The organism is Streptomyces sp. NPDC059443 (assembly GCF_042750105.1).
In the GTDB taxonomy this organism is placed as follows: domain Bacteria; phylum Actinomycetota; class Actinomycetes; order Streptomycetales; family Streptomycetaceae; genus Streptomyces.
The window spans coordinates 196,276-242,096 of the sequence record NZ_JBHYVM010000008.1 but is presented as its reverse complement, the minus strand read 5'-3'; the positions used below and the strand labels follow the sequence as shown (position 1 = coordinate 242,096).

The 45,821-nt window shown below is 71.9% G+C and carries 38 protein-coding genes; 14 read left to right on the top strand and 24 right to left on the bottom strand.

Annotated features, from left to right (window positions below; translation table 11 throughout):
• Nucleotides 1–102 precede the first annotated feature (102 nt).
• The 7 genes from topA to bldG form a co-directional block, all read right to left on the bottom strand.
• Nucleotides 103–2,916, bottom strand: a complete 2,814-nt coding sequence (topA, locus tag ACFXDJ_RS11135) for a type I DNA topoisomerase (RefSeq protein ID WP_384848883.1) — start codon at nucleotides 2,914–2,916, stop codon at nucleotides 103–105.
• 446 nt (nucleotides 2,917–3,362) lie between these two features.
• Nucleotides 3,363–3,560, bottom strand: a complete 198-nt coding sequence (locus ACFXDJ_RS11130; protein ID WP_384652446.1) for a hypothetical protein — start codon at nucleotides 3,558–3,560, stop codon at nucleotides 3,363–3,365.
• A 115-nt stretch (nucleotides 3,561–3,675) separates the two neighbouring features.
• Nucleotides 3,676–5,229 (bottom strand): methyltransferase, encoded by a 1,554-nt coding sequence (locus tag ACFXDJ_RS11125; RefSeq protein ID WP_384652444.1) that lies wholly within the window; start codon nucleotides 5,227–5,229, stop codon nucleotides 3,676–3,678.
• 290 nt (nucleotides 5,230–5,519) lie between these two features.
• Nucleotides 5,520–6,086, bottom strand: a complete 567-nt coding sequence (locus tag ACFXDJ_RS11120) for a small secreted protein (protein ID WP_384652442.1) — start codon at nucleotides 6,084–6,086, stop codon at nucleotides 5,520–5,522.
• Nucleotides 6,087–6,282: 196 nt separating this feature from the next.
• A complete protein-coding gene (locus ACFXDJ_RS11115) occupies nucleotides 6,283–8,709 on the bottom strand; it encodes a sodium-translocating pyrophosphatase (protein WP_384652440.1) in 2,427 nt (808 codons plus the stop codon).
• Nucleotides 8,710–9,199: 490 nt separating this feature from the next.
• Nucleotides 9,200–9,640, bottom strand: a complete 441-nt coding sequence (locus tag ACFXDJ_RS11110; RefSeq protein WP_384652438.1) for an ATP-binding protein — start codon at nucleotides 9,638–9,640, stop codon at nucleotides 9,200–9,202.
• A gap of 107 nt (nucleotides 9,641–9,747) precedes the next feature.
• Nucleotides 9,748–10,089, bottom strand: coding sequence for an anti-sigma factor antagonist BldG (gene bldG, locus ACFXDJ_RS11105; protein WP_066931187.1), 342 nt, complete (start codon nucleotides 10,087–10,089; stop codon nucleotides 9,748–9,750).
• 81 nt (nucleotides 10,090–10,170) lie between these two features.
• On the opposite strand from bldG, the gene ACFXDJ_RS11100 reads away from it, so the two are divergent.
• A complete protein-coding gene (locus tag ACFXDJ_RS11100; RefSeq protein ID WP_384652436.1) occupies nucleotides 10,171–12,621 on the top strand; it encodes a DEAD/DEAH box helicase in 2,451 nt (816 codons plus the stop codon).
• A 220-nt stretch (nucleotides 12,622–12,841) separates the two neighbouring features.
• A complete protein-coding gene (locus ACFXDJ_RS11095) occupies nucleotides 12,842–13,993 on the top strand; it encodes a hypothetical protein (protein ID WP_384652434.1) in 1,152 nt (383 codons plus the stop codon).
• A gap of 9 nt (nucleotides 13,994–14,002) precedes the next feature.
• On the opposite strand, the gene ACFXDJ_RS11090 is transcribed toward ACFXDJ_RS11095, so the two are convergent.
• From ACFXDJ_RS11090 to ssd, 7 genes are all read right to left on the bottom strand, one after another.
• Nucleotides 14,003–14,311 (bottom strand): Rv3654c family TadE-like protein, encoded by a 309-nt coding sequence (locus ACFXDJ_RS11090; RefSeq protein ID WP_384848881.1) that lies wholly within the window; start codon nucleotides 14,309–14,311, stop codon nucleotides 14,003–14,005.
• 110 nt (nucleotides 14,312–14,421) lie between these two features.
• On the bottom strand, nucleotides 14,422–14,775 hold the full coding sequence (locus ACFXDJ_RS11085; RefSeq protein WP_384848878.1) for a TadE family type IV pilus minor pilin: 354 nt from the start codon (nucleotides 14,773–14,775) through the stop codon (nucleotides 14,422–14,424).
• Nucleotides 14,762–14,959, bottom strand: a complete 198-nt coding sequence (locus ACFXDJ_RS11080; protein WP_112447489.1) for a DUF4244 domain-containing protein — start codon at nucleotides 14,957–14,959, stop codon at nucleotides 14,762–14,764. Before ACFXDJ_RS11080 ends, ACFXDJ_RS11085 begins: the two co-directional genes overlap by 14 nt.
• Nucleotides 14,960–15,036: 77 nt before the next feature.
• Nucleotides 15,037–15,816 (bottom strand): type II secretion system F family protein, encoded by a 780-nt coding sequence (locus ACFXDJ_RS11075; protein WP_384652428.1) that lies wholly within the window; start codon nucleotides 15,814–15,816, stop codon nucleotides 15,037–15,039.
• The gene (locus ACFXDJ_RS11070; protein WP_384848875.1) at nucleotides 15,816–16,706 is read right to left on the bottom strand and encodes a type II secretion system F family protein; all 891 of its coding nucleotides are present in this window, start codon (nucleotides 16,704–16,706) and stop codon (nucleotides 15,816–15,818) included. Before ACFXDJ_RS11070 ends, ACFXDJ_RS11075 begins: the two co-directional genes overlap by 1 nt.
• Nucleotides 16,703–17,851 carry a TadA family conjugal transfer-associated ATPase gene (locus tag ACFXDJ_RS11065; RefSeq protein WP_384652424.1) on the bottom strand — a complete coding sequence of 383 codons (1,149 nt, stop codon included), beginning with the start codon at nucleotides 17,849–17,851 and terminating at the stop codon, nucleotides 16,703–16,705. The genes ACFXDJ_RS11070 and ACFXDJ_RS11065 overlap by 4 nt, the downstream gene beginning before the upstream one ends.
• A complete protein-coding gene (ssd, locus tag ACFXDJ_RS11060; RefSeq protein WP_384652448.1) occupies nucleotides 17,848–18,981 on the bottom strand; it encodes a septum site-determining protein Ssd in 1,134 nt (377 codons plus the stop codon). The genes ACFXDJ_RS11065 and ssd overlap by 4 nt, the downstream gene beginning before the upstream one ends.
• Nucleotides 18,982–19,491: 510 nt before the next feature.
• On the opposite strand from ssd, the gene ACFXDJ_RS11055 reads away from it, so the two are divergent.
• Nucleotides 19,492–20,361 carry an HAD family hydrolase gene (locus ACFXDJ_RS11055; protein WP_384652422.1) on the top strand — a complete coding sequence of 290 codons (870 nt, stop codon included), beginning with the start codon at nucleotides 19,492–19,494 and terminating at the stop codon, nucleotides 20,359–20,361.
• 725 nt (nucleotides 20,362–21,086) lie between these two features.
• Here the strand turns inward: ACFXDJ_RS11055 and ACFXDJ_RS11050 are convergent.
• Nucleotides 21,087–21,935: an oxidoreductase gene (locus ACFXDJ_RS11050; RefSeq protein WP_384652420.1), complete on the bottom strand. Its 849-nt coding sequence runs from the start codon at nucleotides 21,933–21,935 to the stop codon at nucleotides 21,087–21,089.
• A gap of 109 nt (nucleotides 21,936–22,044) precedes the next feature.
• Here ACFXDJ_RS11050 and ACFXDJ_RS11045 point away from each other — a divergent pair, with 109 nt between their 5' ends.
• On the top strand, nucleotides 22,045–23,055 hold the full coding sequence (locus tag ACFXDJ_RS11045) for an ATP-binding protein (protein WP_384652418.1): 1,011 nt from the start codon (nucleotides 22,045–22,047) through the stop codon (nucleotides 23,053–23,055).
• Here ACFXDJ_RS11045 and ACFXDJ_RS11040 read toward each other — a convergent pair.
• Entirely contained in the window at nucleotides 23,009–24,337 is a 1,329-nt protein-coding gene (locus tag ACFXDJ_RS11040) for a hypothetical protein (protein WP_384652416.1), read from the bottom strand. The genes ACFXDJ_RS11045 and ACFXDJ_RS11040 overlap by 47 nt on opposite strands.
• 234 nt (nucleotides 24,338–24,571) lie before the next feature.
• On the opposite strand from ACFXDJ_RS11040, the gene ACFXDJ_RS11035 reads away from it, so the two are divergent.
• The 5 genes from ACFXDJ_RS11035 (at nucleotide 24,572) to ACFXDJ_RS11015 (ending at nucleotide 32,322) form a co-directional block, all read left to right on the top strand.
• Nucleotides 24,572–26,902 carry a SulP family inorganic anion transporter gene (locus ACFXDJ_RS11035; protein ID WP_384652414.1) on the top strand — a complete coding sequence of 777 codons (2,331 nt, stop codon included), beginning with the start codon at nucleotides 24,572–24,574 and terminating at the stop codon, nucleotides 26,900–26,902.
• A 232-nt stretch (nucleotides 26,903–27,134) separates the two neighbouring features.
• A complete protein-coding gene (gene acs / locus ACFXDJ_RS11030) occupies nucleotides 27,135–29,132 on the top strand; it encodes an acetate--CoA ligase (RefSeq protein ID WP_384652412.1) in 1,998 nt (665 codons plus the stop codon).
• Between the two features lie 243 nt (nucleotides 29,133–29,375).
• On the top strand, nucleotides 29,376–30,842 hold the full coding sequence (gene nhaA / locus ACFXDJ_RS11025) for a Na+/H+ antiporter NhaA (protein WP_384652410.1): 1,467 nt from the start codon (nucleotides 29,376–29,378) through the stop codon (nucleotides 30,840–30,842).
• A 65-nt stretch (nucleotides 30,843–30,907) separates the two neighbouring features.
• Nucleotides 30,908–31,366, top strand: coding sequence for a phage holin family protein (locus ACFXDJ_RS11020; protein ID WP_384652408.1), 459 nt, complete (start codon nucleotides 30,908–30,910; stop codon nucleotides 31,364–31,366).
• Nucleotides 31,363–32,322 (top strand): alpha/beta fold hydrolase, encoded by a 960-nt coding sequence (locus ACFXDJ_RS11015; RefSeq protein ID WP_384652406.1) that lies wholly within the window; start codon nucleotides 31,363–31,365, stop codon nucleotides 32,320–32,322. The genes ACFXDJ_RS11020 and ACFXDJ_RS11015 overlap by 4 nt, the downstream gene beginning before the upstream one ends.
• A 325-nt stretch (nucleotides 32,323–32,647) precedes the next feature.
• Here ACFXDJ_RS11015 and ACFXDJ_RS11010 read toward each other — a convergent pair whose 3' ends face one another.
• From ACFXDJ_RS11010 to nth, 3 genes are all read right to left on the bottom strand, one after another.
• Nucleotides 32,648–33,850, bottom strand: coding sequence for a MarP family serine protease (locus ACFXDJ_RS11010; RefSeq protein WP_384652404.1), 1,203 nt, complete (start codon nucleotides 33,848–33,850; stop codon nucleotides 32,648–32,650).
• 13 nt (nucleotides 33,851–33,863) lie between these two features.
• Nucleotides 33,864–34,664, bottom strand: coding sequence for an NUDIX hydrolase (locus tag ACFXDJ_RS11005; protein WP_384652402.1), 801 nt, complete (start codon nucleotides 34,662–34,664; stop codon nucleotides 33,864–33,866).
• Nucleotides 34,665–34,770: 106 nt separating this feature from the next.
• Nucleotides 34,771–35,589, bottom strand: coding sequence for an endonuclease III (gene nth / locus ACFXDJ_RS11000; protein ID WP_384652400.1), 819 nt, complete (start codon nucleotides 35,587–35,589; stop codon nucleotides 34,771–34,773).
• Between the two features lie 398 nt (nucleotides 35,590–35,987).
• Here nth and ACFXDJ_RS10995 point away from each other — a divergent pair, with 398 nt between their 5' ends.
• On the top strand, nucleotides 35,988–36,662 hold the full coding sequence (locus tag ACFXDJ_RS10995) for a Crp/Fnr family transcriptional regulator (protein WP_330297784.1): 675 nt from the start codon (nucleotides 35,988–35,990) through the stop codon (nucleotides 36,660–36,662).
• A gap of 142 nt (nucleotides 36,663–36,804) precedes the next feature.
• Nucleotides 36,805–37,626, top strand: coding sequence for a nucleotidyltransferase domain-containing protein (locus tag ACFXDJ_RS10990; RefSeq protein ID WP_384663962.1), 822 nt, complete (start codon nucleotides 36,805–36,807; stop codon nucleotides 37,624–37,626).
• Nucleotides 37,627–37,653: 27 nt separating this feature from the next.
• Here the strand turns inward: ACFXDJ_RS10990 and ACFXDJ_RS10985 are convergent, their stop codons facing one another.
• The 4 genes from ACFXDJ_RS10985 to ACFXDJ_RS10970 form a co-directional block, all read right to left on the bottom strand.
• On the bottom strand, nucleotides 37,654–38,499 hold the full coding sequence (locus tag ACFXDJ_RS10985) for an MBL fold metallo-hydrolase (protein WP_384663964.1): 846 nt from the start codon (nucleotides 38,497–38,499) through the stop codon (nucleotides 37,654–37,656).
• Nucleotides 38,496–39,410, bottom strand: a complete 915-nt coding sequence (locus ACFXDJ_RS10980; RefSeq protein ID WP_384663965.1) for an NUDIX hydrolase — start codon at nucleotides 39,408–39,410, stop codon at nucleotides 38,496–38,498. The genes ACFXDJ_RS10985 and ACFXDJ_RS10980 overlap by 4 nt, the downstream gene beginning before the upstream one ends.
• Nucleotides 39,411–39,605: 195 nt before the next feature.
• Entirely contained in the window at nucleotides 39,606–40,076 is a 471-nt protein-coding gene (locus tag ACFXDJ_RS10975) for a RidA family protein (RefSeq protein ID WP_384663233.1), read from the bottom strand.
• A complete protein-coding gene (locus ACFXDJ_RS10970; protein ID WP_107089134.1) occupies nucleotides 40,073–40,237 on the bottom strand; it encodes a DUF4177 domain-containing protein in 165 nt (54 codons plus the stop codon). Before ACFXDJ_RS10970 ends, ACFXDJ_RS10975 begins: the two co-directional genes overlap by 4 nt.
• An 84-nt stretch (nucleotides 40,238–40,321) precedes the next feature.
• Here ACFXDJ_RS10970 and ACFXDJ_RS10965 point away from each other — a divergent pair, with 84 nt between their 5' ends.
• Nucleotides 40,322–41,302, top strand: a complete 981-nt coding sequence (locus ACFXDJ_RS10965; RefSeq protein ID WP_384663231.1) for an ArsA family ATPase — start codon at nucleotides 40,322–40,324, stop codon at nucleotides 41,300–41,302.
• Nucleotides 41,299–42,621 carry an ArsA family ATPase gene (locus ACFXDJ_RS10960; RefSeq protein WP_384663229.1) on the top strand — a complete coding sequence of 441 codons (1,323 nt, stop codon included), beginning with the start codon at nucleotides 41,299–41,301 and terminating at the stop codon, nucleotides 42,619–42,621. Before ACFXDJ_RS10965 ends, ACFXDJ_RS10960 begins: the two co-directional genes overlap by 4 nt.
• Before the next feature lie 59 nt (nucleotides 42,622–42,680).
• Here ACFXDJ_RS10960 and ACFXDJ_RS10955 read toward each other — a convergent pair whose 3' ends face one another.
• Nucleotides 42,681–43,031: a WhiB family transcriptional regulator gene (locus ACFXDJ_RS10955; RefSeq protein WP_356658480.1), complete on the bottom strand. Its 351-nt coding sequence runs from the start codon at nucleotides 43,029–43,031 to the stop codon at nucleotides 42,681–42,683.
• A gap of 386 nt (nucleotides 43,032–43,417) precedes the next feature.
• Between ACFXDJ_RS10955 and ACFXDJ_RS10950 the strand changes: the two genes are divergently transcribed.
• Complete coding sequence (locus ACFXDJ_RS10950; RefSeq protein WP_384663227.1) at nucleotides 43,418–45,709, top strand: transglycosylase domain-containing protein; 2,292 nt, start codon at nucleotides 43,418–43,420, stop codon at nucleotides 45,707–45,709.
• Nucleotides 45,710–45,821 lie beyond the last annotated feature (112 nt).

Here is a 45,821-nt window from a genome sequence, read left to right as displayed (position 1 = left end):
CTCCCCCGAAGATCCGGGGCCACCCCCCACCACCCCGTACAAAAACCCCCGTACGGCTTACGCGGGCGGGGCCCGTGCCTATTGCACGGGCCCCGCCGGCTGCTACTCGTCCGCCGGAGCGGCGGCCGCCTTCTTCGCCACCGTCTTCTTCGCGGTCGTCTTCTTCGCGACGGTCTTCTTCGCCGCCGTCGTCTTCTTGGCGGCCGCGGTCTTCGTCGCCGTCGCCTTCTTCGCGGGCGCCTTCTTCGCCGGGGCCTTCTTGGCCGTCTTCTTGGCCGGGCCCTTCGCGCGCTTCTCCGCGAGCAGCTCGTAGCCCCGCTCCGGCGTGATCGTCTCGACGTCGTCGTCCCGCCGCAGCGTCGCGTTCGTCTCGCCGTCCGTCACGTACGGGCCGAAGCGGCCGTCCTTGACGACCACCGGCTTCTCGCTCACCGGGTCGGTGCCCAGCTCCTTCAGCGGCGGCTTGGCCGCGGCCCGCCCGCGCTGCTTCGGCTGCGCGTAGATCGCGAGGGCCTCGTCCAGCGTGATCGCGAACAGCTGGTCCTCGGTCTCCAGCGAACGCGAGTCCGTGCCCTTCTTCAGGTACGGGCCGTAGCGGCCGTTCTGGGCCGTGATCTCCACGCCCTCGGCGTCCACGCCCACGACCCGCGGAAGGGACATGAGGCGAAGGGCGTCTTCGAGGGTGACCGTGTCCAGGCTCATCGACGCGAACAGCGAGGCCGTCCGCGGCTTGACCGCGTTCTTCCCGGTCTTCGGCGTGCCCTCGGGCAGGATCTCCGTCACGTACGGCCCGTAGCGACCGTCCTTCGCGACGATTTCGTTCCCGCTGATCGGGTCCTTGCCCAGCTCGAACTCGCCGCTCGGCTTCGCGAAGAGCTCCTCCGCGTACTCCACGGTCAGCTCGTCCGGCGCCAGCTCCTCCGGCACGTCCGCGCGCTGGTGGCCCTCGGCGTCCTTCTCACCGCGCTCCACGTACGGCCCGTAGCGGCCGACGCGCAGCACGATGCCCTCGCCGACGGGGAAGGAGGAGATCTCCCGGGCGTCGATCGCGCCCAGGTCGGTCACCAGTTCCTTCAGGCCGCCGAGGTGGTCGCCCTCGGCCGGTACGACCTCGCTCGCGTCCTCCGAGCCGAAGTAGAACCGCTTCAGCCACGGCACGGACTGGGCCTCGCCCTGCGCGATGCGGTCGAGGTCGTCCTCCATCCGCGCGGTGAAGTCGTAGTCGACGAGCCGCCCGAAGTGCGTCTCCAGCAGGTTGACCACGGCGAAGGAGAGGAAGGACGGCACCAGGGCCGTGCCCTTCTTGAAGACGTAGCCGCGGTCCAGGATCGTGCCGATGATCGACGCGTACGTCGACGGGCGGCCGATCTCGCGCTCTTCGAGCTCCTTGACCAGCGAGGCCTCGGTGTAGCGGGCCGGCGGCTTGGTCGAGTGGCCGTCGGCCGTGATCTCCTCGGCCGACAGCGCGTCGCCCTCCGCGACCTGCGGCAGGCGCTTCTCGCGGTCGTCGAGCTCGGCGTTCGGGTCGTCCGCGCCCTCGACGTAGGCCTTCATGAAGCCGTGGAAGGTGATCGTCTTGCCGGACGCCGAGAATTCCGCGTCCCGCCCGTCCGAGGAGCGGCCGGCGATCTTCACGGTCACCGAGTTGCCGACCGCGTCCTTCATCTGGGAGGCGACGGTGCGCTTCCAGATGAGCTCGTACAGGCGGAACTGGTCGCCGGTCAGGCCCGTCTCGGCGGGGGTGCGGAAACGATCACCCGAGGGGCGGATCGCCTCGTGCGCCTCCTGGGCGTTCTTGACCTTGCCCGCGTAGACGCGCGGCTTCTCCGGCAGGTAGTCGGCCCCGTAGAGCTGCGTGACCTGCGCCCGCGCCGCCGACACCGCGGTGTCGGAGAGCGTGGTGGAGTCCGTACGCATGTAGGTGATGAAGCCGTTCTCGTACAGCTTCTGCGCCACCTGCATCGTCGCCTTCGCGCCGAAGCCGAGCTTGCGCGAGGCCTCCTGCTGGAGCGTCGTCGTGCGGAAGGGGGCGTACGGGGAACGGCGGTACGGCTTGGACTCGACCGAGCGGACCGCGAACGAGGTCTCCGCCAGCGCGGCGGCCAGCGCCCGCGCGTTCGCCTCGTCGAGGTGCAGCACCTCGCCCTTGAGCTGCCCGGTCGAACCGAAGTCGCGGCCCTGCGCGATGCGCTTGCCGTCCACCGTGTTCAGGCGGGCGACCAGCGTCGAGGGGTCGGAGGCGTCACCGGCGCGGCCGGTGGAGAAGGTGCCGGTCAGGTCCCAGTACTCGGCGGAGCGGAAGGCGATGCGCTCGCGCTCCTTCTCCACCACCATGCGGGTGGCCACCGACTGGACGCGGCCCGCCGACAGCTTCGGCATGACCTTCTTCCACAGGACCGGCGAGACCTCGTAGCCGTAGAGGCGGTCGAGGATGCGGCGGGTCTCCTGGGCGTCGACCATGCGCTGGTTGAGCTCGCGCGGGTTGGCGACGGCGTCGCGGATCGCGTCCTTGGTGATCTCGTGGAAGACCATCCGGTGGACGGGGACCTTGGGCTTGAGGACTTCCTGAAGGTGCCACGCGATGGCTTCGCCCTCGCGGTCCTCATCGGTGGCGAGGAAGAGTTCGTCGGACTCGGCCAGCAGCTCCTTGAGCTTCCTGACCTGGGCCTTCTTGTCGGCGTTGACGACGTAGATCGGCGCGAAGTCGTGTTCGACGTCCACACCGAGGCGACGGACCTCGCCGGTGTACTTGTCGGGAACCTCGGCCGCGCCGCTGGGGAGGTCGCGGATGTGCCCGACGCTCGCCTCGACGACGTAACCCGGGCCGAGGTAGCCCTTGATCGTCTTCGCCTTGGCAGGGGACTCGACGATGACGAGTCGGCGGCCGCCCTTTGCGGTCTCGCTAGTCGGGGACAACTTGGCTCTTCTCTCCGGTCGGCACTCGGTCGCAGTACGGCGACGCTGCGGAGTGTGACGGTACAACCCGCCCCCGTGTCAAACGGCAGAAGCCCGCAACGGCCACTCGAACGGTAACCCGACAAGTGCCTTTTCTGCCGCCCGGATGCCACGGCGGACCCTCGGCGATCACCGGGCCGAGTGGCCGAAGGGCCGTCTGGCCCCGCCCCCGCACCCCTCTTCACGTCGGCCTTTACGGGCTGACGCGCACCTCGGAGGGAACCTCGGCACAACCCGGCGCGCCGCTCGCGAGCGTGCCCGCGGTGCGGCCGGGCCCGCGGGCGCGGCCGAGCCGGCGACGGCGGTCTGCGGTCCGGCCCCGGCTTCAGAGCCCCCGGGCCTCAGAGCCTCCGGGCCTCCGAGCCACCCGAGCTGCAGATCCGCCCGGGCGTCGGAACCCCCGGGCATCAGAGCCGCCCGAGGCACCAGACCCCGAGGGCCAGCGACACCGCGCCGGCGAGCAGCGCCAGCGGTACGGCAACGACGGGGCGCACGCCCTCGGCCACCGGCGCGCCGTGCAGGGCGCGCGCCCCCGTCCAAGCCAGCAGAGCGGCCCCGAACAGCAGGAACACGGTCGCCGCGAAGATCGCCGGTCCGTCTTCCATGCCGTTCCCCTCGAACCCCTGGGCCGCTCCCGGGATCCCCCCGGATCCCGCTGACCGGCAGCCTGCCAGCCGGGGGGATACACCAGGCGAACCCCGGGTTACATCCTGGTTCGGGTTACATCCCGCCCGGCTCCGTCCCAGGCCCCGTCACCGGCTCCAGGAACCCCTGCTCCACCAGCATCCGGATCGCCTCCGGCGTGCGGTCCCGCAGGACCACCGGGTCCTCCTCCATCAGCTGCGCGATGGCGTCCAGAATCCGCCCCGCGCTCAGTGATCCGTCACACACCCCGGCGAAGCCGGCGCCGACCGTGTCGACCTTGGTGGCGCGCCGCATCCCGCGGTTCTGCCGGAGCACCACGTGCTCCGGATCCTCCGCCCCGGGCGCCCCGACCTGCTCCTGCACGACCTCCTCGGTCAGCTGGAAATAGCCGGTCAGCAGGGCGGCGTCGTCATGGTCGCGGAGGTAGTCCTGCCGGGCGAAGTGCGCCACGACGGTGTCCCCGAGCGGCTGTTCCACCGAATGCGGCCACTCCTCGACGACGATCGACGGCTCGGCCGCGTCGCTGCGCCGCAGCGTGATCCAGCCGAAGCCGACCGCCTTGGTCTTACGGGCCTCGAACTCGTCCAGCCAGTCCTCGTACCGCCGCGCGTACTCGGCGGGATCGGTGCGGTGGTCGCCCGCGTCGCGCAGCCACAACTCCGCGTACTGCGTGATGTCCTGCACGTCACGCTGCACGATCCAGGCATCGCAGCCGCGCGGCACCCAGGCCCGTACCCGGTCGTGCCAGTCCTCGCCGTCCACGTGCTGCCAGTTGCCGAGGAACTGCGCGTACCCGCCCGGGTTGAGCCGGGCGCCGGCCTCCTGGACCAGGGTCCGGCACAGGTCGTCGCCGCCCATCCCGCCGTCCCGGTACGTCAGCCGGGCTCCGGGGGAGATCACGAACGGCGGATTCGAGACGATCAGGTCGTACGTGGCCGCGCCGACCGGCTCGAACAGCGAACCGGTGAGCAGCTCGGCCTCCGGGGCCCCCGACAGTGCCAGCGTCAACCGGGTGAATTCCAGGGCCCGGGGGTTGACGTCGGTGGCCGTCACCCGGGTGGCGTGCTGGGCCGCGTGCAGCGCCTGGATCCCGGAACCGGTGCCGACGTCGAGGGCCGAGCCGACCGGGACGCGGACGGTGATCCCGGCGAGCGTGGTCGAGGCGCCGCCGACCCCGAGGACGACACCCTCCTCGCGACTGCCGATCCCGCCGGCTCCGCCGACGGCGCAGCCGAGGTCCGAGACGATGAACCAGTCCTCGCCCTCGGGCCCCCCGTACGGGCGCACGTCCACGGTGGCGTGCACTTCATCACCCTCACGGCGCAGCCAGCCATCGGCCAGCGCCGCGTCGACGGGCAGCGCGGCCGAGGCGTGCACGTACGGCACCGGCTGCTGGAGCAGGAACAGCCGCACGAGGTTCGCGAGCGGCCCGTCGCCGCCGCTGCGCGTGGCGCGCAGCGCGGGGACCGTCTCGCTGCGGGCGAGCGCGGCGTAGGCGGGGGCGCCGAGCAGGTCGAGCAGCCCGTCGGCGGTGAAACCGGCGGCGAGCAACGCGGCGCGGAGCCCGGCGGCGTGGTCGGACGAGGGGAGGCGGGCGGGCAGGCCGGAGGGAAGGCTGGTGGTACTCACCCGCCCATTGTGGCCGCTGCCACCGGCATTCCCCGCGCCACACGGCCTTCGGCGTGGACGGCCGCCTCCGTCGGAGCCGCGGCGGGGGCGCGCCGCCGCGAAGGGACCCCGGGCGCGCGCAGTTCCGTACGGCCTGATCGCGGGCCTGCTCGGGGATGCGCGCACGGAGTTCGTGTACGAAGCTGCGTGCGCGGCCGGAACGCGGCGAACGGCCGGATCCCCGAAGGTTTCCGGCCGCCCTGGTGTGCGTACCGTCGTGCCGCCGGCAGCGGGGACGACGGCGGCCGCCGCTACGACTTCGACGGTGACGGGGTCGTCACCTGGCAGCCCTTCTGGCTGTTCATCGCCTTGTCCAGGCCGCCCGCCTTGAGCTGGTCGAGCGCTTCCTTGCCGCCCTTGGTCGCTTCCTCCAGGCCGCCCGCCACGTCCTTGAGGCCCTCGGCGAACTTGCCCTGGTCCTTGGGGTCGAGGGCGTCCATCTTCGTCTTCAGGGCCGTGTAGCCCTGCGAAGTCGCCTCGAAGCCCTTGACCGCGGCGGTCTGGGTCTTCTCGCCGTCCTTGACCGGCGGAACACCCGCCCCCTGCAAGGCCGTACCCATCGACTTGTACGACTCCGACATCGTCCCGAAGGCCGCCGAGTCGGTCGACTGGACCTCCTCGGGCTTGCTGCTCTCGGTCGCCACCCGCTTGATGTCCGCGTTGGCCTGCTCGATCTTCTTGAGCTCGGGCTGCCAGCTGTCGCAGACCTTCTTCGCCCAGGCGTCGGTCTTCTTGTCGCCGTCGTCCCCGCCGCAGCCGGACAGGACGAGCATCAGCACCGCACTGCCCGCCATGGCGGCCGCAAGCTTCTTGTTCACCGGATTGGTCCCTTCGAAGACTCTCGGCCCGGAAGATACACGCCTGCCATCCGGGAAACGCAAAGGCGGACGGACGGCGCGTCAGTCCGCGCCGCCTGTCCGCCATTCGGGCGTACGATCGAGTCCGCCCGTGAGCTTCCCGTGTCCGCCCGTGAACATCCGTCAGGCGTTCAGGCGTTCAGGGTCTCACGACCCCTCAGGAGGAGATCACCGCCGCCGGGTCGGCCTGCTGGCCCACCCGCTCGGCCGGAGTGCTCTCGCCCCCGCCCTCGCCTTCGCCCTCGTCGCCCACCGCGATGCCGCGGCGCTTGGAGACGTACACCGCACCGACGATGACGCCGATCGCGAGGACCGCGACGACGGCCCGCACGGCGGCGCTGGTGTCCGCGCCGTAGCTGAACTGCACGATCGCCGGGGCGATCAGCAGGGCCACCAGGTTCATGACCTTGAGCAGCGGGTTGATGGCCGGACCGGCGGTGTCCTTGAACGGGTCGCCGACCGTGTCGCCGATGACGACGGCCGCGTGGGCCTCGCTGCCCTTGCCACCGTGGTGCCCGTCCTCGACGAGCTTCTTCGCGTTGTCCCACGCGCCACCGGAGTTGGCGAGGAAGACCGCCATCAGGGTGCCGCAGCCGATGGCTCCGGCGAGGAACGAGCCGAGCGCGCCGACGCCGAGCGAGAACCCGACGGCGATCGGCGTGAGGACGGCGAGCAGGCCGGGCGTGGCCAGTTCGCGCAGCGCGTCCTTGGTGCAGATGTCCACGACGCGCCCGTACTCGGGCTTCTCGGTGTAGTCCATGATCCCGGGGTGCTCCCGGAACTGGCGGCGCACCTCGTAGACCACCGCGCCGGCCGAGCGGGCGACGGCGTTGATGGCGAGGCCCGAGAACAGGAACACGACCGCGGCGCCCAGGATCAGGCCGACGAGGTTGTTGGGCTGCGCGATGTCCAGGCTGAGGTTCATCGCCTTGGTGTCGGCGCCGACGGACTTGACCGCGTTGGCGATGGCGTCGTTGTACGAGCCGAAGAGCGCGGCCGCGGCGAGCACGGCGGTGGCGATGGCGATGCCCTTGGTGATGGCCTTGGTGGTGTTGCCCACCGCGTCCAGGTCGGTCAGCACCTGCGCGCCGGCGCCCTCGACGTCGCCGGACATCTCCGCGATGCCCTGCGCGTTGTCGGAGACGGGCCCGAAGGTGTCCATGGCGACGATGACGCCGACGGTGGTGAGCAGGCCGGTGCCGGCCAGCGCGACGGCGAAGAGCGCCAGCATGATCGAGGTGCCGCCGAGCAGGAACGCCCCGTAGACGCCGAGGCCGATGAGCAGCGCCGTGTAGACGGCGGACTCCAGACCCACGGAGATGCCGGCGAGGACCACGGTGGCCGCGCCGGTCAGGGAGGACTTGCCGATGTCCCGGACGGGACGGCGGTTGGTCTCGGTGAAGTAGCCGGTGAGCTGCTGGATCAGGGCCGCGAGCACGATGCCGATGGCGACGGCGACCAGGGCCAGGATGCGCGGGTCGCCGGAGTGGCCCGAGATCGCCGCGTCGTCGACGCCAGCGAGCTCCTTGTAGGTGGCCGGCAGGTACGCGTAGACGGCGATCCCGACGAGCACCAGCGAGATGATCGCGGAAATGAAGAAGCCGCGGTTGATGGCGGTCATGCCGCTGCGGTCGGTGCGCCGCGGGGAAACCGCGAAGATGCCGATCATCGCCGTGACCACCCCGATGGCGGGGACGATCAGCGGGAAGGCCAGGCCCAGGTCGCCGAAGGCGGCCTTGCCGAGGATCAGGGCCGCCACGAGGGTGACGGCGTAGGACTCGAAGAGGTCGGCGGCCATTCCCGCGCAGTCTCCGACGTTGTCGCCCACGTTGTCGGCGATGGTCGCGGCATTGCGCGGGTCATCCTCCGGAATGCCCTGCTCGACCTTGCCGACCAGGTCGGCGCCGACGTCGGCGGCCTTGGTGAAGATGCCGCCGCCCACACGCATGAACATGGCGATCAGGGCGGCTCCGAGGCCGAAGCCCTCCAGGACCTTGGGGGCGTCGGCGGCGTAGACGAGCACGACGCAGGAGGCGCCGAGCAGGCCGAGGCCGACCGTGAACATGCCCACCACGCCGCCGGTGCGGAACGCGATCCGCATGGCCTTGTGGGAGACCTCGGTCAGGTCCTTGGCGGGTTCGCCCTCGGCGGGGGTGGCCTCGCGGGCGGCCGCGGCGACGCGGACGTTGGCGCGGACCGCGAGGCGCATGCCGATGTAGCCGGTCGCGGCGGAGAAGAGGGCGCCGACGAGGAAGAAGGCGGAACGTCCCGCCCGCTGCGTCCAGTCGTCGGCGGGGAGCAGGAAGAGCAGGAAGAACACGACGACGGCGAAGATGCCGAGGGTGCGCAGCTGACGTCCGAGGTAGGCGTTGGCGCCTTCCTGGACGGCGGCCGCGATCTCCTTCATGGAGTCGGTTCCCTCGTCGGCGGAGAGGACCTGGCGGACCAGGATCTGCGCGACGACGAGTGCGGCGATGGCCACGCCCGCGATGACGATCACGATGAGCCGGTTCTCATCGGTGAGTACTGCGGATGCCAGGTCAGTGGTGCGACCGGGCGCAATGGGGGTGAAGAGCCCCGTCATTCGTCCTCCTTGACGTGATGAGCTCAAGATGTGGACGGATTGTAGGGAGCGCGACCCGATCAAAACAGTACGCGGGAAACGGAATTGGCCTGCACATGCTCCTCACCAATAGATCCGGTCACTCCATTACCCCCGAAATGAGTAATGGGGCAAAGGCATTGACGCCTCGTCATCGATCTAGGAATTTCCGGGAACCGGCGGCGACAATGATCTACGGCGACAGAAAAGGCCCTGCTCGGCAGGGCCTTGAATAAGATCAGAAGATACGTCGGCACGCGCGGCCGATCACTCCCGGAAGCCACCCGCCCGGGGCCTCCCCCGCTTTCCCGGCACCCACCCGGCCTCCCGCCGCCAGACGACCCCGCGCCGAAACTCACCGCAGCGCGGGGCGGGCTTCGCCTCATCGGGGCACGGCACGGGCATGGGCACAGGCACGGACACGGGCATGGCGAAGCCCGGACCGTGGCGCGACGGACCGGGGGGCGTGCTCTCAGTGCAGCTCGGAGGTCCCGGAAACGGGCCAGCGCATCCGGATGGTCCCGCCGGTCTCCCCGCTGATGACCTCGACGTCGTCGACCAGGCCGCTGATCACGGCGAGGCCCATCTCGTCCTCGCCCTCGGCGTCCGGGTCCAGGGCGGCGTCGATCCCGGGCACGCCGACGGACGGACCGCCGGCCGGTCCGGGCACTTCGTCGCCGACCTCGATGGAGAACACCTTCTCCTCCTCGGTCAGCACCACCCGGACGGGCGCGGTCAGCCCGTTGCTGCGGTGCAGTCCGACGGCGCGCGAGCAGGCCTCGCCCACGGCGAGGCGGACCTCGTCGAGGACGGCTTCCTCCACCCCGGCCCGGCGCGCCACGGCGGCCGCGACCAGGCGGGCCGTCCGGACGTGTTCGGGCTGGGCGCTGAAGCGGAGTTCAACGGTGGCCATGCGCGTCCCCCTCGGACTACGGGCGTGCCTTACAGGGGCCCGGACCGCCTGTGGCCCGGTGCCCCCCGCTCCTCATCGGCCGTTCGCCGCCGAGAGCCGTCGGTCGGTCAGTCGGTGGCGTTGACCGCTTCCTCCACCGAGGTGTGGATCGGGAACACCTTGGTCAGACCGGTGATTCGGAAGATCTTCAGGATGCGCTCCTGGTTGCAGACCAGACGCAGCGAGCCCTCGTGCGCGCGGACGCGCTTGAGGCCTCCCACGAGCACACCGAGTCCAGTGGAGTCGAGGAAGTCCACTCGCTCCATGTCGACAACCAAGTGGTAGCTGCCGTCGTTCACCAACTCGACCAACTGCTCGCGCAGCTTGGGCGCGGTATACACATCAATCTCGCCACCGACCTCCACGACCGTACGGTCGCCGACAGTGCGAGTCGACAGGGACAGGTCCACGGATCCTCCAGCACCTTGCTATCGAGCGGCGCCCCCCAGGGGCCTCCCCACCCGAAGGTAGGCGAGGGATTGGCTGCCGCGATGGCATTCAATCACTTACCGGCAGGCGCGCACGACGCCTTCCGACCATTGTCCCGCACGCCGGTGACACACTCGGTTCCAATGGCCAACACTCACCGTCCCGGTCAGCCCACGGCACCCGCGGACGCCCGACCCACCCCCGGCACGGTCCTGGACCGGCTGTCACGGGGGTCTTCCCGGGCTGCGCGCATCACCCATACGGAGCACTTGCCCCCTCGGGAGGGCCGTCATGCAGTCTGGCCGGATCGCATCCGAACTGATGTCGTAGCCGCCATCCAGGCCGCCGGAATCGAACATCCATGGGAACACCAGGCCGCGGCCGCCGAGCACGCCCTCGACGGCGAGTCCGTGGTCGTCGCCACGGGCACCGCCTCGGGCAAATCGCTGGCCTACCTCGCGCCCGTGCTCTCGGCCCTCGCGGACGGCGCAGAGGCCCCCAACGGACGCGGGGCGACCGCCCTGTACCTGGCTCCGACCAAGGCGCTGGCCGCCGACCAGCGGCGCGCCGTGCGGGAGCTGGCCGGTCCGCTCGGCAACGCGATCCGTCCGGCCGTGTACGACGGCGACACGCCGGTGGAGGAACGCGAGTGGGTGCGCCAGTACGCCAACTACGTCCTCACCAACCCCGACATGCTGCACCGCGGGATCCTCCCGGCCCACCCGCGCTGGGCCTCGTTCCTGCGGGCCCTGCGCTACGTCGTGATCGACGAGTGCCACACCTACCGGGGCGTCTTCGGCTCCCACGTCGCCCAGGTCCTGCGCCGGCTGCGGCGGCTGTGCGCCCGCTACGGCTCCGATCCCGTCTTCCTGCTGGCCTCGGCCACCGCGAGCGATCCGGCGGCCGCAGCGTCCCGGCTGACGGGCCTGCCGGTGGTCGAGGTCGCCGACGACGCCTCCCCGCGCGGCGAGGTCGTCTTCGCCCTGTGGGAGCCGCCCCTGACCGACCTCAAGGGCGAGAAGGGCGCGCCCGTACGCCGTACGGCCACCGCCGAAACCGCCGACCTCCTCACCGACCTGGTGGTCCAGGGCGTCCGTACGGTCGCCTTCGTCCGCTCCCGGCGCGGCGCGGAGCTGATCTCCGTCATCGCCCAGGAGCGGCTCGCGTCGGTGGACCGCTCGCTGCCCGGGCGGGTCGCGGCCTACCGCGGCGGCTACCTGCCCGAGGAGCGCCGGGCCCTGGAGCGGGCCCTGCACTCCGGCGAGCTGCTCGGACTGGCCGCCACGACCGCCCTGGAGCTGGGCGTGGACGTCTCCGGCCTCGACGCCGTCCTGATCACCGGCTACCCCGGCACCCGCGCCTCCCTGTGGCAGCAGGCCGGCCGGGCGGGGCGCTCGGGCCACGGCGCGCTGGCGGTGCTGATCGCCCGCGACGACCCGCTGGACACCTATCTGGTCCACCACCCCGAGGCCCTCTTCCAGCAGCCGGTGGAGGCCACCGTCCTGGACCCCGACAACCCGTACGTCCTGGCCCCCCACCTGTGCGCGGCGGCGGCCGAGCTGCCCCTGACGGAGCCGGACCTCGACCTCTTCGGCCCGGCGGCGCGCGAGCTCCTCCCGCAGCTCGAAGCGGCGAAGCTGCTGCGCCGCCGGGCGACGGCCTGGCACTGGACCCGCCGGGAACGGGCCTCGGACCTCACCGACATCCGGGGCGGCGGCGGCCGCCCGGTGCAGATCGTGGAGGCCTCCACCGGCCGGCTGCTGGGCACGGTGGACGAGGAGGCCTCCCACACGGCCGTCCACGACGGCGCGGTCCACCTCCACCAGGGCCGCACGTACCTCGTGAAGCACCTGGACCTGGAGGACTCGGTGGCCCTGGTGGAGGAGGCGAACCCGCCGTTCTCCACGACGGCCCGCGACACCACGGCCATCTCCATCCTGGAGACCGAGACGGAGATCGCCTGGGGCCGGGCCCGGCTCTGCTTCGGTTCGGTCGAGGTCACCAACCAGGTCGTCTCCTACCTGCGCCGCAAGCTGATCACCGGCGAAGTGCTCGGCGAGGCCAAACTGGACCTGCCGCCCCGCACCCTGCGCACCCGGGCCGTGTGGTGGACGGTGACCGAGGACCAGCTGGACGAGGCCCGGATCAACCCGGAGATCCTCGGCGGCGCCCTGCACGCCGCCGAGCACGCCTCCATCGGCCTGCTCCCGCTCTTCGCCACCTGCGATCGCTGGGACATCGGCGGGGTCTCGATCCCGCTGCATCCCGACACCCTCCTTCCGACGGTCTTCGTCTACGACGGCCACCCGGGCGGCGCCGGCTTCGCGGAGCGCGCCTTCCACACGGCCCGCGCCTGGCTGACGGCGACCCGCGACGCGATCGCCGCCTGCGAGTGCGAGGCGGGCTGCCCGTCCTGCATCCAGTCCCCCAAATGCGGCAACGGCAACGACCCCCTCCACAAACGCGGCGCCATCCGCCTCCTCACCCACCTCCTCAAGGACGCCCCGGGATAGGCCGACCGTGGCGCGGCCGGGGCCGTACGGGTGGCAGCCGGGGTCGGGGTGCCGGGCGGGGCGGGCTGCGGGCCCGGTGGACCCCTGTGGGTCGGCCGTGTGGGACTGGGCCGGGGCCCGGTGGCCGGCTCGGTGGCCGGCTCGGTGGCAGGCCGGGGTGTCGGTGGGGGGTCGTAGGGTCCCGCTGCGTGTTGTGATCCCGCCTGCCGGAGGAAGCCCGATGAACGACCAGTCCTCGCTGCCCACCCAGCCCGCTCTGCCCTCCCTGCCAGCCCGCCTTCTCGCCACGCTCACGGCGCCCCTGGACCCGGCCGAGGCCACCCGTCCGGGCGTGCGGCGGCTGGCGGACACCACGCTGCTCGTGCAGGGCTCGGACACCGAGCTGGTCACCGTCACCGGCGATGGCGAGGAGGTCCGCTTCCCCGCCCCCTGGCCACGCCGCTTCGGCACCGACGCGGTGGCGCCCGCCCGGGACCTCGCCGTCTTCGCCGGAGTCCACGCCCTGCGGGCCGTCGCACCGGACGGCACCACCCGGTGGGAGATCCGCCACGGCTGTTGGACCGGCAGCTGCGACGTCGTGCACGCCTCCTACGAGGAGTACGCGCACAGCCGGGACCACCTGTACCCCGACAGCGGCTCGGCCGTGTTCTCCGCCGACGGCACCCTGGTCTGGGCCCACATCCGCGGCCCCGTGGCCGGAAGCCCGGAGTTCCCGGACTCTCCCGACGAATGGCTGGTCATCAACGCCGCCGACGGCCGGATCCTCGGCCGCGCCGACGCCCAGACCGCCGCGGCCGGCTCGGACCACGTCCCGCACCCGGATCCCGCGCAGATGGGCCTGTCGGTCGGCGAAGGCCAGGACGGCGTGCCGCTGCGGTGGGGCCGGTGGGACGGCGAACGGCTCTCCGTGGAGTGCCTGGGCGACGAGGAACGTGTCCTGATGGCGGTGAGCCCTTCGGGCGACCGGCTGCTGACCGTGGCCCACTACCAGGAGGACCTGTCCCTGCTCCGGACCGGCGACGGTTCGGTCCTGGCCACGGTGGCGGCCGAGTCCGCCCTGCCGCGCCACCCCGCGACGGCCGAGGAGCACGAGGAGCACGAGGACCCCACGGACCCCAAAGAGTCCGAGGTGCACTGGGACTACGAGGGCGGCTTCCTGGACGAGGACACCCTCATAGCCGGTACCGCAGAGAGCGACGAGGAGTACGGCGACGTCCGCCACTGGCTGCTCGACGCGCACACCCTGACCGTGACCGGCCGGATCGCCTACCCCTTCCCGCCCGCCGGTGCCCCGAACGCCCTGGGTGACGGAACCTGGACCACCTCCTCCCCCGGAAACACCGCCTCCGTGCACCTGTGGACCCTCGCCTGAGCCACCGCCTCACCCGGGCTCCGCGGACAGCGGCGGGCCCGCTCGGGAGGTCAGCTCCGGGGCGAACGGGCCCGTCGGAGCGCGGGCCCGGACCTCCGCGACCTCGCCCGACACCACGCACCCGGTGACCCGCGCGCCCTGCGCCACCGCCACCCGTATCGCCGTGGCGCAGGCGGCCTCCGGGCCGTGGGCCCAGGTCGCCGCCGCGGCGAGGGCCGCCAGGTCCGCGGCCGCGGCGGCCCGGTGGCGGGCCACGACGGCCTGCCCGAGCAGGAGCACCCCGCCGAACACCGCCACCAGCAAGGTCGCCACCACCACGCCCCACACCGTCGCCGACCCCCGGTCCCGGCCCAGTCCCCGGCTCCGGTTCCGGTTCCGGTCCCAGCCATGGCGCCGGGCTCGGCCCTGGCCCGGCCCCCGATCCCGGATCATGGCGGCGGTCCCACGGTGTCCTCGGCCAACGCCGCCGCCCGGGCCGTGAGGCGGACCGGAAGGGCGGCCGGACCCGGGGCCGGGGCCGATACGCGGACCTGCCAGAGGTCGCCCGTGCGCGACAGGTCCACCCGCGCCCCGGGCGGGGCGGCCGCCTCGGCCACCGCCACCGCCTTGCCCGCCGGCTCCGACCGGGCCGCCGCCCGGGCACCGGCCCGGGCCGCGTCCACACACCGGATCTGCGCGGCGGCCGCCATCAGCGCCCACACCAGCAGCGTCGCGAACAGCACCAGCGCCGGAATCACCAAGGCTGCCTCCGCCGTCACGTATCCCCGGTCAGAACGGCGCATCGAGTGCCTTCCCGATGGTCGACTGAAGTGCCGTGGAGACCACTTCGCTCGTCACCACCTTGTACAGAACAGCCGCGAATGCACACGCCGCGATCGTCCCCATCGCGTATTCCGAAGTCGACATTCCCGCATCGCCCGCACGACCCCGCAGCGCCGCCCGCACGCGAAACCAGATGATCCTCATGACAAACCTCCTATTGATTGAACTTCTTGACGTGATCTCGGATTAGTGATCTCAGATGTTCATTTCCGTCGGCCATTTCAGCTGCCGGAGAGGAGACCGGAAGCCATGCCGATCACCACTGGTGCCACTCCGATCGCGATGAAGGCGGGGAGGAAGCACAGCCCCACCGGCGCGGTGACCAGTACCGCCGCCCGCTGCGCCCTGGCTCCCGCCTGCCGCGCCCGATCCGCCCGGAGCATCGCCGCGAGCCGGGAGACCGGTTCGGCCGCGGGCGCCCCCGTACGAGCGGAGCGCTCCAGGGATTCGGCCAGCGCCCGGGCGCCCGGTATCTCCGCCAACCTCCCCCACGCGGCGCCTGGTTCGCCGCCGAGCCGCAGCTCGGCCCCGGCCGTCGCCAGCCGCTCCCCCACCGGGCCGCCCAGCGACTCCCCCACCACCTCGGCGGCGTCCACCGGCCCGGCTCCGGCCGCCAGGCACGCGGCCAACAGGTCGGCGGCGAAGGGCAGCTGACGCTCCACCTCCCTCGGGTCCACCCCGGCGGGCGGCCGCGCCCGCGCCTGCCACCACCGGACTCCGAAGGCCGCCGCGCAGCCGGCCGTCACGCCCCCGAGCCCGCCGAGCAGCACCCAGGCCGCGACCAGCGCCCCGACCGGCCCGGCCCAGGCCGCCGCCGCTCCCCGCAACCGGGGGCCGCACAGGGGTGGCCGTCGCCTCGCCGGGTCCGGTGCTAGCAGGGCCGTGAGCCTGCGCCGGGCCGCCCGCTCCCGCACCCGCGCCGCCACCGCCGATGCCGTGCACAGGGCCGCCGCCGCGAGGCACGACACCATCCCCAGCCTGTGGATGGCGAAGCCGTCCATCACCGCTCACCCGCCCGGACGATCCGGTGGCACCACAGCAGTCCCAGCGCCTCCAGCGCCCCGCCCGCCAGCAGGCAGCCCCACCCGACCGGCGTGTGCAGCAGCACCCGCAGCGGGTCGGCCCCCAGCCCGGTGCCGATCAACAGCCCGGCCACGGGCAGCAGGGCCAGGACCACCGTCGTCGATCTCGCTCCGGCCAACTGGGCGCGCAGTGACTCCTCCCGGTCCCGCTCGGCCCGCAACGCCCCCTCCAGCCGGTCCAGTCCGGCGGCCAGGCCCGCGCCGCCGTCCACCGAGACCCGCCAGCAGGCCGCCATCCCGGCCAGCCCTTCCGCTCCGGGCTCCCGCGCGGCCTGGCGCAGCGCCCCTGGGACGTCCCCGCCGAAGGCCGCCGCCGCCAGGACCCCGGCCTCCGCGGGGCCCGGACCGCCCGGGCCCGCCACCGTCCGGCGCATGGCCGCGGTCAGCGCCTGGCCGGGCTGGGCGCCGGAGCGCAGCTCGCCCACCACCGCTCCGCACAGGGACACCACCTCGGCGGCCCGCGCCGACCGGGCCCGGGCCCGCTCCCGGGCCCGCAGCCACCGGCGGACCAGCGGCAGCGCCGCCGCCCCCGCCAGCAGCGGGATCACCGACCCGCCCAGCAGCGCCAGCGCCAGCCCGGCTCCGAGGCAGAGCAACTCCCGCCTGTGCGCGACCCGTAGCCGTACGGCTACGAGCAGCCGCTCCCAGCGCACCGACCCGCCCGGGGCCACCGGACCCGCCCCGGCCAGTACCGCCCTGGCCCGCCGGGACACCCGGTCGCCCCCGGCCAGCGCCCAGGCTGCCGCCCCGGCGCACAGCACCCCGGCGAACACCGGCAGCGGCACCGCGGCCGCCGTCTGGGCGCTCACCGGGCACCTCCGAGGAGCGGGCGCAGCCGCTCCCAGCCCCGCTCCCGCACGAATCCCCGCGCGGCCCAGCGCAGCGCCGGCACGGTGACCACGAGCCCGGCGGGATCCCGCTCCAGCACGTGCACCTCCGCGACCCGGCGCCGGCCGGCCCGGTCCCGTACGAGGTGGACCACCAGGGTCAGCGCGGCGGCCAACTGGCTGTGCAGGGCGGCCCGGTCGAGCCCTGCTGCGGTCCCGAGCGCCTCCAGCCGGGCGGGCACGTGGGCGGCGGCGTTCGCGTGGACGGTGCCGCAGCCTCCTTCGTGGCCGGTGTTGAGCGCGGCCAGCAGGTCCGCGACCTCGGCGCCCCGGACCTCCCCGACGACGAGGCGGTCGGGCCTCATCCGCAGCGCCTGGCGGACCAGATCCGCGAGGGTGACCAGACCGGCGCCCTCCTGATTGGCCGGCCGGGTCTCCAGCCGCACCACGTGGGGATGGTCGGGCCGCAGCTCGGCCGAGTCCTCGGCGAGCACGATCCGCTCACCGGGGCCGACCAGCCCCAGCAGGGCGCTGAGGAGCGTGGTCTTGCCGGTGCCGGTGCCGCCCGACACGAGGAACGACAGCCGGGCCTCCACCATGTCGCGGAGCAGCCGCTGACCGCCGGGCGGCAGTGTCCCCGCCGCCACCAGCTCCTCCAGGGTGAAGGCACGCGGCCGCACCACCCGCAGGGACAGGCAGGCCGATCCGACGGACACCGGGGGCAGCACGGCGTGCAGCCGGGTGCCGTCCGGCATCCGGGCGTCCACCCAGGGCCGGGCGTCGTCGAGGCGCCGTCCCGCCACGGAGGCCAGCCGCTGGGCGAGCCTGCGCACGGCCTCGGCGTCCGCGAAGGTCACCCCGGTGAGCTCCAGCCCGCCACCGCGGTCGACCCACACCCGGTCGGGGGCGGCCACCAGGACGTCGGTGACCTCCGGATCGGCGAGCAGCGGCTCCAGCGGGCCCGCGCCGACCAGCTCGGACCGTAACGCGGCGGCCACGCCGAGCACTTCCGTGTCGCCCAGCAGCCTGCCCTGGGCCCGCAGGGCCGCTGCCACCCCTGCCGGGGTCGGATCCACCCCGCTCTCGGCGAGCCGCTGGCGCACCGCGTCGAGGAGCACGGCGCTCATGCCGTCACCCCCTGGGCGGAGCCGAGCGCCCGCTGCCAGAAGCCGTCGCAGAAGCGGGCCAGGGAGCCCCGCGCGTGCGAGCCCGGCGGTTCCCCTCCGGCGACCCGTCCCGGGAGCCCCACCTCGACCCGTACCTCGCCGGCCAGGGGCACCCCCAGCAGTCCGGCGACGGTGTCCGCTTCGAGTCCGCCGGGCACGGGGCCCCGTACGACCACGCGGACGTCGCGGGCCACCATCCTGACTCCGGCCGCCACCCGGCCGGCCGCGGCCACCGCGCGCAGCTCGCCCGGCACCACCATCAGGACCAGGTCCAGCTGCGCGAGCACCTCGGCGACGGCTTCGTCGACCCGGCGCGGCAGGTCCACCACCACGACCCCGCCGCGGCGGCGCGCCGCGGCCACCACCGACCGCACGGCGGCGGGCGGCACCACGACCCGGTCCCCGCGGTCCCAGCTGAGCACCCGCAGGGCGTGCAGTTCGGGCAGGGATTCCGCGAGGGCTCCGGCGCCGACCCGGCCGCGCGAGCCCGCGAAGTCGGGCCAGCGCAGTCCTTCGGCGGTCTCGCCCCCGAGCAGGACGTCCATGCCGCCGCCGAGCGGGTCCCCGTCGATGAGGATGGTCCGCTCCCCGGCACGGGTGGCCCGCAGGGCCAGGGCGCACGCGAGGGTGGACGCTCCGGCGCCGCCGCTGCCGCCGATCACCCCGACCGTGAGGGCGGGCCGCCCGGCTCCTTCCACGACATCGGCGATGCGGTCGACGAGCCAGTTCTCCGCGTCGGGGAGGGTGAGCACTTCTTCGGCGCCGATCTCCACCGCGCGCTGCCATACATGGGGGTCGTCCGGATCCCGGCCGACGAGGAAGACCCCCTCCCGCCGGGGCGCCCCGCGCACCCGCCCGGCGGCGTCGTCCCCGACGAGGACGAGCGGCGCGGACTCCCATCCGACGCCTGCCGCACCGCGGCCACTCCCGTCGCCCCCGGCTCCGCTTTGCTCGGGCACCGCGTGGTGCACATGCGGCTCGGCTCCCGCAGCGGCGCACAGCCGCAGCAGATCGTCGAGCAGCAAGGGATCCTCGGTGATGATCAGTGGTCGTCCACCGCCGGGCGCGGGCCCACCAGCACCGGGATTCATCCTGTCCCCGCCCGCGACCACGAGATCCCGGACTTCACACGACTTCGATCCAGCCACGATCTCCGCCTCCTTCTCGCCGCATATCCAGCGCCGCGGACTTCGCGGCCGGAATCACCGTGACGCGATCGGAGAAAAGAAGTGGATCTTGGTCGAAAACTGTGGACACCCGGCCCATTGTGAATAACCCGCTCACCCCAACAGGTGAGTTCCGGAGCGCGCCGGAACCACTACGCACAGTCACGAGTTCGAGAGGGTGAGGGCCTTCGCCACGCAGGCCCCTGGAACAGGAAGGGGCCTGAGGGATGATCACTTGGGGCCGAAGGCTGGGGACGCGAACCGCGTCCGGACATGCGACGACCCCCGCCGGGGGGGAGAGCGGGGGTCGTCCCCACGGTCCGACTCGGGGGGGGAGGAGCCAGACCGGGTTAGCACGGTCGCGAACGATCCGTGACTTCCATGGTGTACCCGAGAGGCTTCCCAGGCAAACCCACGCGCCACACTTTACGCCGAATGGTGGGCGCATATGCTCGGGTCGTGGAAAATCAGCCCTTGCCGCACTCCGCGCCTCGTACCGCAGCCTTCTTCGACCTGGACAAGACGGTCATTGCGAAGTCGAGCACTCTGACGTTCAGCAAGTCCTTCTACCAGGGCGGCCTGATCAACCGACGGGCCGTGCTGCGCACCGCCTATACCCAGTTCATCTATCTGGCCGGCGGCGCCGACCACGATCAGATGGAACGGATGCGGGAGTACCTGTCCGCCCTGTGCAAGGGGTGGAACGTACAGCAGGTACGGGAGATCGTCGCCGAGACCCTGCACGACCTCATCGACCCGCTGATCTACGACGAGGCCGCGTCCCTCATCGAGGCCCACCACACGGCGGGCCGCGACGTGGTGATCGTGTCCACCTCCGGCGCCGAAGTGGTCGAACCCATCGGGGAGATGCTCGGCGCCGACCGGGTCGTCGCCACCCGGATGGTCGTGGGCGAGGACGGCTGCTTCACGGGCGAGATCGAGTACTACGCCTACGGACCCACGAAGGCGGAGGCGGTACGCGAGCTCGCGGAGTCCGAGGGGTACGACCTCGCGCGCTGCTACGCCTACAGCGACTCGGCGACCGACATCCCGATGCTCGAAGCGGTCGGGCACCCGCACGCGGTCAATCCCGACCGGGCGCTGCGGCGGGAGGCGGTGGCGCGGGAGTGGCCGGTGCTGGTGTTCAACCGGCCGGTGCGGCTGAAGCAGCGGCTGCCCGGGCTGTCGATGCCCGCGCGGCCGGCGTTGGTCGCGGCGGCGGCGGTGGGGGCGGCGGCCGCGACTGCCGGGCTGGTCTGGTACGCGAGTCGGCGGCGGGCGCTTGCGGCTGCCGCGTCGGCCTGATCCGGCCCGCCTGAGCCTGTCGACCCGCCTGCGGTCCGCCGCGGCCGGGGCCCAACGCCGGGCCCCGGCCCAGCGCGACCGCTGAGCCCCGCTGCGGCTCGGCAGCCGGCTCGGCCGTGTCGGGTCCCGGCGGGGCGGGCGTTGGGGCTGCCGCTGCGCGGGGCCGTCCCCTACCCGCCCTTCCACCGTTCCCCGGGCTCCGCCCGGACCCGGTCCTCAAGCGCCGGACGGGCTGGAGGGGGCCCCGGGCTCTGCCCGGACCCGGTCCTCAAACGCCGGACGGGCTGAAGGTGCCGGACGGGCTGGAGGCTCCGGGCGGGATGGAAGCAGGGCGCGGGCCCGCGCCGACCTCGGCGCGCAGGCGGGTGACCTGCGGCGATGGCAGGTGTCCGGTATGGGTGGAGATCCGATGGAAAGCAAAGAAATGTGGCCAGGGGTTTCGCTCGGGTCCGAAGCGGAGTACAAAGGAGTCAACGGCCCGCGAGACCAAAGAACATCCGAGAGGATCATCTTTCAAACGCAGTAAGGCCCACGGACCGAAGCATGAACGCCGAGCACCCACGCGACGTCGACCCGTCGATTACGGGCCAGCCGCACCAGGTAACGGGCAAAGTCCCCGACCTGATGGGCAACTATCGAGGACGCTTGGTAACTGGGCGCAAGTGCCAGCGGCGACACCAGAGCAGTACGGTGTCGCCGCAACCCATGTCCGGAGTAAACCCGCCTCAGGCCGCGCCGCGCTGGAGCGCCTCGCAGACCGCCGTCGATTCGCGGACTCCGAGCTCGATCGCGCGGCCGCAGTGCGCGATCCAGGCCGACATCCCCTCCGGGGTCCCGGAGACGTAGCCCTCGAAGGCCTCCAGGTAGGCCTCCCGGCCCTGCTCCGCGTGGCCGACCTCCGCCGGGCAGATCGCCTTCGGGTCCAGGCCGCTGTTGATCAGCACGATCCGTTCCGCCGTCCGCGCCACGAGGCCGTTGTACGAGGTGAACGGGCGCAGGGCGAGCAGTTCTCCGTGGACCACCGCCGCCGTGATCAGCGCCGGGGCGGAGCCGCCCGCGATGATCAAGCGGGAGAGTCCGTCCAGCCGGCCCGCCACCTCCTCGGCGTCCGGGGCGGGGACGTGGCCGAGCAGCGGCTCGTCGACGCGTTCGCCCGCCAGTCGCGGGCGGCCGACCACGTCGCCCTCGGCCGTGGAGCCCGACGCCACCAGGTGGAGCCGCGCCAGGACCCGTAGCGGAGACTGCCGCCAGATGCTCAGCAGCTGGCCCGCCTCGGCCGTCAGGCGCAGGGCGGCGCCCACCGTGCGCGCCTCCGGGTCCTGGCTGAAGTCACTGCGCCGGCGGACCTCCTCCAGTGCCCAGTCGGCCCCCGACAGGGCCGCGCTGCCGCGCGCGCCGCGCAGGGCGGCCTCCGAGGCGATCGCCCCCGAGCGGCGGCGCATGACACGGTGGCCGTAGACCCGGTCCACGGCCTTGCGTACGGAGTCCACCGACTCGGCGACGCCCGGGAGGGCACCCAACGGGGCGAGTGGGTCGGCGGCGGATGCGGGCCCGGAAGCAGAAGTGCTACTCATAAGTAGGGAGCCTACGCACTGCTTCCCCATAGCACCGACCCCTCCTTGGAGTGGTCTTCTTCACTCAGGGATGCAACACAAAGCCACTGACCCACTACGCTTTGTGAACATGAAGATCGCTTTCGTGGGGAAGGGCGGCAGCGGCAAGACCACGCTGTCCTCCCTTTTCATCCGCCACCTCGCCGCCAATGAAGCTCCGGTCGTCGCGGTGGACGCCGACATCAACCAGCACCTGGGCGCCGCGCTCGGGCTCAGCGACGACGAGGCGGCCGCGCTGCCCGCGCTGGGCGCGCACCTGCCCCTCATCAAGGACTACCTGCGGGGATCCAACCCGCGCATCGCGTCCGCCGACACCATGATCAAGACCACCCCGCCCGGCACCGGCTCGCGACTGCTGCGGGTCGACGAGGACAACCCGGTCTACGAGGCCTGCGCGCGCACGCTGCTGCTCGACGGGGAGCCCGTCCGGCTGATGGCCACGGGGCCGTTCACCGAGTCCGACCTGGGGGTCGCCTGTTACCACTCCAAGGTCGGCGCGGTCGAGCTCTGCCTCAACCACCTGGCGGACGGACCGGACGAGTACGTGGTCGTCGACATGACGGCCGGCTCGGACTCCTTCGCCTCCGGCATGTTCACCCGCTTCGACGTGACCTTCCTGGTCGCCGAACCGACCCGCAAGGGCATCTCCGTCTACCGCCAGTACAAGGAGTACGCGCGGGACTTCGGGATCACGCTCAAGGTGGTCGGGAACAAGGTGCAGGGCCCCGAGGACATCGAGTTCCTCCAGGACGAGGCCGGCGACGACCTGCTGGTCACGGTCGGGCACTCGGACTGGGTGCGGGCGATGGAGAAGGGCCGGCCGGCCGCCTTCGAGCTGCTGGAGGCGACCAACCGGCTGGCCCTGCAGTCGCTCCAGGACGCGGCGGACGACTCCTACGCGCATCGCGACTGGACGCGGTACACGGAGCAGATGGTCCACTTCCACCTGCGCAACGCGGAGAGCTGGGGCAACGCGAAGACCGGGATCGACCTGGCGGAGCAGGTCGATCCCGGTTTCGTCCTACGGGAGCTGCTCAGTCCTCGTTCTGACTCGCTTCGGCCGGCTCCGCAGCCGGCTTGACCCCGGCGGGGGCGGCCGGCTTCGCCGGCGGCCCCGCCGTCAGGAACTTGTTCCAGCCCTCCTTCGGCGCCTCGCCGACGTCGAGGGTGCGCATCCACTCCAGGGTCTTCGGGTCCTGCGCGTCCAGCCAGTCCGCCAGCTCGCGGAACGGCACGCAGCGGACCTCCTTCTGGGTGCACATGGTCTTGATGGACTCCTCGACGGCGTGCATGTAGGTGCCGCCGTTCCAGGACTCGAAGTGGTTGCCGATGATCAGCGGCGCACGGTTGCCCTGGTAGGTCCGCTCGAAGGCCTTCTGCAGGCCCTCGCGCATCTGCTCACCCCAGTACGCGTGCTGGGAGGGGTCGCCCTGCGTGGTCGTACCGGACTGGTTGACCAGGTAGTTGTAGTCCATCGAGAGCGTCTCGAAGGCGCGGCCCGGCATGGGCACCAGCTGGAGCGGGATGTCCCAGAGGCCGTCGGTCTTCTTCGGCCAGATCTGCTTGCTGATCCCGCTGGAGTCGTACCGGAAGCCCATGTCCTTCGCCGCCAGCATGAAGTTCTTCTGGCCTTCGAGGCAGGGGGTGCGGGCGCCGATCATCTCCTTGTCGTAGTCGAAGGGCAGGGCCTCCATGCCCTTGAGGTCCGGCGAGTTGGTCTTCCAGTTCTTGACGAAAGACTTCGCCTGGTTGATCTCGCTCTTCCACTCGTCGACGGACCAGGTGCCGACGCCGCCGTCGGGGCCGCAGAAGTGGCCGTTGAAGTGGGTGCCGATCTCGTTGCCCTCCAGCCAGGCCGCGCGGACCTGGGTGGCGGTGTCCTTGATGCCCTGGGGATCGCCGAAGCCGATGTCGGAGCGGCCCGCGGAGTGCTGGGGCGCCGTGTAGAGGGAACGCTTCTCCTCAGGGAGCATGTACACGCCGCTGAGGAAGTACGTCATGCGGGCGTTGTACTTCTTGCCGACCTCACGGAAATGCGAGAAGAGCTTCTGGCTGTCCTCGCCCGCCCCGTCCCAGGAATAGACGACGAACTGCGGCGGCTTTTCGCCCGGCTTCAGCTTCTCCGGCTTCGTCACGTTCGGCTGCCGCCCGGTGTAGGCGGTCGAGCCGTCGCCGATGAGCTGGTTGACGCTGCCCGGGGCCGGGGCTTCCGGGGCGGCGGGGCCCTTCTTGGCCGCCTGGCCTCCCGGTGACGGCTGCCGGGCGGGCTCCGAGGTGCTGCACCCGGCCACTCCCATGACCAGCGCCGCGGCGACCACACCGCCCGCGATCTTCTTCTTGGCGGCCTTCTTCGTGGCTGTCATCCGCACACCTCTTCCCTCGCTGTTCCGTCGCAGGACTTCCGCGCCGCAACGTCCCATGCGGTCCGTTTTTAGGAAGGTGTGACAAGCCGGACTAAATGCTTAATCACTCTTGAGCGCTAATTCCTAGGCCGTTTGCCCGTATTACCTACCACTGGCCTTTACTCTCCATTACCGTTCATTTACCGAGTGTTGAGACTCCCGCCGCTTCACCCCTCCCCCGAGGAGACGGGACCTATGAAAGTCACCAAGAACCTCTCCGCCGACCTCTCCGCCTCCCTCGCCGTCTTCCTGATCGCCCTGCCGCTCTCCCTCGGCATCGCCCTGGCCACCGGCGCCCCGCTCCAGGCGGGGCTCGTGGCCGCGGCGGTCGGCGGGATCGTGGCCGGGCGGCTCGGCGGGACCCCGCTCATGGTGAGCGGACCCGCGACCGGACTCACGGTCGTCACCGCCGAGTTGATCCAGCACTACGGATGGCGCACCACCTGTGCCATCACGGTGCTCGCCGGCTGCTGCCAGCTCGGCCTCGCCGCCCTGCGGACCGCCCGGTCCGCGCTGATGGTGAGCCCGGCCATCGTCCAGGGCCTGCTCGCGGGCATCGGCGTGACGATCGCGCTGGCCCAGCTGCACATCGTGCTCGGCGGCACCCCGCAGAGCTCGGCCCTGGCCAATGTCCGAGGGCTGCCCGGCCAGTTGGCCGAACTGCATCCCGCCGCGCTCGGTGTCAGCGTGCTCACGCTGGCCGTGCTGTTCGGCTGGCCCCGGCTGCCCGGCCGGGTGGGCCTGGCGCTGCGCAAGGTGCCGGCCGCGCTCGCCGCCGTCGCCGTCGCCACGGTCTTCGCCGCCCTCGCCGGACTGACCCTGCCCCGGGTGGACCTGCCGTCCTGGAGCGGCCACGCGCTCCCCGAACTTCCCGAGGGGCCGGTCCTCGGCATCATCGCCGCCGTGCTGACCATCACCATGGTCGGCAGCGTGGAATCACTGCTCTCCGCGGTGGCCACCGACAAGCTGATCGCCACCGAGCGACGGACGGGCGACCGCCCCGCGCGGGCCGACCTCAACCGCGAACTGCGGGGCCAGGGCGTGGCGAACATCGTCTCCGGGGCACTGGGCGGACTGCCCGTCGCGGGCGGCGCCGTCCGCAGCGTGGCCAACGTCAAGTCCGGGGCCGTCAGCCGCCGGTCGGTCATGCTGCACGGGCTCTGGGTCCTGCTCGCCGCCGGGCTGCTCGTCCCGGCCCTCGACCTGATCCCGCTCGCGGCGCTGGCAGCGCTCGTCCTGGCGGTGGGCGTGCAGATGGTGAGAGCCACGCACCTGCGCACGGTCACCCGGCAGCGCGAAATCCTGGTCTACGTCACCACGATCACGGCCGTGGTGCTCGGCGGGGTGCTGGAGGGCGTAGCCATCGGCATCGCGGTGGCCGTGGGCCTGGCCCTGCACCGCCTCGCCCGGACCCGGATCACCATCGAACAGCTCGACAGCGGGGTCCACCGGGTGTGGGCGCGCGGCCAGTTGACCTTCCTCGCGGTGCCTCGGCTGAGCCGGGTGCTGAACCAGATCCCGCACGACGGGCACGCGGTCATCGAGCTCGACGGTTCCTTCATCGACCACGCCGCCTACGAGACGCTCCAGGACTGGCAGACCTCCCACCTGGCCAACGGGGGCTCGCTGGAGGTCACCGGCCGGTCCGGGGCCAGGATCGCCGAAGCCGAGCGGGCCCAGCGGTCCGGGCACGCGGAGCGGGCCCACCGGGGTGAGCAGCCCGGGGACCACCACTGCTGCCGGCCCTGGACGCCGTGGCAGAACCACTGCGACCACCGGGCCACGACACCCCGTACGGCCGTCGCGCCCGCCCCCGTCCCCGCCGCCCCGAGCACTCCCCGCAGGCGTGGCGCCGGTCAACTGGCCAACGGGATCGGCGCCTTCCAGCGGGACACCGCGCCGCACGTGCGGGACGAGCTGGCGCGGCTGGCCCGTGAGGGGCAGCGGCCCTCCCAGCTCTTCCTCACCTGCGCGGACTCCCGCCTGGTGACCAGCATGATCACGGCCAGCGGCCCCGGGGACCTGTTCACCGTCCGCAACGTCGGCAATCTCGTCCCGCTCCCCGGCGCCGAGTCCACGGACGATTCGGTCGCGGCGGCCATCGAGTACGCGGTGGACGTCCTCCAGGTCGACAGCATCACCGTGTGCGGGCATTCGGGCTGCGGGGCCATGCAGGCGCTGCTCAACTCCTCGCCGGGGGCCCCGATGACCCCGCTGCGGCGCTGGCTGCGGCACGGGCTGCCCAGCCTGGAGCGGATGGCCAGCCGCCATCACGCCTGGGCCCGGATCTCGGGCAGGCTGCCGGCGGACGCCGTGGAGCAGCTGTGCCTGACCAATGTGGTGCAGCAACTGGAGCATCTACGGGCCCACGAATCGGTGGCCCGGCGGCTCGCCGAGGGCACGCTGGAGCTGCACGGGATGTACTTCCACGTCGGCGAGGCCCAGGCGTATCTGCTCTCGGAGGGCGAGGACTTCTTCGACTGCCGGGTCTTCGACACCGTTTACGCGGAGTCGCTGCGCGGCTGACCCCAGCTGACCGCGCCGGACCGGGACCGACCGGAGCCGCCATGGTCCTACCGGGGCGTACTGCGCTCCGCCGGACGCATGAACCGATACCCTCCCGTATCCGTGCCACTCAGTGGCCCCTTTCCGCGCCCCTGCCGCGGGATGGGGCCACTCGTGCGTCGGCCCAGCCGAATAATAGGTCTACACCAATTTCCGGCAACCCCTTGTCACCTGGGCCATTGACTGATGAGCTATGCCCGGGGACACAACGGACACCCTGGGAAAGGGAGATGTCGTGAGCAATGAAAGCCTGGCCAACCTGTTGAAGGAAGAGCGCCGATTCGCTCCTCCTGCCGACCTGGCCGCCGCTGCCAATGTGACAGAGGCTGCGTACGCCCAGGCCGACGCGGACCGGCTGGGCTTCTGGGCCGAGCAGGCGCGGCGGCTCAGCTGGGACACCGAGCCGACCGAGACGCTCGACTGGAGCAACCCGCCCTTCGCGAAGTGGTTCGCGGACGGCAAGCTGAACGTCGCCTACAACTGCGTGGACCGCCACGTCGAAGCCGGGAACGGCGACCGCGTCGCCATCCACTTCGAGGGCGAGCCCGGCGACAGCCGCGCGATCACCTACGCCGAGCTCAAGGACGAGGTCTCCAGGGCCGCCAACGCCCTGACCGAGCTGGGCGTACGGGCCGGCGACCGCGTCGCCGTCTACCTGCCGATGATCCCCGAGGCCGTCATCGCGATGCTCGCGTGCGCCCGGGTCGGCGCCGCGCACTCCGTGGTCTTCGGCGGTTTCTCCGCCGACGCCGTGGCCTCCCGCATCCAGGACGCCGACGCGAAGCTGGTCATCACCGCCGACGGCGGCTACCGCCGCGGCAAGCCTTCCGCCCTGAAGCCCGCCATCGACGAGGCCGTCGGCAAGTGTCCGCAGGTCAAGCACGTGCTGGTGGTGCAGCGCACGGGCCAGGACACCGACTTCACCGAGGGCCGCGACGTCTGGTGGCACGAGATCGTCGGGCGGCAGAGCGCCGAGCACGCGCCGCAGGCCTTCGACGCCGAGCACCCGCTCTTCATCCTGTACACCTCGGGGACCACGGGTAAGCCCAAGGGCATCCTGCACACCTCCGGCGGCTACCTCACGCAGGCCTCGTACACCCACCACGCGGTGTTCGACCTGAAGCCGGAGAGCGACGTCTACTGGTGCACGGCCGACATCGGCTGGGTGACCGGGCACTCCTACATCGTCTACGGGCCGCTCGCCAACGGCGCCACCCAGGTGATGTACGAGGGCACGCCGGACAGCCCGCACCAGGGCCGGTTCTGGGAGATCGTGCAGAAGTACGGCGTCACGATCCTCTACACCGCGCCCACGGCGATCCGCACGTTCATGAAGTGGGGCGACGACATCCCCGCGAAGTTCGACCTGTCGAGCCTTCGCGTCCTGGGCTCGGTCGGCGAGCCGATCAACCCCGAGGCATGGATCTGGTACCGCAAGCACATCGGTGGCGACCGCTGCCCGATCGTGGACACGTGGTGGCAGACGGAGACCGGCGCGATGATGATCTCGCCGCTGCCGGGGGTCACCGCGACCAAGCCCGGTTCGGCGCAGCGCGCCCTGCCCGGCATCGCCGCCACCGTCGTGGACGACGAGGCGAACGAGGTCCCGAACGGCGGTGGCGGCTACCTGGTCCTCACCGAGCCGTGGCCGTCGATGCTGCGCACCATCTGGGGCGACGACCAGCGGTACATCGACACCTACTGGTCGCGCTTCGAGGGCAAGTACTTCGCGGGCGACGGTGCCAAGAAGGACGACGACGGCGACATCTGGCTGCTCGGCCGCGTGGACGACGTGATGCTGGTGTCCGGCCACAACATCTCGACCACCGAGGTCGAGTCGGCCCTCGTCTCGCACCCCTCGGTCGCCGAGGCGGCCGTCGTGGGCGCGAACGACGAGACCACCGGCCAGGCCATCGTGGCCTTCGTCATCCTGCGCGGCAGCGCCTCCGAGACGGACACCCTGGTCGCGGAGCTGCGCAACCACGTGGGTGCCACACTCGGCCCGATCGCCAAGCCGAAGCGGATCCTGCCGGTGCAGGAGCTGCCGAAGACCCGCTCGGGCAAGATCATGCGGCGACTGCTGCGCGATGTGGCCGAGAACCGCGCGGTCGGTGACGTCACCACCCTCGCGGACTCCTCGGTCATGGACCTGATCCAGAGCAAGCTACCGGCCGCCGGCAGCGAGGACTGAGGTCCCGGCACGACCCGTAGGACCCGCAGGACCCGCAGGACCCGTAGGACACGGCGGGAAGGGGCATTCGGCGCGACGCGCCGGATGCCCCTTTCGCGCATAAAGTGATGATCGCCGGATGCACCCTTGCCTACGCCCTGTAAAGTATGAGAAACGTAAATAATTACTCCACAGGGTGCGCCGGGAAGTCTGGTCGGCAACGTGCTTCGTCATGCCGTCCAACCCACCCCGGAGGTGCCACCCGTGGCCGCGCCCAGCCCCACCGACAACCAGAGCCGCAAGTTCCTCGGCCGCCTCTCGCTGCCGGAGCGCCGCTTCGTGGCCGACGCCCTGCGCGCCGAGACGGTCGGCGGCGTACTGCTCCTCGTGGCCGCGATCGCAGCCCTCATCTGGGCGAACGTCCCGGCCATCTCGGCGGGCTACGACAGCGTCCGCTCCTTCCACATCGGCCCCGCCTCCCTCGGCCTGGACCTCTCGCTCCAGCACTGGGCGGCCGACGGCCTGCTCGCCGTCTTCTTCTTCGTCGCCGGCATCGAGCTCAAGCGCGAGCTCGTCGCGGGCGACCTGCGCGACGCCAAGGCGGCCGCCCTCCCGGTGATCGCCGCCGTCTGCGGCATGGCCGTGCCCGCGCTGGTCTACGTACTGGTCAACGTGCTCGGCGACGGATCGACCGGCGGCTGGGCGGTTCCGACCGCCACCGACATCGCCTTCGCGCTCGCCGTCCTCGCCGTCATCGGTACCTCGCTGCCGTCCGCGCTGCGCGCGTTCCTGCTGACCCTGGCCGTGGTCGACGACCTGTTCGCCATCATGATCATCGCGGTGTTCTTCACCAGCGAGATCAACTTCCTGGCGCTCGGCGGCGCGGTCGCCGGCCTGGTCCTCTTCTGGTTCCTGCTGCGCGTGGGCGTCCGCGGCTGGTACGTCTACCTCCCGCTCGCGCTGGCGATCTGGGGCCTGATGTACAACAGCGGGGTCCACGCCACCATCGCCGGTGTCGCCATGGGCCTGATGCTGCGCTGCCACCGCAAGGATGGCGAGGAGCACTCCCCCGGCGAGCACATCGAGCACCTCGTACGGCCCCTCTCGGCCGGTCTCGCCGTCCCCCTCTTCGCGCTCTTCTCCGCCGGCGTCTCCCTCTCCGACGAGTCCATCGGCCAGGTCTTCACCCGGCCCGAGACCCTCGGCGTGGTCCTCGGACTCGTGGTCGGCAAGACGGTCGGCATCTTCGGCGGCACCTGGCTCGCCGCCCGCTTCACCAAGGCCGAACTGAACGAGGACCTCGCCTGGCCGGACGTCTTCGCCGTCGCCTCCCTCGCCGGCATCGGCTTCACCGTCTCGCTGCTGATCGGCGAACTCGCCTTCACCGACGACCCGGTCCTCACCGACGAGGTCAAGGCCGCCGTCCTGATCGGCTCGCTCATCGCGGCGGTCCTCGCGGGCACCATGCTCAAGATGCGCAACCGCAAGTACAAGGCGCTCACCGACGACGAGGAGCGCGACGAGGACCTCGACGGCATCCCGGACATCTACGAGCAGGACAAGCCGGACTACCACCTGCGGATGGCGAAGATCTACGAGGCCAAGGCCGCCGAGCACCTGCGCAAGGCCGAGGCGGCCACGGTCGCGGCGGCCGTCGCGGGCGAAACGGCGGACCGAGCGGCGGCCGAAGCGGCGGGCGGGTCCAGCGCCGAGGGCAGCCGTCCGGCATGATCTGACCTGACGGAGGACAGCGACGGAGGACAGCCGTCGCCGACGGACGACAAAGGGAGAGAGCGATGAGCGCAGTGGACCAAGAGGCCCCGGGAGCCGAGCGCACACTCGGTCAGCTGGTCGCCTCGGCCACCGCCGAGATGTCCGCCCTGGTGCACGACGAGATCGCCCTCGCGAAGGTGGAGATCCGTCAGGACGTCAAGCGGGCGGGCATCGGCAGCGGCGCCGCGATCGTCGCGGGCGTGCTGCTGCTCTTCTCTCTGCCGGTGTTCAGCTTCGCCGCGGCGTACGGGATCCATAACCTCGGCGTCGGGCTCGCCCTGTCCTTCCTCTACGTCGGCTTGGGGTTCTGCCTGCTCGCGGTGCTGGTCGGAGTGCTCGCCGTGGTGAAGTTCAAGAAGATCAAGCCTCCGACCAAGACCATCGCCTCCGTGAAGGAGACGGCGACCCTCGTGGGCACGGTCAAGCCGCACGCCCGCTCGGTCAGTGACCAGGCCGTGGGTGTGGCACGCTCGTCTTCATGACAGCGCCCTCCGCGGACCCCGGCACACCTCCCACCACCGCCTCCGCGGTACGGCTCGCCATCCCCGGCGGGCGCGAGGTGCTCCACCGGGACGTCGCGGCCAACGGGGCCCGGTTCCACGTCGCCGAGGTCGGCGACGGGCCGCTGGTGCTGCTGCTGCACGGTTTCCCGCAGTTCTGGTGGACCTGGCGGCACCAGCTGACCGCGCTGGCCGACGCCGGGTACCGCGCGGTCGCGATGGACCTGCGCGGGGTGGGCGGCAGCGACCGCACCCCGCGCGGCTACGACCCGGCCAACCTGGCGCTCGACATCACCGGGGTCGTACGGTCCCTCGGCGAGCCGGACGCCGCCCTCGTGGGGCACGACCTGGGCGGCTACCTCGCCTGGACGGCGGCCGTGATGCGGCCCAAGCTGGTGCGCCGGCTGGTGGTCTCCTCCATGCCGCACCCGCGCCGCTGGCGCTCCGCGATGCTGTCCGACTTCGGGCAGACCCGCGCCAGTTCGCACATCTGGGGATTCCAGCGGCCCTTCGTGCCCGAGCGGCAGCTCGTCGCCGACGACGGGGCGCTGGTCGGGGAGCTGATCCGGGACTGGTCCGGGCCCCGGCTGCCCGAGGAGGAGGACCTCCGGGTGTACCGGCGGGCGATGTGCATCCCGTCCACCGCGCACTGCTCGGTCGAGCCGTACCGCTGGATGATGCGGTCCATGGCCCGGCCGGACGGGCTCCAGTTCAACCGGCGCATGAAGCGGCCGGTGCGGGTGCCGACGCTGCACCTGCACGGCTCGCTCGATCCGGTGATGCGGACGCGGAGTGCGGCGGGGTCCGGGGAGTACGTCGAAGCCCCGTACCGCTGGAGGCTGTTCGACGGGCTGGGGCACTTCCCGCACGAGGAGGACCCGACGGCCTTCTCGACCGAGCTGGTCAACTGGCTGAAGGATCCCGAGCCGGACCGCTAGGCCGTGGGCGGTTCATGCGGGCGCTTCGCGCGAGTGATTCATATGACAAGCATTCAATTGCCTGGCGCATAGGCCAATTGGCCGCCCCCAACGCGATTACCGACCTTGGGCCCCGGGCACAGCTCGGAGTATGGGTTGGACGCACGACCACGGTGACACCGCACACGAACGCCGCTCGACGAGCACGCCGGGCACGCACAGGGGGCACGGCCAGAGCGGCCACGACCCCAGACTGGGGATTCCGCGCATCCTGCGCCGACGGGCCCGCTGGGTCTCCGCCCGCCTGAGGCACCAGCGCACGTAGACCCGGCCGCTCCGGTGGGACCTACAGGGCGCAGCCCTGGCTGTCGGCCCGCCGGTCGGCCGTCTTCCCGGTCCGGATGTCGTCGCGGATCTCGTCCGCCGTCAGGGCGTAACCGGTGTTGGGGTCGTCGAGGGACTTCGCGAAGACGACCCCGTACACCTTGCCCTCGGGCGTCAGCAGCGGGCCGCCGGAGTTGCCCTGGCGGACCGTCGCGTACAGCGAGTAGACGTCCCGTCGGACGGTGCCCCGGTGGTAGATGTCCGGGCCGCTGGCGTTGATCCGGCCGCGGACGCGCGCCGAGCGGATGTCGTACGAGCCGTTCTCCGGGAAGCCGGCGACGATCGCGTCACCGCCGCTCGCCGCGCCCTTCTCGGTGAACTCCAGCGCGGGCGCCTTCAGCTTCGGCACGTCGATGACGGCGATGTCGCGCTCCCAGTCGTAGAGCACGACCTTGCCGTCGTAGAGCCTGCCCTCGCCGCCGACCTGCACGGTCGGCTCGCCGACCCCGCCGACCACGTGCGCGTTGGTCATCACCTTGCCCGGCGCGAAGACGAAGCCGGTGCCCTCCAGCACCTTGCTGCACGCGGGCGCCGTGCCGACGACCTTCACGATCGAGCGCTTGGCCTGCTCGGCCACGGGGCTGCGCGCGAGCAGCGGGTCGGGCGCCTTGACCTCGGTGATCGGCTCGTTGGAGAACGGGCTGAAGACCTGCGGGAAGCCGTTGCGGGCGAGGGTGGAGCTGAAGTCCGAGAACCAGGTGTTCGCCTGCGCGGGAAGGACCCGCGAGACGCCGAAGAGCACCTTGGAGTTGCGGACTTCCTTGCCCAGCGTGGGAAGTGACGTACCGGCGAGCAGGGAGCCGATCAGCCAGGCCACCAGCAGCATCGCGACCACGTTCACCAGGGCGCCGCCCGTCGCGTCGAGCGCGCGGGCCGGGGACCAGGTGATGTGGCGCCGGAGCCTGTTGCCCAGGTGCGTGGTCAGCGCCTGGCCGATCGAGGCACAGATGATGATCACGACGACGGCGATGACCACGACCGTGGTGGACGCCTGGGCGCCCTTGTCGGTGACCCGGTCCCAGATCAGGGGCAGCAGGGACACGGCGAGGAGGCCACCGCCCAAGAAGCCGATCACCGACAGGATGCCGACGACGAACCCCTGGCGGTAGCCCACGATCGCGAACCATACGGCGGCGAGCAGCAGCAAGATGTCCAGCACGTTCACGTGGGCCACCGTCTCATGCGCTCCAGTCGAGCGGGACTTCCCGGGACCGGTCCCAGGGGCGCTCCCAGCCCGCGAAATGCAGGATCCGGTCGATCACTCCGGCGGTAAAACCCCAGACCAGAGCCGATTCGACGGTGAAAGCCGGGCCCTGGAAGCCGCCCGGGTGGACGACGGTGACCCGGTGCGCCGGATCCGTGAGATCGGCCACGGGAACCGTGAAGACGCGGGCGGTCTCGGCCGGGTCCACGGCGCCGACCGGGCTGGGGGCCCGCCACCAGCCCAGCACCGGGGTCACCACGAACTCGCTGACCGGGATGTAGAGCCGGGGCAGCACCCCGAAGAGCTGGACCCCCGCCGGGTCGAGCCCGGTCTCCTCCTCGGCCTCGCGCAGGGCGGCGCGCAGCGGGCCGGTGGTGTGCGGGTCGCCGTCCTCGGGGTCGAGGGCGCCGCCGGGGAAGGAGGGCTGGCCGGGGTGCGAGCGCAGGCTCCCGGCGCGCTCCATGAGCAGCAGCTCGGCGCCGCGGGGGCCTTCGCCGAAGAGGATCAGCACGGCCGACTGGCGGCCGCGGCCGTCTTCGGGCGGCAGGAAGCGGCTGAGCTGCGTGGGCTGGACCGTCCGCGCCGCCGTCACGACGGGGTCGAGCCAGGCGGGGAGCCCGTGGACGGAGAGGTCGGTGCTCCCGGCGCCGCCGGGGCGCGCGGTCCCGTACGAGGCCTCGTGCCGGCTCCCGTACGGGGCCTCGCGCCGGCCCTGGCCCTGCTTCGGGGGCGTGGCCGCCTCCGCCACGCTCTCGTCCCGCGTTCCGCGCGTCATGGGCACCCCTGTCCGTGTTCCCCACACGGCCAAACGCGGTGCGGGTAGCGATTCGTTCCTTGCGGGTGCGGCTCCGCTGCCGGGGCTCCGCCCCGGACCCCGCGCCTCAAACGCCGGCGGGGCTGGCTTTCGCCGGGGCCGGGAGGCCCGGGTAGTCCGGGGGCGGGCTCAGGCGCTGGCCCGGCTGGCCGCCCTTCTCGTACTTCAGCAGCTTCGCCGCCTTCTCGGGGTCGGTTTCGCCCTCCCCGTAGGCCGGACAGAGCGGGGCGATCGGGCAGGCGCCACAGGCGGGCTTGCGGGCGTGGCAGATCCGGCGGCCGTGGAAGACGACGCGGTGCGAGAGCATCGTCCACTCGCTCTTCGGGAAGATCGCGCAGATCTCCGCCTCGACCTTCTCCGGATCCTCCTGCTCGGTCCACTTCCAGCGCCGCACGAGGCGGCCGAAGTGGGTGTCGACGGTGATCCCGGGGACCCCGAACGCGTTGCCGAGGACGACGTTGGCCGTCTTTCGGCCGACGCCGGGGAGCTTCACCAGGTCCTCGATCCGGCCCGGGACCTCGCCGCCGAAGTCGTCGCGCAGGGCCTGGGAGAGGCCGAGGAGGGACTTGGTCTTCGCCCGGAAGAACCCGGTCGGCCGGATCAGCTCCTCCATCGCCTCGGGGTCGGCCGCGGCCATGTCCTCGGGGGTCGGGTAGGCGGCGAACAGGGCCGGGGTCGTCTGGTTCACGCGCAGGTCGGTGGTCTGCGCGGACAGGACGGTGGCGACCAGCAGCTCGAAGGGGTTGCGGAAGTCGAGCTCCGGATGGGCGTAGGGGTAGACCTCCGCGAGCTCGCGGTTGATCCTGCGCGCCCGCCGCACCATCGCCAGGTGGCTCTCCGGCTTCGCCCCGGCCTTCCCGGCCTTTTTGACCTTGCTCTCTGCCATCCCCGAAGGCTACGCCGGACCGTGCGCCGCCCGTGGCCGGACTTGACCTTGCCCCCTAAACGGGTTTCTTGGCCGATTCTTTGCCTTGGGAGGTGAGTGGCGACTCCACGGGGACCTTCGGCAGGGTATGTTCGCCCACGGCTGAATTTAGGCTGCCCGTCACTCCGCCGGAGCCCTTGGCCTGTGCTCCCACCGGCCTGTTGGACACCCGGCGGGGTCGGGGCCGAGCGCCGAGGACCGCCCCGGACCTCAGGTAACACCACCCCGATCGGCCTCTCGCCGCACAGCACACCCGTACGTCCGGCATCCTTGTGATGAACGTGATTGATCGCACTGTTTGAGCCGTCCGGCAAAATGGGGGAGCGATCCCCTGGCTGGTCGACATAGGAGAGAGACTCGTGGACGACGTACTGCGGCGTGCCCCGCTCTTCGCGGCGCTCGATGACGAGCAGGCCGCGGAGCTCCGCGCCTCCATGGGCGAGGTGTCCCTCGCGCGCGGTGACGCACTGTTCCACGAAGGCGACCCCGGCGACCGGCTCTACGTCGTCACCGAGGGCAAGGTGAAGCTGCACCGCACCTCCCCCGACGGCCGCGAGAACATGCTGGCCGTCCTCGGCCCCGGTGAGCTGATCGGCGAACTGTCGCTCTTCGACCCGGGCCCGCGCACCGCCACCGCGACCGCGCTGACCGAGGTCAAGCTCCTGGGCCTGGGCCACGGAGACCTCCAGCCGTGGCTGAACGCCCGGCCCGAGGTCGCGACCGCGCTGCTGCGCGCGGTGGCCCGGCGCCTGCGCAAGACCAACGACCAGATGTCCGACCTGGTCTTCTCGGACGTCCCGGGCCGTGTCGCCCGCGCGCTCCTCGACCTGTCGCGCCGCTTCGGCGTGCAGTCGGAAGAGGGCATCCACGTCGTGCACGACCTCACGCAGGAGGAGCTGGCCCAGCTCGTCGGCGCGTCGCGCGAGACCGTGAACAAGGCCCTGGCCGACTTCGCGGGACGCGGATGGCTCCGCCTGGAGGCCCGCGCGGTGATCCTGCTGGACGTCGAGCGACTGGCGAAGCGGTCTCGCTGACGCTCGTCTGAGCCGGTTGAGGGGTCCTGCCCATGGGGCGGGGCCCCTTTGGCGTGCCCGGTGCTGCGCCGTTGCGGGGGCTCTGCCCCCGCGCCCCCGCGCCTCAAACGCGGGCGGGGCTGGATGTGGGCACAGTGGGGCCATGGAGCACAGAGGGCTGGACGCGTACGGGTACTTCGAGCGCGAGGGGTCGCTCGGGCAGGTGCAGGGGGAGTTCAGGGGGCTCGTGGCCGCCGCGCGGGAGCGGATCGCCGAGGCCTACGGGCGGCGGCTGCACAGCGCCTACCTGTACGGCTCCCTACCCCGCGGCACCGCCCGCCCCGGGCGCTCCGACCTGGACCTGCTGCTCGCCCTGCACCGCGAGCCCACCGGCGAGGACCGCGACACCGCCGAGGTGCTCGCGCGCGGGCTCGACGAGGACTTCCCGGTGATCGACGGGGTCGGCATCCTGCTGTACGGCAGGGACACCCTGCTGAGCGAGCCGGAACGCCACGACCTGGGCTGGTTCCTCGCCTGCCTGTGCACCCCGCTGCTCGGCGCCGACCTGGCCGAGCACCTCCCCCGCTACCGCCCCGACAGCCTGCTGGCCCGTGAGACCAACGGCGACCTGGCCGTCCTCCTGCCCAAGTGGCGGGCCCGGGTGCGGGCCGCCGCCACGCCCGAGGAGTACCGGAAGCTGTGCAGGGGCCTCTCCCGGCACCTGGTGCGGACCGGGTTCACGCTGGTCATGCCGCGGTGGGGCGGCTGGACCAGCGACCTCGTGGAGTCCGCGGAGATCTTCGGCCAGTACTACCCCGCGCGCGCCGCGCAGATGCGGGCCGCGGCCGCGGCCGCGCTGGACCCCGTGGACGACCCGGCCGTCGTGCGTGCGTACGTCGAGGACCTCGGGCCGTGGCTCGCGGACGAGTACACGGCCCGGCTCGGGACGAAGACGCCGCGCCCGGAGGGTGCGGAGCGGACCTAGGGCTCCTGGACCGGGCCTAGAGGGACGTCATTCGGGCCCGCCCGGGATCAGTCCGTGGTCCCGGAGGTATTCGAGCTGCGCCCGGACGGACCATTCCGCGGCCGGCCACAGCGAGCGGTCCACGTCCGCGTAGACGTGGGCGACGACCGCCTCGGGGGTGGTGAGGCCGTTCTCGACCGCCGTCTCGATCTGGGCGAGGCGGTGGGCGCGGTGGGCGAGGTAGAACTCGACGGCGCCCTGCGCGTCGTCCAGGACCGGCCCGTGGCCCGGGAGCACCGTGTGGACCCCGTCGTCAACGGTCAGGGAGCGCAGCCGGCGCAGGGAGTCGAGGTAGTCGCCGAGGCGCCCGTCGGGGTGGGCCACGACGGTGGTGCCGCGCCCGAGGACCGTGTCGCCGGTCAGGACCGCCCGGTCGGCCGGCAGGTGGAAGCAGAGCGAGTCGGCGGTGTGGCCGGGGGTGGGGACCACCCTCAGCTCCAGGCCTCCGGTGCGGATGACGTCCCCGGCGGCCAGGCCCTCGTCGCCGAGGCGCAGCGCGGGGTCCAGGGCGCGGACCTTCGTACCGGTCAGCTCGGCGAAGCGGGCGGCGCCCTCCGCGTGGTCGGGATGCCCGTGGGTGAGGAGGGTGAGCGCGACCCGCTGCCCGGCCCGCTCGGCGGTGTCGATGACCGCCCGCAGGTGTACGTCGTCCAGCGGGCCGGGATCGATGACCACGGCCAGGCCGGAGCCGGGCTCCGACACCAGCCAGGTGTTGGTGCCGTCGAGGGTCATCGCGGAGGCGTTCGGGGCCAGGACGTTCACCGCGCGGGCGGTGGCGGGCCCGGAGACGACCGTTCCACGGGGCTGGCCGGGCAGGGCGGCGGCGTCGGTCATGCGGAGGCTCCTGAGGCCCGGCCGCCGAGGCGGACGCGCTTGGTGAACTCGTCGTGCCCGGGCCAGCTCAGCACCAGCTCGCCGTCTTCGAAGGCGGCCCGGGCCAGGACGGGGGTCAGATCCTGCGCGGCGGCCGCGGCGAGGGCCTCGGCAGCGGCCGCGTACGGCTCCAGGGAGCGCAGGGTGGAGATGGTCGGCGGCATCATCAGCAGCTCGCCCTTGTCGTACCCGGCGGCGGCGTCGGCGGGCCGGATCCAGACCGTGCGGTCGGCCTCGGTGGAGGCGTTGCGGGTGCGCTGGCCTTCGGGGAGGGCCGCGACGAAGAACCAGGTGTCGTAGCGGCGCGGCTCGAACTCCGGGGTGATCCAGCGGGCCCAGGCGCCGAGCAGGTCGGACCGGAGCACGAGGCCGCGGCGGTCGAGGAACTCGGCGAAGGACAGCTCGCGGGCGACGAGGGCCGCGCGGGCGGCCTCCCAGTCCTCACCGGTGGTGTCGCCGACGACGGTGTCCGCGGACTCGCCGGCGAGCAGCACCCCGGCCTCCTCGAAGGTCTCGCGGACGGCTCCGCAGACGATCGCCTGGGCGGTGGCGGGGTCGGTGCCCATCCGTTCGGCCCATACGGTACGCGCCGGGCCGGCCCAGGCGATGAGGTGGTCCTCGTCGCGGGGGTCCACTCCGCCGCCCGGGTAGGCGTACGCGCCGCCGGCGAAGGCCATGGAGGCGCGGCGGCGGAGCATGTGCACGGTGGGGCCGGCGGGGGTGTCGCGCAGCAGCATCACGGTGGCCGCGCGCTTCGGTGCCACCGGGGTGAGCGAACCGTCCGCGAGCGCGCGGATGCGGTCGGGCCACTCCGGCGGGTACCACTGGCCTCCGGCAGGGGGCTCTTGCTGACCGTTCTGACCATTCGGCATGGCGGGATGCTACGGGCATCCGGCCCGATGTTCGAGGGGCACCAGGTGGCGGGCGCCGCAGAAGGGGGGAGCGGGGGCGGGCTGCGCCCGAGGCTCCCGGGGCTCCGCCCCGGACCCCGCGCCTCAAACTCCCCCAGGCTCCGCCCGGGGGGACCCCCGGGCGGGGCTGGATGTCCGCCGGCGTTCGAGCAGGGATCAGGCTCCCGGTACCAGCTCGACCTGGATCTCCACCTCGACCGGCGCGTCCAGCGGGAGGACCGCCACGCCAACCGCGCTGCGCGCATGGACGCCGCGGTCGCCGAGGATCTGGCCCAGCAGCTCGCTCGCGCCGTTCAGGACGCCCGGCTGGCCGGTGAAGTCGGGGGCCGAGGCCACGAAGCCGACGACCTTGACGACACGCGCGATCTTGTCGAGGTCGCCGATCACGGACTTCACCGCGGCCAGCGCGTTGAGCGCGCAGGTCGCGGCCAGTTCCTTGGCCTGCTCCGCCGAGACCTCGGCGCCCACCTTGCCGGTGACCGGCAGGCTGCCCTTGACCATCGGGAGCTGGCCCGCGGTGTACACGTAGGCGCCCGACCGGACGGCAGGCTGGTACGTGGCCAGCGGCGGCACCACGTCCGGCAGGGTCAGGCCGAGTTCGGCCAGCTTGGCCTCGGTGGCGCTCATGCCGACTTCTCGCGCTTCAGGTAGGCCACGAGCTGCTCGGGGTTGTTCGGGCCGGGCACGACCTGGACGAGCTCCCAGCCGTCTTCGCCCCAGGTGTCGAGGATCTGCTTGGTGGCGTGGACCAGCAGCGGGACGGTCGCGTATTCGAACTTCTTGGTCATGGAGGCGAGCGTAATGCCTGGCGCGCGGCGCCCCGGCCCCCCGCCCCCACCGTCACGGGGACGGAGGAATTAGGCTCGGGCCCTGTGAGCAGGCTCCAGGTGGTCAGCGGCAAGGGCGGCACCGGCAAGACCACGGTCGCCGCGGCACTCGCGCTCGCCCTCGCACGCGAGGGCAGGCGGACACTTCTGGTGGAGGTCGAGGGCAGGCAGGGCCTCGCGCAGCTCTTCGGCGCGGAGGCGCTCCCGTACGAGGAGCGGAAGATCGCCGTCGCCTCGGGCGGCGGCGAGGTGTTCGCGCTCGCCATCGACGCGGAGCGGGCGCTGCTCGACTACCTCCAGATGTTCTACAAGCTCGGCTCGGCCGGCCGCGCCCTCAAGAAGCTCGGCGCCATCGACTTCGCGACGACCATCGCGCCGGGGCTGCGGGACGTGCTGCTGACCGGCAAGGCCTGCGAGGCGGTGCGGCGCAAGGACAAGGCCGGGCGGTACGTCTACGACCACGTGGTCATGGACGCTCCGCCGACCGGGCGGATCACCCGCTTCCTGAACGTCAACGACGAGGTGGCCGGCCTGGCCCGGTTCGGGCCGATCCACAATCAGGCGCAGGCCGTCATGAAGGTGCTCAAGTCCCCGGAGACGGCCGTCCACCTGGTCACCCTGCTGGAGGAGATGCCCGTGCAGGAGACGGCCGACGGGATCGCCGAACTGGAGGCCGCGGGGCTGCCCGTGGGGCGGGTCGTCATCAACATGGTCCGGCCGCACCACCTCGACGAGGGCGCGCTGCGCGCCGCCGCCGGGGAGCGCCGCGCGGACGTGGCCAAGGCGCTGTCCCGGGCCGGTCTGGGCGGGTCCCGGCGCGGCGGGCTGGCCGAGCGGCTGGTGGACCCGCTGCTCACGCAGGCCGCGGAGCACGCGAGCCGGGTGGAGCTGGAGCGCGCCCAGCGGACCGTTCTGGAGGGGCTGCACGTGGCGACGTACGAACTCCCCCTGCTCGGCACGGGGATGGACCTGGCCGGGCTCTACGGGCTCGCCGCGGAGCTGCGGAAGCAGGTGGGCGAGGAATGAGCGGGGCCGTGAGCGGGGCCGTGAGCGCGGGCGTGGGCACGCCGCCGAGGCTGGACGTCGACCGGCTGCTGGACGACGCGCAGACCCGGATCATCGTGTGCTGCGGCTCCGGCGGGGTCGGCAAGACCACGACCGCGGCGGCGCTCGGCGTGCGGGCGGCGGAGCGCGGGCGCAAGGCGGTCGTCCTGACCATCGACCCGGCGCGCAGGCTGGCCCAGTCGATGGGGATCGACTCGCTCGACAACACCCCGCGCGAGGTGAAGGGCGTCAAGGGCCCGGACGGCGGCGAACTGCACGCCATGATGCTCGACATGAAGCGGACCTTCGACGAGATCGTCGAGGGCCACTCGGATCCGGAGCGGGCCCAGGCCATCCTCGCCAACCCCTTCTACCAGTCCCTGTCGGCCGGGTTCGCGGGCACGCAGGAGTACATGGCGATGGAGAAGCTGGGGCAGCTCCGGGCCAGGGACGACTGGGACCTGATCATCGTGGACACGCCGCCGAGCCGGTCCGCGCTGGACTTCCTGGACGCGCCGGGGCGCCTGGGGTCCTTCCTGGACGGGAAGTTCATCCGGGTGCTGATGGCTCCGGCGAAGGTGGGCGGCCGGGCGGGGATGAAGTTCCTCAATGTCGGCATGTCGATGATGACGGGCACGCTGAGCAAGCTGATGGGTGCCTCGCTGCTGAAGGACGTACAGACCTTCGTGGCCGCCATGGACACCATGTTCGGCGGTTTCCGCACCCGCGCGGACGCGACCTTCCGGTTGCTCCAGGCCCCCGGTACGGCCTTCCTCGTCGTCGCCGCGCCCGAACCGGACGCCCTGCGCGAGGCGGCGTACTTCGTCGAGCGGCTGGCCGCGGAGAAGATGCCGCTGGCCGGGCTCGTACTGAACCGGGTGCACGGTAGTGGCGCCGACCAGCTCTCCGCGGAGCGGGCGTTGGCCGCCGCGGAGAATCTTGAAGAGCCCGGCATTGTCGATCAGGAGTCCGGGAAAGCTGGACTTCGTGACCCCTCCCACGCCGATACCGAAGACGACGCGGACACGGACACGGACGACGGCGGGGACGCCGATGTAGACGCCGACGCGGACGCCGCTGCGAACGCCGATGTGGACGAGATCACGGCAGGGCTGCTGCGCCTGCACGCCGAGCGCATGCAGGTGATCGCGCGCGAACAGCGCACGCGCGACCGCTTCACCTCGCTCCACCCCGAAGTGGCGGTGTCCGAAGTGGCCGCCCTGCCCGGCGATGTGCACGACCTCGCCGGGCTGCGGGCCATCGGAGAGCGACTCGCGACCGGGGTACCGGCCGGAGCGTAGGCGTCCGTACGCTGCCCCCTGGCCGGGGGCGGGTCCGTACGCGGGATGGCGCGGGTGATCTACCCGGCCGCCGCGTAGGTCTCGTACGGGACGCCGATCTCCCCGTCGACATCCACGGTGAGGATGCCTGTGCTGCGCTCGTACTCCGTACGGGCGGTTTCGAGCAGTCGCCGCCACGAGGTGACGGTGGGACGCCGGCGCAGCAGCGCACGTCGTTCCCGCTCGGTCATTCCGCCCCAGACTCCGAACTCGACACGGTTGTCGAGCGCGTCGGCCAGGCATTCGGTCCGCACCGGACATCCGGTGCACACCGCCTTGGCCCTGTTCTGTGCCGCTCCTTGAACAAACAGTTCATCCGGATCGGTAGTGCGGCAGGCTGCCTGCGCACTCCAGTCGGTAACCCAGCCCATCCCGGCGCCGTCCTCTCCCGAATCGAGGCTCCCCCACGGCGGTAGCGGCATATTCACCGCTGCCAGTTGAGGACGTTACGGAAGGCGGGCACAGTGCAACACCCCCGACGGGCCCAATCTTGAATGGCCCGAACGGACTATGGGTAAGCGGCAGATCACCCGACGGAGTGATCCTGCGACATGCCCGACCATTCCGGCGATTTGGGTGAAATCGGCGGCACAACGCGATCACAGGGGGCTTGATTCGGACATGCGTCCACCCCATTCGGGAAGGGTGAAAAACAAGCCGAGGGGTTGATGTCCCACCACACTGCTGTGACAGTTGAGGGCAGCTTAGGCCAAGGCATTCGCGTGTGTCCGGCGAATGAGAACGTAGGCTGCCCTCCATGGGAAAGAAGCGCTCGGGCGGCGGGCTCACGGGGCCACAGCAGGCCGCCAAGTTCCTCGGTGTGTCCGTTCTCTCCGGAGTCGTGCTCGCGGGCATCGCGATCCCGGGCGCAGGCGCGCTGGGACTCGCGGCCAAGGGCACGGTCGAGGGATTCGATGAGATCCCGGCCAATCTCAAGACCCCGCCACTGAGTCAGCGCACCACGATTCTGGACTCCGAGGGTGGCTTGATCGCCACGGTCTATTCGCGTGACCGGCAGGTGGTCCCCCTCACGGCCATCTCCCCGTACATGCAGAAGGCGATCGTCGCGATCGAGGACTCCCGCTTCTACGAGCACGGGGCGATCGACCTCAAGGGCATCCTGCGCGCGGTCAACCGCAACGCGCAGGAGGGCGGCGCGGCGCAGGGCGCCTCGACGCTGACCCAGCAGTACGTGAAGAACGTCTTCGTCGAAGAGGCCGGCGACGACGAGACGAAGGTCCGCGAGGCCCAGGAGAAGAGCCTCGGGCGAAAGATCCGCGAGCTGAAGTACTCGATCCAGGTCGAGGAGGAGCTCGGGAAGAAGAAGATCCTCGAGAACTACCTCAACATCACCTACTTCGGGCAGCAGGCGTACGGAATCGAATCCGCCGCCCACCGGTACTTCAGCAAGCCGGCCAAGGACCTGACCCTGGACGAGTCGGCGCTGCTCGCGGGCGTCGTGCAGTCGCCGAGCCGGTTCGACCCGGTCAACGACTCGCAGGAGGCGATGAAGCGCCGCAACATCGTGCTCCAGCGCATGGCCGACATGAAGGACGTCTCGCAGGCGGAGGCGGACGCGGCGAAGCTGAAGCCGATCCAGCTGAAGGTGACCAAGCCGAAGAACGGCTGCATCACCGCGGTCAAGGGCGCCGGCTTCTTCTGCGACTACGTGCGCAACACGTTCCTGGACGACACCGCCTTCGGCAAGACCCGCGAGGAGCGGGCGAAGGTCTGGAACCAGGGCGGCCTCACCGTCCGCACCACCCTGGACCCGCAGTCCCAGGACTCGGTCAACGACTCCATCAAGGACCACGTCGACCAGGACGACAAGGTCGCGACGGCCGTCACCCTCGTCCAGCCCGGCACCGGGCGGGTCCTGGCCATGGGGCAGTCGAAGCCGTACGGCTTCGGCAAGAACGAGACGCAGATCAACTTCTCGGTGGACAAGAAGATGGGCGGCTCGAACTTCGGCTTCCCGACCGGCTCCACCTTCAAGGCGTTCGTCGCGGCCGCCGCCATCGAGCGCGGCACGCCGCCGACGCAGTCGTACCCGTCCCCGAACGAGATGGACTACCCGAGCCCGGTGCAGACCTGCGGCGACAAGCCCTGGGTCAACACCGCCCAGGACCAGGTCAAGAACGAGACCGAGTCCGAACGCGGCCCGTACGGGATGAAGGAGGCGATGGCCAAGTCGGTCAACACCTACTTCGTGGAGATGATCTCCGACACGGGCCTGTGCCCCGTCACCGAGATGACCACCAAGCTCGGCGTGATCCCGGCCAACGGCACCAAGCTCCCCGAGGTCCCGGCCATCGCGCTCGGCACCGAGGGCATGTCCCCGCTGACCATGGCCAACGCCTACGCCACCTTCGCCAACCGCGGCGTGTACTGCACCCCGGTCGCCATCGAGTCGATCACCGACTCGCACGGCAAGGCCCTGACGGTCCCGAAGTCCAAGTGCGACCGCGCGATGACCGAGAAGACCGCCGACACCATCAACACGCTGCTGCTCGGCGTGGTCGACTCGGGTACGGGTCAGCAGTCGGGTCTGACCGACCGCCAGAGCGCGGGCAAGACCGGTACCACCGACAGCCGTTACAACGCCTGGTTCGTCGGGTACACGCCGAACATGGCCGGCGCGACCTGGGTCGGCTCCGGCGGCGCCAAGCAGGTGTCGATGGAGAACATCACCATCGGCGGCCAGTACTACGACAAGGTCTTCGGCGGCGGGCTCCCCGGCCCGATCTGGAAGCAGGCGGTCTCGGGCGCGCTCTCGGGCCGCGAGGCGCCGAGCTTCACCACGGTGAACATCCCCGACTCCGCGAGCCCGGCCGCCGGCGGCAAGCCCAACACGGGCAAGCCCAACAAGCCCGGCAAGCCGGGCCGCGACGGCAAGCCCGGTGACGGGCAGCCCGGCGGCCAGCAGACGGCCGGCGGTGCCACCGCGGCCGGAGCCACGGCGGCAGGGGGCACGGGCAACGCGGGCGGGACGAACCCGTTCCCCGGGATCAGCATCCCGCCGGGCCTCATCGGCGGCCGCGAGCAGTAGACGTAGGCGGGCAAGACACAAGGGGAGGGGGGGGGGGCGCGGGAGGTGCGGCGAGTGTGGGCCGCCGGCGGGTGTGTTTTGTGGTGTGGTTTGGGGTGTGTAGTGGGGGTCG

What these genes read in the sequence shown, in the direction of transcription:
- nth (WP_384652400.1), bottom strand. Translation starts at nt 35,589, where the DNA reads ATGGCAGAGAGCAAGGTCAAAAAGGCCGGGAAGGCCGGGGCGAAGCCG.
- ACFXDJ_RS11115 (WP_384652440.1), bottom strand. Translation starts at nt 8,709, where the DNA reads ATGACGGGGCTCTTCACCCCCATTGCGCCCGGTCGCACCACTGACCTG.
- ACFXDJ_RS11035 (WP_384652414.1), top strand. Translation starts at nt 24,572, where the DNA reads ATGAAAGTCACCAAGAACCTCTCCGCCGACCTCTCCGCCTCCCTCGCC.
- ACFXDJ_RS10985 (WP_384663964.1), bottom strand. Translation starts at nt 38,499, where the DNA reads ATGACCGACGCCGCCGCCCTGCCCGGCCAGCCCCGTGGAACGGTCGTC.
- ACFXDJ_RS10975 (WP_384663233.1), bottom strand. Translation starts at nt 40,076, where the DNA reads ATGAGCGCCACCGAGGCCAAGCTGGCCGAACTCGGCCTGACCCTGCCG.
- ACFXDJ_RS10980 (WP_384663965.1), bottom strand. Translation starts at nt 39,410, where the DNA reads ATGCCGAATGGTCAGAACGGTCAGCAAGAGCCCCCTGCCGGAGGCCAG.
- ACFXDJ_RS11100 (WP_384652436.1), top strand. Translation starts at nt 10,171, where the DNA reads ATGGCATTCAATCACTTACCGGCAGGCGCGCACGACGCCTTCCGACCA.
- ACFXDJ_RS11075 (WP_384652428.1), bottom strand. Translation starts at nt 15,816, where the DNA reads ATGGACGGCTTCGCCATCCACAGGCTGGGGATGGTGTCGTGCCTCGCG.
- ACFXDJ_RS11095 (WP_384652434.1), top strand. Translation starts at nt 12,842, where the DNA reads ATGAACGACCAGTCCTCGCTGCCCACCCAGCCCGCTCTGCCCTCCCTG.
- ACFXDJ_RS11040 (WP_384652416.1), bottom strand. Translation starts at nt 24,337, where the DNA reads ATGACAGCCACGAAGAAGGCCGCCAAGAAGAAGATCGCGGGCGGTGTG.
- ACFXDJ_RS11065 (WP_384652424.1), bottom strand. Translation starts at nt 17,851, where the DNA reads ATGAGCGCCGTGCTCCTCGACGCGGTGCGCCAGCGGCTCGCCGAGAGC.
- ACFXDJ_RS11020 (WP_384652408.1), top strand. Translation starts at nt 30,908, where the DNA reads ATGAGCGCAGTGGACCAAGAGGCCCCGGGAGCCGAGCGCACACTCGGT.
- ACFXDJ_RS11045 (WP_384652418.1), top strand. Translation starts at nt 22,045, where the DNA reads ATGAAGATCGCTTTCGTGGGGAAGGGCGGCAGCGGCAAGACCACGCTG.
- ssd (WP_384652448.1), bottom strand. Translation starts at nt 18,981, where the DNA reads ATGAATCCCGGTGCTGGTGGGCCCGCGCCCGGCGGTGGACGACCACTG.
- ACFXDJ_RS11080 (WP_112447489.1), bottom strand. Translation starts at nt 14,959, where the DNA reads ATGAGGATCATCTGGTTTCGCGTGCGGGCGGCGCTGCGGGGTCGTGCG.
- ACFXDJ_RS11015 (WP_384652406.1), top strand. Translation starts at nt 31,363, where the DNA reads ATGACAGCGCCCTCCGCGGACCCCGGCACACCTCCCACCACCGCCTCC.
- ACFXDJ_RS11085 (WP_384848878.1), bottom strand. Translation starts at nt 14,775, where the DNA reads ATGCGCCGTTCTGACCGGGGATACGTGACGGCGGAGGCAGCCTTGGTG.
- ACFXDJ_RS11005 (WP_384652402.1), bottom strand. Translation starts at nt 34,664, where the DNA reads ATGACGCGCGGAACGCGGGACGAGAGCGTGGCGGAGGCGGCCACGCCC.
- ACFXDJ_RS11050 (WP_384652420.1), bottom strand. Translation starts at nt 21,935, where the DNA reads ATGAGTAGCACTTCTGCTTCCGGGCCCGCATCCGCCGCCGACCCACTC.
- ACFXDJ_RS10950 (WP_384663227.1), top strand. Translation starts at nt 43,418, where the DNA reads ATGGGAAAGAAGCGCTCGGGCGGCGGGCTCACGGGGCCACAGCAGGCC.
- ACFXDJ_RS10990 (WP_384663962.1), top strand. Translation starts at nt 36,805, where the DNA reads ATGGAGCACAGAGGGCTGGACGCGTACGGGTACTTCGAGCGCGAGGGG.
- ACFXDJ_RS10955 (WP_356658480.1), bottom strand. Translation starts at nt 43,031, where the DNA reads ATGGGCTGGGTTACCGACTGGAGTGCGCAGGCAGCCTGCCGCACTACC.
- ACFXDJ_RS10960 (WP_384663229.1), top strand. Translation starts at nt 41,299, where the DNA reads ATGAGCGGGGCCGTGAGCGGGGCCGTGAGCGCGGGCGTGGGCACGCCG.
- acs (WP_384652412.1), top strand. Translation starts at nt 27,135, where the DNA reads ATGCCCGGGGACACAACGGACACCCTGGGAAAGGGAGATGTCGTGAGC.
- ACFXDJ_RS11130 (WP_384652446.1), bottom strand. Translation starts at nt 3,560, where the DNA reads ATGGAAGACGGACCGGCGATCTTCGCGGCGACCGTGTTCCTGCTGTTC.
- ACFXDJ_RS11110 (WP_384652438.1), bottom strand. Translation starts at nt 9,640, where the DNA reads ATGGCCACCGTTGAACTCCGCTTCAGCGCCCAGCCCGAACACGTCCGG.
- ACFXDJ_RS11055 (WP_384652422.1), top strand. Translation starts at nt 19,492, where the DNA reads ATGGTGGGCGCATATGCTCGGGTCGTGGAAAATCAGCCCTTGCCGCAC.
- ACFXDJ_RS10970 (WP_107089134.1), bottom strand. Translation starts at nt 40,237, where the DNA reads ATGACCAAGAAGTTCGAATACGCGACCGTCCCGCTGCTGGTCCACGCC.